Consider the following 55,554-nt stretch of genomic DNA (forward strand, 5'->3'; position numbering starts at 1 on the left):
TCGGCCTTGTCCTGCTTGTCCAGGCCGAAGGCCAGGGCAGCAGCGGTGGGTTCGTTGATGATGCGCTTGACGTCCAGGCCGGCGATGCGGCCGGCGTCTTTCGTGGCCTGGCGCTGTGCGTCGTTGAAGTACGCCGGCACCGTGATCACGGCTTCGGTGATGGTTTCGCCGAGGTAGTCTTCGGCGGTCTTCTTCATCTTGCGCAGGATGTCGGCGCTGACCTGTTGCGGGGCCATCTTCTTGCCGCGCACTTCCACCCATGCGTCGCCGTTGTCGGCCTTGGCGATGGTGTAGGGCATCAGGTCGATGTCCTTCTGGACTTCCTTTTCCTCGAACTTGCGGCCGATCAGGCGCTTGATCGCGTACAGCGTGTTCTTGGGGTTGGTGACGGCCTGGCGCTTGGCCGAGGCACCGACCAAGACTTCACCGTCTTCCTGGTACGCGACGATCGACGGCGTGGTGCGGGCACCTTCCGAGTTCTCGATCACACGCGTGGTGTTGCCTTCCATGATCGACACGCACGAGTTGGTGGTGCCGAGGTCGATGCCGATGATCTTTGCCATGTTCTTACTCCTGAAATTCGGAAAAATATGTTGTTATGAACTTGTGGATAACCCGGCGTGATTCAAGGGATGACGCGGGGATTTCCTGTGGGAATCTTGTGGGCCGATGCCGCTTTACTTGGGCGCGGCCACGGTGACCAGCGCCGGGCGCAGCACGCGCTCGTTGATGGTGTAGCCCTTTTGCAGGAGGCCCACCACGGTGTTGGCGTCCTGGTCGGCGGGCACCATCGAGATGGCCTGGTGCAGGTGCGGGTCGAACTTGTCGCCGGCAGCGGGGGCCACTTCGATCACCTTGTTGCGTTCGAGCGCGCTCTTGAGCTGGCGCAGCGTGGCCTCGGCGCCTTCGCGGATCTGCTCGGGCGTGGCGTCCTTGATGGCCAGGCCGGCTTCGAGGCTGTCGGTCACCGGCAGCAGGCTCTCGGCAAAGGCTTCGACCGCGAACTTGCGGGCCTTGGTGATCTCGTCGTCGGCGCGGCGGCGGGCGTTCTGCACGTCGGCTTGCGCGCGCAAATACTGGTCGGCCAGTTCGGCATTCTTGGTCTGCAGGGCAGCCAGCTCGCCTTGTGCCACGGCCAGCGCGTCGAGCGCCTCGGCTTCGTTGGCGGCTTGCGCGGCCTCCAGTTCTTCGGGACTGGGCTCGCCTTGCAGCATTTGAGAATTCTGTGCGGATTGTTGCGGGTCAGACATTTTTCAAAGAACCGGCGTGCGCCGGAAAACAAACACAGCCAGCCACTTGGGGCTGCTCTAGGGCTTTTCAAGCGTAAAAATGCGGCCAAAGCGGCCGCAAGAGGGGTGCGAAGTGGCTTTCGCGAGAGACACCGCGGAACCGGCTTCGCCGGGCCGCAGGTGTCGCCCCCGGTAGGGGGTTGGCGAAGCGGACACGAAGTGCCGCGCAGCCTGGGGGCGAGCCTCAATGTGCGTCGAGGAGCTCGACGTCGAACTTCAGGGTGGCGTTCGGGGGGATCACGCCGCCAGCGCCGCGGGCGCCATAGCCCAGTGCTGCGGGGATGACCAGCGTGCGCTTGCCGCCGATCTTCATGCCGGCGACGCCTTCGTCCCAGCCCTTGATGACCTGGCCGGCGCCCAGCGAGAACGCGAAGGGGTCGTTGCGGTCGCGGCTGGAGTCGAACTTGGCGCCTTGCACGCCGTCGTTGAAGAGCCAGCCGGTGTAGTGCACGTGCACGTGGTGGCCGGCCTTGGCTTCAGCGCCGGTGCCGACTTCGGTGTCTTCGTATTGCAGGCCGGAGGGGGTGGTGGGCATGGGAAACGCTCCTTGCGTCGATGAAATGGGAGAGGAATCGGAGGCGCGGAGTTTACCGAGGCTCGGAGCGCCCCCGCTTCAGCCCTGGTTGTCGGAGCCGGACGGCGTCGTGGCAGGAGGTGTTGCTTCAGGCTCGGAAGGCGCCGGTGCCGCAGGCGAAGCTGCCTCGGCAGCGGCCGGTTGGGCGGTGGCCGGCCCCGCGGCCTTCTTGCTCTGCCCCAGCTGCCACTTGGCGGCGAAGGCCTGCAGGTCGGACAGGCGCTTGAGCAGGTCCTGCCCGCTCAGCGTGAGGCAGTAGCCGTCGCTGCCGTGGCTCACGACGCCGGCTTCGCGCAGCTCCTTGATGCGGGTGTTGAGGGTGTTGGGAGTGATGCCGCCGACGCTGTCCTGCAGCAGCCGGAAGGTCTGGGCGTGGCCGTCGCGCAGGGCCCACAGCACACGCAGCGCATAGCGGGCTTCGAGCAGGGCGAGCAACTGGCTGATGGCTGCGTTTTCCTTGGTACTCATCGACATCATCTCCTCGAAGCTGGGCGGACCGTCGGCCGGGGGCAGGCCGGGGCGGCGCACTCTTGTTTGTGATTGGTCGTCATGGACCGTCTGGCTGGCCGACGACTATAGCGCGAAGGATCAGGATGCTACTGGTTTTATAGCTGTGCAGGCATGCAGCATGCGGGTTTCGAGACAAAGCTTCACAAATCAGGCGTAGTTGGCCATGGCTTCGCCCAGGCGGATCGCGCGGGTGGGCGACCAGTCCGGGTTGAAGGCCAGCGCGGGCGCCGGGAACAGCATGACGACGGTGGAGCCGAGCAAGAACCGGCCCATCTCGTCGCCCTTCTTGATGTCGATCTGCTGGTCGTTGTAGTGCCACTCGCGCAGCTCGCCCACGCGCGGCGGGTTGACCACGCCGTGCCACACGGTGGCCATGCTGCCCACGATGGTGGCGCCCACCAGCACGAGCACGAAGGGGCCGTGGGCCGATTCGAAGACACACACCACGCGCTCGTTGCGCGCGAACAGGCCGGGCACGCCGCGCGCGGTGGTCGGGTTGACCGAGAACAGGTCGCCGGGCACGTGGATCATGCGCACCAGCCGCCCGTCGCAGGGCATGTGGATGCGGTGGTAGTCCTTGGGGCTCAGGTACAGCGTGGCAAAGCTGCCGTGCGCGAACTTGGCGGCCAGCGCCGCGTCGCCGCCGACCAGCGCGGTGGTCGTGTAGTTGTGACCCTTGGCCTGGAAGATCTGGTCGCCCTCGATGGCGCCGAACTGGCTGATGGCGCCGTCCACGGGGCAGACCAGGTCGGCCTGCGCGAGCGGGCGCATGCCGGGCTTGAGGGCGCGCGTGAAGAACTGGTTGAAGCTCTTGTAGTGATGGATGTCGGACTCGAGCGCCTCGCCCATGTCGACGTTGTACTTGGCAACGAAGCGGCGAATGATCCAGGTGGTGACCGCGCCTCGTTCCTTGCCTGCGACCCAGCCGGCGAACTTGGTCAGGGCCTGCTTGGGGAACAGGTATTGGGGCAGAACTGCGGAGCGATCGGACACGTTGTGAAAGGCCTGGAATGCGGAATCGGACGGGCATTCTATAAAGCGCTTCTCTGGGGGGACGTAGGAAGCTTCCCTTGGTTCGCGAGGGTGGGCGCTCTTTGCGGGGCACGCGCCCGGCGGGCGGCGCGGCGCGGGCGGCCCCACTGTGCCGGCCGCTTCGCGGCTGCCCTGCGGTGCTCGCGTTTCGCGGGGTCTCGCAGAACTCGCCTTCGGCTCAAACAGCTGCGAGCCCTGATCCGCGAAACGCTGCGCGCCTCGGCGGCACAGAGGGGCCGCCCGCACCACACCGCCCACCGGGCGCTTGTGGGGGTGTGGATGCTGTCGGATGCGGGGGAGGGGGAGGTCAGTCGGCCTTGATGCCCGCGGCCTTGATCACCTGCGCCCACTTCTCCACTTCCGTCTTCTGGAAGGCGGCGATCTGCGCGGTTGTCAGGTCGGCGGGCTCCATTCCGAAGCCCTTGAGCTTGTCCTGCATCTCGGGCGTCGCGAGGATCTTGCGGATCTCGGTGTGCAGGCGCTCGACCACGGGGGCGGGCACGCCGGCGGGCACGAAGATCGCCTGCCACGACACCACTTCAAAATCCTGCAGGCCGGGCACCCCCGACTCGGCGACCGTGGGCACGTCGGGCATCGAGGCCAGGCGCTTGGCCGAGGTGACGGCGATGGCGCGCAGCTTGCCGCTCTGGATGTGCGGGCCCGCGACCACGGTGGTGTCGAACATCATGTCGACCTGGCCGCCGATCACGTCCTGGATCGCGGGGCCGCTGCCCTTGTACGGGATGTGCGTGAACTTCACGCCCGACTTGTAGCCCAGCAGCTCCAGCGCCAGATGCTGCGAGGTGCCCGTGCCCGCCGAGGCCGACGAGAGGCCGCCGGCCTTGGCCTTGCTCGCGGCGATCACGTCCTTCAGCGTCTTGTAGGGGCTGGCCTGGTTCACGACCAGCACCACGGGGTTGGTGCCGATGAGCGTCACAGGCGCGAACGACTTCTGCGGGTCGTAGGCGAGCTTGGGGTACAGGCTCACGTTGATCGCGTGCGAGCTGATCGTGCCGCCCACCAGCGTGAAGCCGTCGGGCGCGGCGCGCGCGCCGATCTCGGAGCCCACGCTGCCGCCGGCGCCGCCCTTGTTGTCGATGATCACGCTCGTGCCCAGCACGGTGCCGAGCTTCTGGCCGATGAGCCGGCCCAGCACGTCGGTGGTGCCGCCCGCGGGGAAGGGCACGAGGTAGGTGATGGCCTTGCCCGTGGGCCAGGTGGTGCCGCCCTGCGCGAAGGCGGGCAGGGCCGCCGCCAGCGAGGCGGCGAGGGCGGACTGGATGAGTGTGCGGCGTTGCATGGTCGTGCTTCCTTGTCGTGTCGCGCTCACGGCTTGATGTTGAGCTTGGTGATCAGCGCCCTGAAGTAGGCGTTGTCCTTGGCCAGCGTTTCCTTGAACACGGCGCCGTCGGTGTAGACGTAGCCCAGGTTCTGCTTGTCCATCACCTCGTGCATGAGCGGCTCGGCGGCGGTCTTGGCGGTGATCTCGCGCAGCTTGGCCATCACTTCGGGTGGCGTGTTCTTCGGTGCGCCCAGGCCGCGCCACGTGCCGATCGACAGGTCGATGCCGCGCTCCTTGGCGGTCGGGATCTTCTCGAAGCCCTTCACGCGCTTGTCGGCCATCACCATCAGCACCTTGAGCTTGCCGCCCTGCACGTGCGTCGTGACTTCGGCGGGGCTCACGGCCACGGCCTCGATGTGGCCGCCCAGCAGCGCCAGCACGGCGGGCGCGGCGCCCTGGAACGGGATGTGGCCGAACTTGGTGCCGGTCTTGTCTTCGAGCGCGGCGGCGGCCAGGTGCCAGATCGAGCCGTTGCCCGAGTTGCCCACGCGGATGCCCTCCGGCGACTTCTTCGCGGCGGCGAGGAATTCTTCGATCGTGTTCCACGGCGCATCGGCCTTCACGGTGATCGCGGCCGGGTCGGCGTTGAGCTGTGCAATGGGCTGGAAGTCGTCGTAGTTGAACTTGGCCAGGCCCAGGTGCGGCAGCGTGAGCAGCTCCACCGTGAGCACCGCGAGCTTGTAGCCGTCGGGCTTGGCGTTGATCACCTCGGTCCAGCCGATGGCACCGCCCGCGCCGGGGCGGTTGACGATCACTATGCTCTGCGAGATGTGCTTGCGGCTGGCTTCCGAGAATGCGCGCGCCAGCCCGTCGGTGCCGCCGCCGGGCTGGTAGGGCACGAGCAGCTCGATGGTGCGGTTCGGGAAGTCGTTGGCTTGCGCCGCGGCGGGCGCGGCCCCGCCGAGCGAGAGGGCAGCAGTGGCCGAAAGGGCGGCAAGGCCGCGGACGAACTGGCTTCTTTGCATGGTGTCTCTGTCTCCGTTGTTGATCTGTTCTGTCTGTGGTGTGGCGCCGGCGAGGGCTCAGGGCATGTACTGCCCGCCGTTCACTTCGAGCACCTGCCCGGTCACGTAGCCCGAGAGTTGCTCGGAGGCGAGGTACAGGAAGGCGCCCACGCATTCGTCGGCCGTGCCCAGGCGCCCCATCGGGATGCCGGTCCTGAAGGTCTCGAGCATCGCGGGCGTCGAGAAGCGGTCCTGGAACGGCGTCTGGATCACGCCCGGCGCGACCGCGTTCACGCGGATGCGGTCGCCCACGAGTTCCCGGGCCAGGCCGTGCGTCGCGGTGCTCACGAAGCCCTTGGCGCCCGCATACAGGTAGGCGCCGGGGCCGCCGCCGGTGCGCGCGGCCACCGAGGTCACGTTGATGATGGCGCCGCTGCCTTGCTTGCGCATCTGCGGCACCGTCTCGCGGCAGAAGGCCAGCACCGAGCGCGCGTTGATGTGCATCACCTCGTCGAACAGCGCATCGTCGAACTCGGCGATGGGCATGCGCTTGACCAGGCTGCCTGCGTTGTTCACCAGCACGTCAATGCGGCCGAACTGCGCCGTCGTTTCCTGCACGCAGGCGCGGATCGCGGCCGTGTCGCGCACGTCGGCCTGCAGCGCGAAGGCCGTGCCGCCGGCGGCGCGGATGGTGTCGACCACGCGGGTCGCTGCATCGGCCGAGCTGTTGTAGTGCACGGCCACGCGCATGCCGCGCGCGGCAAAGGCGATGGCCACCGCGGCGCCGATGCCGGTGCTGGCGCCGGTGACGAGGGCGGTCTTGTCCTTGAGGTCTTCCATGGCTGTGCTCCGTGTGGGTGAGTCGATCAGGTGACCGGTGCCGGGTTGAACAGCACCAGCGCGTTGTGCAGCTTCCAGTGCTCGGCCCAGGTCTTCTTGCGGCCGCTGGCCACCTCGAGCATCAGGCGGAACATCTCCCAGCCGATGTCCTCGATGCTGGCCTCGCCGTCGGCGATGCGGCCCGCGTTCACGTCCATCAGGTCGTGCCAGCGGCGCGCCAGGTCGCTGCGCGTGGCGACCTTGATCACAGGAACCTCGGCCAGCCCGTAAGGTGTGCCGCGGCCGGTGGTGAACACGTGCAGGTTCATGCCGGCCGCGAGTTGCAGCGTGCCGCAGATGAAGTCGCTGGCCGGCGTGGCGGCGTAGATCAGGCCCTTCTGCTTCGCCTTCTCGCCGGGCGCGAGCACGCCGGTGATCGGCGCCGAGCCCGACTTGACGATCGAGCCCATCGCCTTCTCGACGATGTTCGACAGCCCGCCCTTCTTGTTGCCCGGCGTGGTGTTGGCGCTGCGGTCGACGCGGCCCTTGTCGAGGTAGGCGTCGTACCAGGCCATCTCGCGGATCATGGCGTCGGCCACTTCGGGCGTGGACGCGCGCGAGGTGAGCTGGTCGATGCCGTCGCGCACCTCTGTGACTTCCGAGAACATCACGGTGGCGCCCGCGCGCACCAGCAGGTCGGTGCAAAAGCCCACGGCCGGGTTGGCGGTGACGCCCGAGAAAGCGTCGCTGCCGCCGCACTGCACGCCCACGACGAGTTCGCTCGCGGGCACGGTCTCGCGCCGGCGCTGGTTCAGGCGCGCGAGGTGCGTTTCGGCCTGGCGCATCACCGAATCGATCATCGACATGAAGCCGACGTGCGCGTCGTCCTGCAGGCAGACCACGTCGAGATCGTCGGCGGGCGCACCGCGCTGGTCGGCGATGGGAATGGTGCCGGGCGGCAGCAGGCGTTCGGGCTGCAGCTTCTCGCAACCCAGGCTCACGACCATCACCTCGCCGCCGAAGTTCGGGTTGAGGCTGATGTTGCGCAGGGTGCGGATCGGCACGATGGCGTCGGGCGCGTCGATGGCGACGCCACAGCCGTAGCTGTGTTCGAGCGCCACCACGTCGTCCACATGCGGGTACTTCGGCAGCAGCTCGGCCTTGATGCGCTGCACGGCGAACTCGGTCACGCCGGCCACGCACTGCACGGTCTGCGTGATCGCGAGGATGTTGCGCGTGCCCACCGAGCCGTCGGCATTGCGGTAGCCCTCGAAGGTGTAGCCCTCGAGCGGCGGCAGGGCAGGGGGCTTGACGGTCGCGATGGGCAGGCCGTCGAGTTCGGGTGCGACCGGCATGCGCATCACGCGCTCATGCACCCAGCTGCCGCGCGGCAACGCCTTGAGCGCATAGCCGATCACCACGTTGTAGCGGCGGATGGCGTCGCCTTCGGCCAGGTCGACAAGCGCCACCTTGTGGCCCTGGGGCACGGTGTCGACCAGCACGAGGCCGTCGTCGAAGGCCGTGCCTGCCTTCAGGCCGCCGTCGTTCGCGACGATGGCGACGTTGTCGGCCGCGTGGATGCGGATGTACAGCGGCGGTCGGGTGTTCGCATCGGCCATCGGGAGGCCCTTTCTCTTTTCTTTACTTCACCACCATGAAGAGGCTGGGCAACCAGGTGGAAAACGCCGGCACGAAAGTAACGACCCCGAGCGCAAAGATCAACGCGCCGTAGAAGGGCCAGATGGTCTTCATCACCGTGCCCACCGACACCCCGCCGATGGCACAGCCGACAAACTGGGTGGTGCCCACCGGCGGCGTGTTCAGGCCCAGCGCGCAGTTGATGAGCATCACCACGCCGAACTGCACCGAGGTCATGCCGTACTGCTGTGCAATGGGCAGGAAGATCGGCGTGCACAGCAGGATGGTCGCGGCCATGTCCAGGAAGGTGCCCAGCACGAACAGGATGATGTTGATGAGCAGGAAGATCATCCACGGCGTGGTCGTCACCTGCGACAGCATCTGGCCCGTGAGCTCGGCCACGCCGTACAGGCTGATCAGGTAGCCGAAGGTGCTCGAGATGCCGATCAGCAGCAGGATCACGCCCGTGGTGCGCACGGCCTTCGAGGCGGCCTTGATGAAGTGCTCCCACTTCAGCGTGCGGTACACGAAGATGGTGAGCGCCAGCGCATAGAGCACCGCCACCGCCGCCGACTCGGTCGCCGTGAAGATGCCCGACAAAATGCCGCCGAGGATCAGCACCACGATGAACAGGCCCGGCAGCGCTGCCGCGAACGAACGCGCCACGATGTCCCAGCCGGGGAACTTGCCGGCCGGGTAGCCGCGCTTCACGGCCACGAGGTAGGCGGCCGCGAGGTTGCTCAGCGTGAGCACGGCCGCCGGCAGCAGCGCCGCCAAAATCAGCGCCGCGATCGACACCTTGCCGCCTGCTGCGAGCGAATAGATGATGAGGTTGTGGCTCGTCGGCATCAGCGCGCCGACCAGCGCCGCGTGGGTTGTCACGTTGACCGCGTAGTCGGCGTGATAACCCTCCTTCTTCATCATCGGGATCATCACGGCGCCCATGGCCGAGACGTCCGCCACGGGCGAGCCCGAGACGCCACCGAACAGAGTGCAGGCCACCACGTTCGACATGCCGAGGCCGCCGCGCACATGGCCCACGAGGTTGCGCGCGAAGTTGACGATGCGGTCCGCGATGCCGCCGTAGAGCATGAGCTCGCCGGCGAAGATGAAGAAGGGAATGGCGAGGAACGAGAAGATGCCCATGCCCGAGGTCATCTGCTGGAAGCCCACCGCGAGCGGCAGGCCTTCGTACAACAGCGTGGCCAGGGCCGACAGGCCGATCGAGAACGCCACCGGCACGCCGAGCAGCAGGAACAGCGTGAACGAGATGCAAAGAATGAGAAGAGGGGTCGTCATGATGAGGTTCAGCCCCAGGCGGGTTCGACTTCGCGGCCTTGGGCCAAGGCGATGATGTGTTCGATCGAGAACATCACGATGAGGACGCCCGACACGGCGGCGGGCACGTACTTCCAGCCTTCGGAAATCCAGAGCGTGGGCAGGCGGTAGTCCCACACCGATTCGGCGAGCGAGGCGCAGTTCCAGGCCATGGCCAGGCCGAACAGCAGGATCAGCGCGTGGATGAGGTATTCCATCTTCAGGCGCAGCCAGTCGGGTGCGAGCACGAGGAACGATTCGAGCCCGATGTGGCCCGCGTCGCGCACGCCCACGGCCACGCCCAGCATGGTCACGTAGAGCACCAGCAGCAGCGCGAGGCTTTCGGCCCAGGTGGGGGTGTTGTTGAGCACGTAGCGGCCGAACACCTGCCAGCTCACGGCGCAGATCACCGCGACGAGACCGAGGATGCCCAACCACATGCAGGCACGGGCGAGCGTGCGGCAAAGTTTGGTGTACATGAAGGTTCTTCTGTGTCTTCCTCCCTCCCCCTCTGGGGGAGGGTTGGGGTGGGGGCACGCGGCGTATGCATGAGCGCCGTCGTGCCCCCATCCCGGCCTTCCCCCAGCGGGGGAAGGAGCCAATCCGGCGCGGGGCTTACTTGGTGTCCTGGACGCGCTTCACGAGGTCCTTGAGCTTCGCGTCCGTGATGAACTTGTCGTACACCGGTTTCATTGCGGCCTGGAACGGGGCCTTGTCGACGTCGATGATCTCGGCGCCGCCGGCCTTCACCGTGGCCAGCGACTTCACTTCACGCTCCTGCCACTGCTTGCGCATGTAGGGCACCGATTCCTTGGCGGCCTGGCGAATCCAGCCTTGTTCTTCGGCGGAGAGCTTGTCCCACGCGCGCTTGGAGAACAGCAGCATCTCGGGCGCCATCGAGTGCTCGGTCTTGCTGTAGTACTTGGCGACCTCGAAGGCGCGCGCGCTTTCGTAGGTGGGGTAGTTGTTTTCGGCGGCGTCGATGAGGCCGGTCTTCAGGCCCGTGTAGACCTCGCCCATCGGCATCGGCGTGGCGTTGGCGCCCATGGCTTCGAGCATCGACACCCACAGGTCGGACTGCTGCACGCGCACCTTCAGGCCCTTCATGTCGGCGAAGTTGCGCACCGGTTTCTTGGCCGTGAACATCGAGCGCGCGCCGCTGTCGTAGTAGGCCAGGCCCACGAAGCCCTGCTTCTCGCACGACTTCAGGATCTCTTCGCCGATCGGGCCGTCGAGCACCTTGTGCAGGTGTTCGACCGAGCGGAACAGGAAGGGCATGGTCGGCACCTGCGTCTCGGCGCAGATGTTGTTCATGGGCGCGATGTTCACGCGCACCATCTGCAGCGCGCCGATCTTGGTCTGCTCGATCGTGTCTTTCTCGTTGCCGAGCGCGCTGTTGTTGAAGACCTTGATGCTGTGCTTGCCCCCGGACAACGCCTTGAGCCGTTCGCTCATGAACTTCACGGCAGTCACCGTGGGGTAGTCGTCGGGGTGGATGTCGGCCGAGCGGAACTCGGTGGCGCCTGCAGCCAGCGTGGTCAACGCGGCTGCAGCGCCGGCAGCAAGTGCGATGAGTGTTTTGTAGAGCTTCATTTGTCTCGTCCTCTTGGTGGTTGTCGTAAACAGAAAGAAAGGGGTCAACCGAACGCCGGCTCGGGCACGCCGGCCACGCCGGGGCGCAGCGCGAACACGCCGCCGGCCAGCGGCTGGTCCGACAGGTCGATGCCGCCGGGGCGGATCGAGGTGACGAACAGCGTGTCGAGGTTCGGGCCGCCGAAGGCGCACATGGCGGGCTTCTTCACCGGCACGGCGAGCGAACGGTCGAGCCGGCCGTCGGGCGTGAAGCGGTGCACCAGGCCGGCGTCGTTGCCGCAGATCCAGTAGCAGCCGTCGACGTCCATCGCCGCGCCATCGGGGCGGCCGGGCAGGGGATTCATGTCGACGAAGAGGCGGCGGTTGCTCGGCGTGCCGGTGTCGGTGTCGTAGTCGAAGGCCCAGACGGTCTGCACGCTCGGGTGCGAGTCCGACAGGTACATCGTGCGGCCGTTGGGGCTGAAGGCCAGGCCGTTGGGCACGATCAAGTCGTCCAGTTGCAGCGTCGCGCTGTCGTCGCCGGTGCCGTAGCGGTACAGGCGGCCGACGCGTGCGCCCGCGGCCATGTCCAGCAGCATCGTGCCGGCCCAGAAGCGGCCTTGCCGGTCGCAGCGGCCGTCGTTGAAGCGCATGCCCGGCGCGGCATGCGCCACCGGGGCGAGCGGCGTGGCCGCGAGCGTGCCGTCGGTGCGCTCGCGCAGCGAGAACAGGCCGCTTTCCATGCCGGCGATCCACTCGCCGGGGCGGTCGGCGCGCGGCGCGATGCAGGCGATCATTTCGTCGGCGCGCCACTGGGCATGGCCTTCGCCGGCGTGCCAGCGGTTGAGCGTGCGCGCGGGGATGTCGACCCAGTACAGCGCCTGCTGTGCGGCCAGCCACACCGGGCTTTCGCCCGTGCCGTTGCGCGCGTCGAGAACGAGTTCGGCTTGCATGGTGTGCAGCGTGGTCAGTCGCCGAAGGGGCCTTGTGCGGTGAACGCGCCGCCCTGGTAGATGGCGTTCGGATCGGTGGGCGCCACCTTCGGCTGCGCCTCGACCTTGTCGCGGAACACCTCGGAGCTGTCTTGCGGCACGAAGCCCAGGTGCGCGGCGGCGGCGTTGTCCCACCACAGGTCGCGGTTGGCCGACATGCCGTAGACCACCGTGTGCTTCACGTCGGGCGTGAAGAGCGACTTCTGGATCAGCGTCGTGAGGTCGCTGTAGCTGAGCCAGGTGCTCATCATCCGGCGGTTGAGCGGTTCGGGGAACGACGAACCGATGCGGATGCTCACCGTCTCGATGCCCCAGCGGTCGAAGTAGAACTGCGCCATGTCCTCGCCGAAGGACTTCGACAGGCCGTAGTAGCCGTCGGGCCGGCGCGCGGCGTGCGCGTCGATGTGTTCGTCCTGCTTGTAGAAGCCGATCACGTGGTTCGAGCTGGCGAACACCACGCGCTTCACGCCGTGGCGGCGCGCGGCCTCGTACAAATTGAACACGCCCTTGATGTTGGCTTCGAGCACTTCCTCGAACGGGCGCTCGACCGACACGCCGCCGAAATGGGCGATGGCGTCGCAGCCGGCCACCAGCGCGTCGACCGCGGCCTTGTCGGACAGGTCGCAGGGCACGACTTCTTCATGCGCGCCCGTGGCCGGCGCGATGTCGGCGATGTCAGAGAGGCGGATCACGTTCGCAAAAGGCGCGAGCCGTTCGCGCAGCACGTGGCCCAGGCCGCCGGCGGCGCCGGTCAGCAGCAGGCGGCCGAGCTGGGGGGAGGGGGCTTCAGGCGTCGACATGTCTTCGGGATGTGTGAGGGGAAGCAGAGGAGGTGGACAACGTCGTCACCGTTTTTAGGTGATAAGTTATCTGTTGTCGTACAACTGTGAGGGGATTATGATCGTCGTCATGGCCTCAACGACTGCGGGTAATCCCGAAGTTCAGACAACGACCGCTGACAACCCGGCGGGCAACGCCGCTTTCGTGGGGCGGCCGCGCCAGCGCGCGCGCGGCCTGGCGCACGGGCTGGTGGAAGACCTGGGCGAGAAGATCCGCAGCCAGTCGCTGCGGCCCGGCGACAAGTTGCCGACCGAGTCGGCCATCATGCAGGCCTACGGCGTGAGCCGCACCGTGGTGCGCGAGGCGCTGTCCAAGCTGCAGGCGGGCGGGCTGGTCGAGACGCTGCACGGCGTGGGCACCTTCGTGCTGCAGCCGCGCCCCGGTGGCATGGGCGGCGTGTTCCGCCTCGATCCCGGCGAGATCGCGACCTCGGTCGACGTGCTCGCCGTGCTCGAGCTGCGCATCAGCCTGGAGACCGAATCCGCCGGGCTGGCCGCGAGCCGGCGCACCGACGAGCAGCTGGTCGCGATGCGCCAGGCGCTCGACACGTTCGAGCAGAACGTCAAGGTGGGCGGCGACACCGTGGGACCCGACTTCGCCTTCCACCTGGAGATCGCGCAGTCGACCGGCAACCCCTACTTCGCCGACATCATGCGGCACCTGGGCACGACGATCATCCCGCGCACGCGCATCAGCGCGATCCGCGTGCAGGACGGCAGCTACCTGAGCCGCGTGAACCGCGAGCACGAGGAAATCTACGCGGCCATCGCGCGCCGCGATCCCGAGTCGGCACGCGCCGCGATGCGCATCCACCTGACCAACAGCCGCGAGCGGTTGCGCATGGCGCAGGAAGCCGCGCAGCAACAGAAAGCCAGGACGGAGGCGGCCGGCCGCGGCGCCGCCTCGTCCGACAACACCCCTTCGCGCTGAGTTCGCCCCGGGTTTTCGGGGCTCAAGTCTGGACAAGCTGATTTTCTAGTTGTACGATGACTGATAACATGCGGCGCCATCGCGGCCCCGCATGCCCGGATCGAACCTCAGGAGACAGCCCTCATGACCGTCAACCGACGCGGCGCGCTCGGCGCCGCCCTCGCCACCACACTGGCCGCCAGCCTGCCCCTGCACGCGTTCGCGCAAGGGGCGGGCGGCACCTGGCCTTCCAAGCCCATCCGTCTCATCGTGCCGTACCCGCCGGGCGGCTCGTCGGACATCATTGCGCGCGCCATCGGCCAGCCGCTGTCCGAGGCGCTGGGCCAGCCCGTGGTCATCGAGAACCGCGCGGGCGCCAACGGCAACCTCGGCGCCGACATGCTGGCCAAGGCGCCGGCCGACGGCCACACGCTCATGCTGTGCGACCTCGGCGCGCTGGCCATCAGCCCGTCGCTGTACCCCAAGCTGCCGTTCGATCCGTCGAAGGACCTGCGCAGCGTGGCCATGCTGGCCTACTCGCCGCACCTGCTGGTGGTGCACCCGTCGGTGCAGGCCAACACGCTGAAGGAACTGGTCGAGCTGTCGAAGAAGAGCGATCTCAACTTCGCCGTCACTGCCAGCGGCAGCACCGCGCACCTCGCGGGTGTCGAACTGCAGCGCAAGAGCGGCGCCAAGTGGGAGTACGTGCCCTACAAGGGCGGCGTGCAGGCTGTGCTCGACACCGTCGCCGGCCAGACGCAGGTGCTCATGAACGGCATGCTGGCCACCTACCCGCATGTGCAAAGCGGCAAGCTCAAGCTCATCGCTGTTTCGAAATCGACGCGCATGCCGCTGATCGGCAGCGTGCCGACCATCGCGGAGCAGGGCGTTCCCGGCTACGAGTCGGGCACATGGCAGGGCATGGTCGCGGCGCGCGGCACCCCTGACGCGGTGATCGCCCGGCTCAACAAGGAACTGGTCCGCATCATCCGCACGCCCGACATCCGGGCGCGGCTGGCGGGGCAGGGCGCCGAGGTCGTGACCATGACCGCGCCCGAGCAGGACCAGTTCTTCGCCAAGGAGCGCGCGCGCTGGGCGCAGGTCATCCAGCAGGCCAATCTCAAGCTCGACTGAGCGGCCCCTTCTTCATTTCTCTTTTCCTCATTTCTCTTTTTCACTGGACGACTTCCGATGAACCCGCAAGAACTCAAGACCATCATGGGCTCCGGCCTGCTCTCGTTCCCGCTGACCGACTTCGACAGCAACGGCGTCTTCAACAAGAAGGGCTACATCGAGCGCCTCGAATGGCTGGCGCCCTACGGCGCGAGCGCGCTGTTCGCCGCGGGCGGCACGGGCGAGTTCTTCTCGCTGACCGGTGACGAGTACCCCGGCATCATCCAGACCGCGGTCGACACCTGCCGCGGCGTGGTGCCGATCATTGCCGGCGCCGGCGGCCCGACGCGCTTCGCCATTCAATGCGCGCAAGCCGCAGAGAAGGCCGGCGCGCACGGCATCCTGCTGCTGCCGCACTACCTCACCGAAGCCGGCCAGGAAGGCCTGGCCGCGCACGTCGAGGCCGTGTGCAAGAGCGTGAAGTTCGGCGTGATCGTCTACAACCGCGCCTCGAGCCGCCTCAAGCCCGACACGCTGGCCCGCCTGGCCGAGCGCAACCCGAACCTCGTCGGCTTCAAGGACGGCGTGGGCGACATCGAAGCCATGGTCGCGATCTTCCAGAAGATGGGCGACCGCTTCGCCTACCTGGGCGGCCTGCCCACGGCCGAGGTGTATGCCGCGGCCTACAAGGCCATGGGCACGCCCGTGTACTCGTCGGCGGTCTTCAACTTCATTCCAAAGACGGCGATGGACTTCTATCACGCGGTCGCCAACGACGACATGGCCACGCAGCACCGCCTGCTGAAGAACTTCTTCATGCCCTACCTGGAGCTGCGCAACCGCGTGCCCGGCTACGCCGTGAGCATCGTGAAGGCGGGCGCCAAGCTCGTCGGCCACGACGCCGGCCCCGTGCGCGCGCCGCTGACCGACCTGAAGCCCGACGAGATGGACGCGCTGAAGGCGCTCATCGACACGCTCGGCCCGCAGTAAGCCGGCACTGATCGCAGTAGTCGCCAGCACCACAGAACAACAGGAGACAACGACATGCTCATCAGGAAATTTCTGCTCGCCGCTGCAGCGACCGCCGTGTTCGCGGGTTGTGCCGCCAGCGGTGGCGGCTACAGCGCGTCGGACGAACCCGCCGTGGCCGCAGCCGCCGAGCGGCTGCGCGTCGCCATGGTCGACCCGACGCCCGCCGCGCTGCGCGCGCTGGTGTCCGACGACCTGAGCTACGGCCATTCGGGCGGCAAGGTCGACACGCAGGCCAGCTTCATCAGCGACCTGCTCGACGGCAAGTCCGACTTCGTGGCCATCGCCATCACCGACCAGACCGTGAAGATCGTCGACGGCCGCACGGCCATCGTGCGCCACACGCTCACGGCCGACACCAACGACTCGGGCAAGCCCGGCAAGGTCGCGCTGAAGATCCTCGGCGTCTGGCAGAAGCAGGGCGGCGAGTGGAAGCTGCTCGCGCGCCAGGCTGTGCGCCTTCCTTCCTGAACGGACCACCGCGCATGAAGAGAACGCAATTCCTGGCGACGGGCCTCGCGCTCGCCGCCGCCGCGCTGCTGTCGCCGCTGCACGCCTGGGCGCAGGCCGATGCATGGCCGCAGCAGAAGCCCGTGACGATCATCGTGCCGTTCCCGGCCGGTGGCTCCACCGACATGGTGGCGCGCGCATTGGCGCAGCAGCTGCAGGGCAAGCTCGGCGGCAGCTTCGTGGTCGACAACCGGCCCGGCGCCACCGGCACCATCGGCACCGGCTTCGTGCGGCGCGCGCTGCCCGACGGCTACACGCTGCTGGTGTCGTCGCTCGGCGCCTTCGTCGTCACGCCGCACCTGCAAAAGAGCGTGCCCTACGACGCCACCAAAGACTTCGACTACATCAGCGTGCCCGTGCAGGCGCCCAACGTGCTCGTGGCGAATGTCGCGCGGCCTGAACACACCGTGGCCGACGTGCTCGCGCTCCTGCGCAAGACGCCCGGCAAGGTCTCGTTCGCGAGTTCGGGCAACGGCTCGTCCGACCACCTGTCGGCCGAACTCTTCTGGCAGCAATCGAAGACCGAAGGCGTGCACGTGCCCTACAAGGGCGGCGCGCCGGCGGTGAACGACCTGCTGGGCAACCAGGTTGACTTCTCGTTCCAGAACGTGAACGCCGTGCTGCCGCACATCCGCGCCGGCAAGCTGCGCGCGCTGGCCGTCACCGGCGACAAGCGCTCGCCCGTGCTGCCCGACGTGCCCACGCTCGCCGAGGCCGGCGTGAAGGGCGCCGAGGTCTACTCGTGGCAGGGCATGGCCGCGCCCAAGGGCCTGCCGCCCGCCACGAAGAAGAAGCTGAGCGACGCGGTCATCGCCGCCATGCAGGACCCCGAGACGAAGAAGCGCATGCTCGACCAGGGCCTGGAAATCGTCGCCAGCACGCCTGAGGACTTCACCGCCTTCCAGTTGCGCGAGTGGGCGCGATGGAAGACATTGATCGACACCCGTCACATCACCGCAGACTAAATGGTTCTCCCCCAGGCTTCGCGCACTTCGTGTCGCTATGCCAACCCCCTCGCCGGGGGCAACACCAGCGGCCCGGCAAAGCCGGTTCCGCGGTGTTCCCCGAAGGGACTGGCGCAGTTTTGGATTGATTAGAGATGACACTTTCAGATTCCACTTCTCCTCTCTCTGGTGCGCCCGTCGTCACCGGCATGCGTGTGGTCCCCGTCGCGGGCCACGACAGCATGCTGATGAACCTCAGCGGCGCGCACGGCCCGTTCTTCACGCGCAACCTGCTGATCCTCACCGACAGCGCCGGCCACACCGGCGTGGGCGAGGTGCCGGGCGGCGAGAAGATCCGCCAGACGCTCGAAGACGCGCGCGACCTCATCGTGGGCCAGCCCATCGGCAACCACAACGCCGTGCTCAACCGCATGCGCAGCGCCTTTGCCGCGCGCGACAGCGGCGGGCGCGGCCTGCAGACCTTCGACCTGCGCGTGACCATCCACGCCGTGACCGCCGCCGAAGCCGCGCTGCTCGACCTGTTGGGCCAGCACCTGGGCGTGCCCGTGGCCGCGCTGCTCGGCGAAGGCCAGCAGCGCGATGCGGTGCAGATGCTCGGCTACCTCTTCTACGTGGGCGACCGCACCAAGACCGACCTGCCGTACGAGACCGACCCCGGCGCCGACAACGACTGGTTCCGCCTGCGCCACGAAGAGGCGATGACCCCCGAGGCCATCGTGCGCCTGGCCGAGGCCACGCATGCGCGCTACGGTTTCACCGACTTCAAGCTCAAGGGCGGTGTGCTGCGCGGCGAGGAAGAGGTCGAGGCGATCCGCGCGTTGCACGCGCGCTTTCCGCAGGCGCGCGTCACGCTCGACCCGAACGGCGGCTGGCTGCTGGCCGACGCCATCCGCCTGTGCCGCGACCTGCACGGCGTGATGGCCTATGCCGAAGACCCGTGCGGTGCCGAAGGCGTGTTCTCGGGCCGCGAGGTGATGGCCGAGTTCCGCCGCGCCACCGGCCTGCCCACCGCCACCAACATGGTCGCCACCGACTGGCGCGAGATGGTGCACAGCCTCTCGCTGCAGTCGGTCGACATTCCGCTGGCCGACCCGCACTTCTGGACGATGCAGGGCTCGGTGCGCGTGGCGCAGCTGTGCCAGGCCTGGGGCCTGACCTGGGGCTCGCATTCGAACAACCACTTCGACGTGTCGCTCGCGATGTTCACGCACGTGGCCGCGGCGGCGCCTGGCAAGGTCACGGCCATCGACACGCACTGGATCTGGCAGGACGGCCAGCGCCTCACGAAGGCGCCGCTGCAGATCGAGGGCGGCCTCGTGCAGGTGCCCACGCGCGGCGGCCTTGGCATCGAGCTCGACATGGCCGAGGTCGAGAAGGCGCACCAGCTCTACCTGAAGCACGGCCTCGGCGCGCGCAACGATGCGCAGGCAATGCAGTACCTGATTCCCAACTGGACTTTCGACAACAAGCGCCCGTGCATGGTGAGGTAACGGCTCACCCCCAGGCTTGCCCACTTCGTGTGGCCTCCAACCCCCTTGCAGGGGGCAACACCAGCGGCCCGGCAAAGCCGGTTCCGCGGTGTTTCCCGAAGGGGCGGCGACTCTTTCAATCGCATCCAAGGAACTCCTCATGCAGAACTTCGACAATCTCATCAACGGCGAATGGCTGGCCGGCCACAGCTACAGCCCCAACATCAACCCTAGCAACCTGGCCGACGTGCTGGGCCAGTACACGCAGGGCGACAAGGGCCAGGTCGACGCCGCTGTGGCCGCCGCCACCGCCGCCTTCCCCGCCTGGGCGACGGGCAGCATCCAGGCGCGCTCCGACGCGCTCGACAAGATCGGCACCGAGATCCTGGCGCGCAAGGAAGAGCTGGGCACGCTGCTGGCGCGCGAAGAGGGCAAGACCAAGGCCGAAGGCATCGGCGAGGCCACGCGCGCGGGGCAGATTTTCAAGTTCTTCGCGGGCGAGTGCCTGCGCCTCGCGGGCGAGGTGCTGCCGTCGGTGCGCCCGAACATCGGCGTGGAGATCACGCGCGAGCCGGTCGGTGTGGTGGGGCTCATCACGCCGTGGAACTTCCCCATCGCGATTCCTGCGTGGAAGATCGCGCCGGCATTGGCCTTCGGCAACTGCGTGGTGCTCAAGCCCGCCGACCTCGTGCCGGGCTGCGCGTGGGCGCTGGCCGAGATCATCAGCCGCTCGGGCATTCCGGCGGGCGTGTTCAACCTCGTGATGGGGCGCGGCAGCGTGATCGGCGATGCGCTGGTCAACCACCCCGGCATCCATGCGATCAGCTTCACAGGCTCGGTGGGCGTGGGCCGCAACATCGCGATCCAGTGCGTCACGAACCACAAGAAAGTGCAGCTCGAAATGGGCGGCAAGAACCCGCAGGTGGTGCTCGACGACGCCGACCTCGCACAGGCCGTGGAGCTCAGCGTGCAGAGCGCGTTCTACTCGACGGGCCAGCGCTGCACGGCGTCGAGCCGACTCATCGTGACCGAAGGCATCTACCCGAAGTTCATCGAGGCGATGAAGGCGCGCATGGCGAAGATCAAGGTCGGCGATGCGCTCGCGCAGGGCACCGACGTGGGGCCGGTGTCGTCGAAGTCGCAGCTCGACCAGGACATGGAATACGTCGCCATCGGCAAGGGCGAGGGTGCCACGCTGGCAGCCGGCGGCGAACTGCTGAAGCTGGAGACGGACGGCTACTACATGTCGCCGGCGCTGTTCAGCGAGTCTGCGGCAAACATGCGCATCAATCGCGAGGAAGTGTTCGGCCCGGTGGCGAGCGTGATCCGCGTGAAGAACTACGAAGAGGCGCTGGCCACGGCCAACGACACCGAGTTCGGGCTCTCCGCCGGCATCGCGACCACTTCGCTGAAGTACGCGACGCACTTCAAGCGGCACAGCCAGGCGGGCATGGTGATGGTGAACCTGCCGACGGCGGGGGTGGACTATCACGTGCCGTTTGGTGGGCGCAAAGGATCGAGCTATGGGCCACGTGAGCAGGGCAAGTACGCGCAGGAGTTCTTCACGACGGTGAAGACGGCTTACACGCTGGCCTGAGAACCCGTCAGGTGGGTGGCAGCGAGGCCGGTGGCGCCCGACGACGGCGCCGCATCCAGAGTTCGATCAGCTCGAACAGGCCTTCGCTGACCAGCGCCATCGCCGCAGCCGGCAGTGCACCGGCCATCAGCAGCTCGCGATCGTTGAGCGCCAGTCCCGTCACGATGCGCTCACCAAAACCGCCCGCGCCGATGAAGGCCGCGATGGTCGCTGTGCCGATGGCGATCGCAGTGGCTGTTCTCACGCCCGCCAGCAGCGTGGGCAACGCGAGAGGCAGCAGCACCAGCTGAAGGCTCTGCGGCGGCGTCATGCCCAGCGCGGTGCCGGCCAGTCGCAGGCCGTTGGGCACTTCGGTCAATCCGGTCACGGTGTTGCGCATGATCGGCAGCAGCGAGTACAGCGTGAGCGCGATGAGCGCGGGCAGGGCACCGATGGCGCCGAGCAGCGAGATCAGCACCGCGAGCAGCGCCAGCGAGGGCACGGTCTGCATCACGCTCGCAAAGCCCAGCACCACGGCGCGCAGCCGCAGGTGCGGAAACACGAGGATCGCCAGCGGCACGCCGATGAGGATGGCCACGCCGACCGACACCGCCACCAGCAGCAGGTGCTGGCGCGCGAGCGGCCAGAGGTCGGGCCCGAAGAGCTTGGCCGTGAAGCCGCGCGCGGCGCTCGGTGGTGTCTTGCCGTCTTTCGTGGCGCCCGCGAGGAAGTCGCGCGCGATGGTGTCGAAGCGCACGCCCTGCAGTTCGGCGCGCGCGTTCATCGCGATCATGGCGTGCTCGTCGATCTTGCCTTCGAGCGCCTGCAACGCAGCCCACGCCTTCGGCAGCCGCGCAGGCAGGTCGAGCTTGTAGAGCACCACCGCGTCGTAGCGCGGAAAGTACTGCTTGTCGTCCACGAGCACGCGCAGGCCGAGGTGGTCGATCTTGGCGTCGGTGGTGTAGATGTCGATGGCGTCGATCTGCTTGGCCGTCATCGCCTCGTAGGCCAGGCCATGGTCGAGCCCGGTCGGCGTCTGCGTGAAGCCGTAGCTTGCCGCCAGGCCTTTCCAGCCGTCGGCGCGGCCGATGAATTCGTTCGACAGCCCGATGCGCAGCTCGGGGTGTTTGGCCAGGTCGCTCAGCGTGCGCAGCCCGAGCTTGTCGGCATCGGCGGCGCGCACGGCCAGCGCGTAGCCGTCGTTGAAGCCCAGCGGAATCGCCACGCCCAGCCCGAGCGGTGCGAGCGCGGCGTTCATCGCCTCGCGCGTGTCGGCGGGCGAGCCCTTGAGGATCTCGAGTGCGATGGTGCCGGTGTATTCGGCGTACAGGTCGATGGCGCCCGAGCGCAGCGCTTCATACACGATGGCCGTGTTGCCCAGCCCCTGGCGCACGACGGGCGGCGATGCGGTGTGCGGTGCGGCGGTCTGCGCCAGCACCTCGGCCAGGATGTACGACTCGGTGAAGCGCTTGGAGCCGACGCGCAGCGTCTCGTCGGCGGCCTGCGCGCGGGGGGCGGCGGCGGCCAGCCAGAGCATCGCGAAAAGCCACAGGGCGGGGTGCCAGAAGCTGCGAGGCAGGTGCATCCGGGTCAGTGTATCGGCATCGCCGCGCCCGCCGTACCCGTCCGTCTCCTACACGCCGTGGTGCGCGAAGCCGATGCGCCACGGCCTTGCGGCGGCCCATAGTGGCCGTCATGAAAAAAACCAGGCATGCGCCCCCCGGTCCCGACATCCACGGCCTGCGCGAGCTGCCCGGCCTGCGCGTGGACGGCTACAGCCTGCAGCTGCGCGACAAGGACGGCTTCGTCGGCGACCAGGCCAGCCAGACGGCGTTTCGCGAACTGCTCGAGCGATGGCGCAAGCGGCGCCGCAAGACCGGCCGTGACCCGCTGGGCGCGGCCCATTCGCGCGACCTGAGCAAGAAGCAGCTCGACCGCGCGTTGCAGGAGAAAACCGCCACGGCCGCCGGCGACGTGATGCATGGCGCCATCGAGGAGTTCGCGCAAGAGCTGGCCTTCGTGGTGCAGCGCTTCGTGCGCCAGCCCTCGTGGCGCAAGGTGCAGCGCATCGTGGTCGGCGGCGGCTTTCCCGAGAGCGATGTGGGCGAGCGCGCGATCCTGGAGGCGGGCGCGATGCTCGAAGACCTGGGCGTGCACGTGCAGCTGGGCCGGCTGTCGCACAACGTGGACGACGGCGGGCTGATCGGCTGGGCGCACCTGACGCCGCCGCCGCTGCTGAAGGGGCACGACGCCATCCTGGCCGTGGACATCGGCGGCACCAACGTGCGCTGCGGCATCGTGAAGACGCGCCATCGCAAGGCGCCCGACTTCTCGCGCGCGAAAGTGGTCAAGCGAGAAAAGTGGCGCCACGCCGACGACGGCCCGAACCGCAGCCACATGGTCGAACGCATCGCCGACATGCTCGAGGACATGGTGATCTACGCCGAGCGCCGCAAGATCCGGCTCGCGCCCTTCATCGGCATCGGCTGCCCGGGGCTGATCCGCGCCGACGGCTCGATCGCGCGCGGTGCGCAGAACCTGCCGGGCGACTGGGAGAGCCCCGCCTTCCACCTGCCGGCCGCGCTGTGGCGGCGGCTGCCGATCATCGGCTCGGGCGCGACGCTGGTGCTCATGCACAACGACGCGGTGGTGCAGGGCCTGAGCGAGCTGCCGTTCATGCGCGACGTGCGCCGCTGGGGCGTGCTGACCATCGGCACCGGGCTGGGCAACGCCAGCTTCACAAACCGGCGCTGAGTTCGGCTTTACAGATCCTCGGGTCGCAGTTCCGCGCCGACGCGCGCGGTGGCCGAGGTGGTGGCGACGTTGCCCGCCGCATCGGTGGCGCGCAGCTCGATGTTCGCCAAGCCGGCGCGCGCGGGCGTCCAGCTGCAGGTGTAGGGCGCGGCGCGCAGCGCGCAGACGGTCTTGCCGTCGACGATGAAGGCCAGCTCGGCCACGCCGGTGTCGTCGGTCGCGCTGCCCGTCAGCCGCACCGGCAGGCCTGCGGCCGACGCCGCCATGGGCGGCACGTTCAGCGTGACGGTCGGTGCGGTGGTGTCGGCCGGCGCGCGCACGATCACCTGCGCCGACGCGACCTCGGCATTGCCCGCGGCGTCGATGGCGATCACGCGGACGATCTGCACGCCCGGCGCGGTCGGCGTCCAGTGGCAGGTGTAGGGCGGGGCGGTGAAGGTGCAGATCGGCAGGCTGTCGGTGCCGATCACCTTCACGCCGAAGACGCCGACGTTGTCGACCGCCACGGGCGCCAGCGCCACCGGTTGGCCCACGGTCGCCATCGCGGGCGCGGCCAGGGACACGGCCGGCTTCTGGCTGTCGGGCACGCCCAGCGGCAGGTCGATGGTGAAGGCCGCCTGCCCCTGCACCGCCTTCTGCTCGAAGGCGTCGAAGATGGTGAGCCACGTCGCGCCCGGTGCGCGGCCCGGGGCCTGGGCCTTCACGAGCAGCGTGGTCTTGCCGACGGCGAAGCAGCTGAAGCCGCAGCGCCAGTCGAACACGAAGCGGCCTTCGGCGTTGGTGCTGCCCTGCGCGATCGGCTCCAGCGGCTTGCCGGCGCCCGGGTCGCGCCACACCGAGACGGGTGCGCCGGCCAGCGCGGCGCCGCTCTCGCGCTCGGTCACGCGCACCTGCGTGGCGGTGGTCGCGGCCATGAACTTCGAGCTGCCGAGCTTGGGCCAGTCGCGCCAGTCGGTGTTGATCTGTGCCTTGGTGCCTTCGGTGAAGCGGATCAGGCCGAGCGTGGCGACGCGGTTGGCGGCCGGGTCGTAGCGCTGCTCGAACACGGTGCCCAGCAGCGGGTCGAGGCGCCAGTGCTGGCGCGTCCACCAGTAGCGGTCGGTGTGCTTCACGAGGGCGAGGTCGCTGGCGGGCGCGGTCTCGGTGGTGTCGGCGACGGCGATGGCGTTGTAGTACTCGCCGGAGCCGGCGCCGAACACGTGCTCCAGCTCGTGCAGCAGGGTCTTGAGCTGGCGCCCGAGGTAGTCCTTCTCGGTGGACTCGGGCGCGGCCGGCGTGATGGCGCGCGACAGGCGCAGCGGGTCGTGGATGGCGGTCCAGTTCAGGTTCCAGGTCACGCCGGTGGGCGGGAAGGTGGTGCTGGTGGTCAGGCCGCCGTGGCTGTAGCCGCGCTTCGAGGGGCCGACGCACAGCACGATCTCGCCGCCGGCCACGCCGCTGAAGCCGCAGGGCGGCGCCGCGCCGGGCGCGACGATCTGCAGGTCTTTCGCGGGATCGAAGGTGAAGCTGCGCACGGTCTCGCGCTGGAACACGGTGTTGAGGTCGGCCACGTACTGCGCGAGCCGGCGGCCGGCTTCGGGCGCGCCGATGTCGGCCGCCAGTTGCGGGTCGATGAAGAAGCGCAGGCGGTGCACGCTCGGCGTGGCGCGGCCGACTTCGTTCATGGCTGCCCAGGTCGGGGCGGCGGACAACGGCAGCAGCAGGGCCCAAACGACAGGCAAGGCTGCGCCCAGCCGGCGCGCGAGCGCCAGCAGCGAATCAATGAAAGGCATCGATTTTTTCCCCGTGCTCAGGGGAATCCGGCAGTGATCGACAACAAAGGGGACCGCTTCGGGCCGCGCGAAGGTGTCGCCCGGCGCCCAGCGCACAGACCCCGCGGCGACCGCCTTTGCCGGTCACGCTCCTGCATCGCATCGAGGTCGCCGAAGGCGATACGCCCTGACGGGCGCCGATGCTTCTGAAGTGCGGGGGACTACTGGTTGCTCATTCAGTGCGGAGGGCGGGCGGACCGCTCATTCCTCCACACGATGTGGCAACAATCAGTGAACCTTTATCTTAATTTCTGGGCTCGTAGGAAGGGAACTTGCCTCGCTGTAGTGGTGCCTGTTATTTGGGCACTTTCTCACGACAACGGCGGTACGAATGGCGCTTCGGTGGGCCCCATGAGGCCGGGCCGGAGCGGGCTGCCCCGCGATGCAGGGGGCTCCGAAGGAACATTCATCCACCGGAACCGGTGGCGATTCTAGTGTGAATGTTCAATTGGTTGCAATTGTGTTGCATTCGTGCATCTTGGGCGATGCACTGCCCGCCTACAGCTGGAAGGCGACGGTCAGCAGCAGCCCCTCTGCCACGTCGCGCAGCAGCCCCGGGCGCCGCGCGCGGTAGGGCTCGCCGGCCGAGGCGGTGGTCTCGATCCATTCGGCCAGCCATTCGATGTCGTCGTGGCCGTAGAACACCACCGCCGCCTCGTGGTTCAGCAGCAGGCTGCGCAGGTCGAGGTTGATCGAGCCGCACATCGCCAGTTCGTCGTCGACCACCACGGCCTTGGCGTGCGCCATGAAGGGCAGCATGCGAAAGCTCACGCCTGCGCGCGCGAGGTCGCGCATGGCGCGTGCGCGCACGAAGTCGGCCAGCCGGTGGTTCGACTGCGCGGGCATCGCGATGGTCACCTGCACGCCGCGCCGCGCGGCGAGGCGCAGCGCATCGCGCAGGCCGTCGCCCGGCACGAAGTAGGGCGTGATCGCGAGGATGCGGTGCTCGGCGCGAAAGCAGGCGTCGATGAGCAGCGCGTGCGCCGTGTCCTCGGTCTGGTCGGGGCCGCTCGGCAGGAACTGGGCCATCGCGCAGCCGGGCCCCGCGGGCACGTCGGCGGCGGTGATGGCGCGCGCCTTGCGCCCGCGCACCGAGCTCCAGTCGTGGTCGAACTGGCGCGCGGCGGCGGCAGCCACGCTGCCGTGCAGGTCGAAGGACAGGTCGTGCCAGGCTTCGGGGTGCTTGTCGTTGCCGGAGAAATACTCGCCCGCGAGGTTGCGCCCGCCCGACCACAGCCAGCGGTCGTCGGCGATGGTGAGCTTGCGGTGGTTGCGCAGGTTGCGCGGACCGATGCGGCGCAGGCTGAAGAAGGGTCGGAACACCGCCACCTCGCCCCCCGCCGCGCGCAGCCGGTCGAAGTGATGGCGCGGCAGCGAGAGCGCGCCGAAGCCGTCGAGCAGCACGCGCACCTTGATGCCTTCGCGCGCGCGCTGCGCGAGCCGCGCCAGCACGGCGTGGCCGAGCGCGTCGTCGCCGATGATGAAGGTGCACACGTCCAGGCGCTGGCGCGCGCCGTCGATCACCTCGAACAGTGCCTCGCGCGCGGCCTCGCCGTCGGCGTGCATGCGGATCGCGCAGCGCCCGGGCGGCGCCAGGCCGAAGCTCTCGATCAGGTCGGCCGCCCAGTGGCCCGGCGGCAGCGAACGCGGCGGCCGGGGCGCGCCGGCCGGGCGCAGCTTGCGCTGGCCGAACAGCAGGTACATCGGCAGGATCGCGTAGGGCATGAGCACCAGCCCCATGACCCACGCGATGGCGGTGGTGGGGGCGCGCTGCTCGCGGCGCGTGCGCGTGGTCAGCACATAGACCAGCAACGCGAAAGTGACGGCAAGAAAATGCTGCGAAGGGGAGGGCAGCCAGTCGAAGAGGGTGTCCGGCATGGGCGGGTGATGCCTCGGTGCCCGCTCAGCGCTGCAGGAAGGCCGGCACGCCGCGCCCTTGCGAAGCCAGGAACCGCATCATCGGATCGACCACCGTGCGCACGGCGGGCCGCGCGCCCACGCGCTCGCGCCAGGCCACGAGGCGCGGCGTGGCGTCGGTCATGCCGGCGCCCTTGCGGTCGGCGAACACATGCGCCATGTAGAAGGCGATGTCGGCGAAGGAGTAGGGGCCGGCCAGGTGTTCGCGCGTGGCGAGCAGGCCTTCCATCTCTTCGTAGAAGCGCGCGCAGGCGGCACAGGCCGCGACCGCCGGGGCGCTTTGCATGGCGTCCTGCAAGCCGAAGAGCTTGATGACGTTCGGGAAGAACACCTCGTCCGACTTCTGCTCCAGCTGCCGCGCGCGGGCCCGGTCGGCGATGCCCTCGGGCCACAGCGCGGGCTGCGGGTAGCGGTCTTCGAGGTACTCGAAGATCTGCGTCGAGTCGAACAGCGCGACCTCGTCGTCGACCAGCACCGGCACCTGCTGCTTCACCGGGTTCACGCGCAGCACCTCGGGGTGCTTGGGCTCGTAGGCGTCGTCGGTGGTGAACGGCACCATGGTGAGCTCGAAAGTGATGCCTTTTTCGTACGCGGCGATCTGCACCTTCGCGCCGAACATGCTGAGGGGGCCGGAGTAAATCTGCGTCGTCGTCATGCCCCCGACTTCAACAGAAAGCGCGCGTCAGGTCGAGCCCCAGACTTCCTGCGCTGTCTCGACCACGAGGCGCAGCTTGTTGCGCTGCGCTTCGACGGCGATGTTGTTGCCGTGCACCGTGCTGGAGAAGCCGCACTGCGGCGACAGCGCGAGCTGGTCGAGCGAGGCGTACTTGCTGGCGTCCTCGATGCGGCGCTTGAGCTCGTCCTTGTCTTCCATCTCGCCGAACTTGGTGGTCACGAGGCCGAGCACCACGGTCTTGCCCTTGGGCAGGTAGCGCAGCGGCTTGAAGTCGCCCGAGCGGGCGTCGTCGTATTCCATGAAGTAGGCGTCGAGGTCCATCTCCTTGAGCAGCGCCTCGGCCACCGGCTCGTAGTTGCCGGCCGCGGCGTGCGTGCTCTTGAAGTTGCCGCGGCACAGGTGCATGGCCAGCAGTATGCCCGGCGGCTTCTGTGCCACCACCTTGTTGATGAATGCGGCGTAGCGGTGGGGCAGCTCGTTCGGGTCGTCACCGCGCTTGCGGGCGGCTTCGCGCATGTGCTCGTCGCAGAGGTAGGCGAGGTTGGTGTCGTCCATCTGCACGTAGGTGCAGCCGGCGGCGGCCAGCGAGCGCAGCTCGTCGCCATAGGCCTTGGCCACGTCGTCATAGAACACCGGGTCGAGCTCGGGGTACGCGTCCTTGCTGATGCCCGCGCGCCCGCCACGGAAGTGCAGCATCGTCGGCGACGGGATCGTCACCTTCGGCGTGCGGCCGGCCGACACCTGGCTCTTGAGGTACTGGAAGTCGGCGAGCTGGATGTCCTTCACGTGGCGCACCTTGTCGATCACGCGCATCGCGGGCGGCGCCAGTTCCTCGGTGCCGTCCGGGCGGCGGATGGTGACCGGGATGTCGGTCTTCACGCCGCCGAGCTGGTCGAGGAAGTCGATGTGGAAGTAGGTGCGGCGGAACTCGCCGTCGGTGATGCTCTTGAGGCCGATGTCTTCCTGGAAGCGGACGATCTCGGTGATGGCCTTGTCTTCGACCTCGCGCAGTTGCTCGGGCGTGATCTGGCCCTTGGCTTTCTGCTCGCGGGCTTCGAGCAGGTACTGCGGGCGCAGGAAGCTGCCCACGTGGTCGTAGCGGGCGGGCAGGGCGGCATGCTGGGACATGGAATGAACTCCGTCGTGACTGTGAACGAGCGGAATCCTAGCGCCTTCGAGAAAAGCCTGTTTGTATACGTAGTCGTCAGTGTTTACCCTTGAATAGGGGGTTTTGCGCTGGAATTTCTCTCTGTTCTGTATACATTGCGTATTCATGAAGACGCCCACGACCGCCTTTCCGCTCAACGCCTGGTATGCCGCCGCCTACGACGTCGAAGTGCGTCACGCGCTGCTGCCACGCACCATCTGCAACCAGAAAGTGGTGCTGTTCCGCCGCACCGACGGCCAGGTGGCCGCGCTCGAAGACGCCTGCTGGCACCGGCTGATGCCGCTGTCGCTGGGCCGCCTCGAGGGCGACGAGCTGGTCTGCGGCTACCACGGCCTGGTCTACAACAGCCAGGGCCGCTGCACCCACATGCCGAGCCAGGAAACGCTCAACCCCTCGGCCTGCGTGCGCAGCTTTCCGGTGGTCGAGAAGCACCGCTTCGTGTGGATCTGGCCCGGCGACCCGGCCAAGGCCGACCCGGCGCTGGTGCCCGACATGCACTGGAACGACGACCCGGCCTGGGCCGGCGACGGCAAGATGATCCGCGTCCACTGCGACTACCGCCTCGTGGTCGACAACCTCATGGACCTCACGCACGAGACCTTCGTGCACGGCTCGTCCATCGGCAACCGCGAGGTGGCCGAGGCGCCCTTCGTGGCCACGCACGGCGACCGCTCGGCCACCGTCACGCGCTGGATGGAGAACATCGACGCGCCGCCGTTCTGGGGCAACCAGATCCGCCATGCGCGCGGCTACACGGGCAAGGTCGACCGCTGGCAGATCATCCGTTTCGAAGGCCCGTGCACGGTGAACATCGACGTCGGCGTGGCCGAGGCGGGCAGCGGCGCGGTGCCGTCGAACGACAACCCCGGCGACCGCAGCAAGGGCGTCAACGGCTACGTGCTCAACACCATCACGCCCGAGACCGACAAGACCTGCCTGTACTTCTGGGCCTTCGCGCGCAACTACTGCCTGGGCGAACAGCGCCTCACGCACGAGCTGCGCGAGGGCGTCTCGGGCATCTTCCGCGAGGACGAGATCGTGCTCGAAGCGCAGCAGAAAGCCATCGACGAGCACCCCGACCACCAGTTCTACAACCTCAACATCGACGCCGGCTCGATGTGGGCGCGCCGCCTCATCGACCGCATGATCGAGAAGGAGCGGCCCGCGCGCGCCGCGATCCCGATCCGTCCCGCCCCAGAGAGCCAGGCCGCGTGATGAAGGTCGCCACCGTCTCTCCCGCCGAGCCCGGCGACAGCGGCAGCTCGCAGGCCGTGAAGGCGCAGCTGCGGCTGCGCGAGATGATCCTGGCGGGCGAGCTGCCCGGCGGCGCACGCATTGCCGAGGTCGCCATCTCCGAACAGCTCGGCGTGTCGCGCACGCCGGTGCGCAGCGCGCTCATGCGGCTCGAACAGGAAGGCCTGCTCGAAGCGCTGCCCAACGGCGGCTATGCGGTGCGCACCTTTTCCGAACGCGATGTGGCCGACGCCATCGAGCTGCGCGGCACGCTCGAAGGCCTCGTGGCGCGGCTGGCGGCCGAGCGCGGCGCGGCGCCCGTGGTGCTGCGCGAAGCGCGCGCCTGCCTCACGCGCATCGACGAGCTGCTGCGCGAGCCTGCGCTCGACGACGCGGCGTTCTCGCGCTACGTGACGCACAACGAGAAATTCCATGCGCTGCTGTGCGAGATGGCGGGCAGCCCGGTCATCGCACAGCAGCTCGAACGCGTGGTCAACCTGCCGTTCGCTTCGCCCTCGGGCTTCGTCATCGTGCAGGCCAATTCGCCGGCCGCGCGCGACATGCTCGTGATCGCGCAGGACCAGCATCTGCAGGTGCTCGACGCCATCGAGTCCGGCGAGGGCTCGCGCGCCGAGGCGCTCATGCGCGAGCACAGCCGCATCGCGCGGCGCAACCTGCGCGAGGCGCTGCATGGCACGCCGAGCGCCGAACAGCGTCCGCTGCCGGGCGTGCAACTGATCCGCCGTCGCGGCTGATCGACGACTTCTTTTTCTTCTCTTTCCCCGCTGGTGTTCCCCGATGAAAAGCGATCTTCAATGGATGCAGGCGCAGGTGGTGGCGCTGCGCGACGTCACGCCCACCGTGCGCGAGTTCACGCTGCGCCCCGACACCGACTTCGTCGCCGCGCATGAGCCCGGCGCCCACCTGCAGGTGCAGGTGATGACCGAGCAGGGCCGCGTGCAGACGCGCTCCTATTCGCTGGTGGGCGAGGGCGACGGCAGCTGCTGGCGCATCGCCGTCAAGCGGCTGGACGACGGCCGGGGCGGCTCGCGTGCGATGTGGCGGCTGGCCGAGGGCGACCGGCTGCAGGTGAGCGCGCCGCAAAACCACTTTCCGCTCGACCTCGCGGCGCCCGGCTACCTGCTGGTGGCCGGCGGCATCGGCATCACGCCGCTGGTGCTGATGGCGCAGCGCCTCGGTGCACTGGCGCAACGTCGCGGCGTGCCGGTGGCCATGCTGTACGGCGCGCGCCATGCGGGCGAGTTCGGCTACCTCGACACCCTGCGCGACGCGCTGGGCGAAGCCGGCGTGCAGGCGCACGAAGGCGCCGCGCCCATCGACTTCGACGCCGCCATCGCCGCGCTGCCGCCCGGCGGCCAGCTCTACACCTGCGGCCCGGTGCCGATGCTCGAAGCCGTCAAGCGCGCCTGGGCCGCGGCGGGCCGGCCGCTCGCCGACCTGCGCTTCGAAACCTTCGGCAGCAGCGGGCGGCTTGCGACGCAGGCTTTCACCGTGCGCATTCCGCGTCACGACCTGTCGATCACCGTGCCGGCCGACTGCACGTTGCTCGACGCGCTCGATGCGGCCGGCGTGCAGACCCTGTCGGACTGCAAGCGCGGCGAGTGCGGCCTGTGCGCCATGGACGTGCTGGCCGTGGACGGCGAAGTCGACCACCGCGACGTGTTCCTGAGCCCGCACGAGAAGCAGGCGACCACGCGCATCTGCGCCTGCGTGTCACGCGCCGTGGGTACGCTCACGCTCGATTCCGCGTACCGCCCGGACCTGTGAAAACATCGGTTGCGCGATCATCGCGCAACCATTCGAATGATCGCGCAACAAAGACCCGTGCGGCGGGCGGGTAGGTGGTTGCCTGCTCCGTCAATTGTTGCGAATTGTTCAAAATACGCCCGGTTTCGCGTTCCGTCCCTCAAAGGAAAAATTCCATGCAAAGACGCCATCTCATCCAGACCGCCGGCCTTTCGGCGATTGCGCTCGCCACCGCGCTGTCGCTGCCCGTGGCCAGCGCCCAGGACAACAAGTTCAAGATCGGCCTGATCCTGCCGATGACGGGGCAGTCGGCCTCCACCGGCCGCCAGATCGAGGCCGCCGCGCGCCTGTACATGGCACAGAACGGCGACACCGTGGCCGGCAAGAAGGTCGAGCTGATCGTGAAGGACGACACCGGCCTGCCCGACGTGACCAAGCGCCTGGCGCAGGAACTCATCGTCAACGACAAGGTCAACGTGATCGCCGGCTTCGGCATCACGCCGGCCGCGCTGGCCGCCGCGCCGCTGGCCACGCAGTCGAAGACGCCGCAGGTCGTGATGGCCGCCGCCACCTCGAGCATCACCGAGGCCTCGCCCTACATCGTGCGCAGCAGCTTCACGCTGCCGCAGGTGTCGGTGGTGATGGGCGACTGGGCGCCCAAGAACGGCGTGAAGTCGGTGGTCACGCTGGTCACCGACTACGGCCCGGGCAACGACGCCGAGAAGTTCTTCAGCGACCGCTTCCAGCTCAACGGCGGCAAGGTGCTCGAGAAGCTGCGCGTGCCGCTGCGCAACCCCGACTTCGCGCCGTTCCTGCAGAAGGTGCGCGACGCCAAGCCCGACGCGCTGTTCGTCTTCGTGCCCTCGGGCGCGGGCGCTGCGGTGATGAAGCAGTTCCTGGAGCGCGGCATGGACAAGGCCGGCATCAAGATGATCGCCACCGGCGACGTGACGGATGACGATCAACTGAACGACATGGGCGACGGCGCGCTGGGCGTGGTCACCTCGCACCACTACTCGGCCGCGCACCCCTCGGCGCTGAACAAGAAGTTCGTCGAGGCCTTCCAGAAAGCCAACCCCAAGATGCGCCCCAACTTCATGGCCGTGGGCGGCTATGACGGCATGCGCGTGATCTACGAAGCCCTCAAGACCACCAAGGGCCAGGGCGGCGGCGAAGCACTGCTGGCAGCCATGAAGGGCCAGGTCTTCGAGAGCCCGCGCGGCCAGGTGCTGATCGATGCGCAGACGCGCGACATCGTGCAGGACGTGTACCTGCGCAAGGTTGAAAAGAAGGACGGGCAGCTCTACAACGTCGAGTTCGACGTGATCAAGGGCGTGAAGGACCCGGGCAAAGCCAAATAATTTGGCGCTTTGTCGGTTGGGGCGCTGCCGTTCAGGGCGGCGCTCCCGCCGACGGGGCACCTTGCTCCGCGAATGTCCCCCGGGGCTTCGCCCCTCCTCCTTGATTTCGCTGCGCAAGGCACCCCATCAGCGTGATCGTTTTCAGAGCACGGGTTGATCGGCCGCAAACCGACAGCGTGCCCTCGTGCACAGGGCACCGGGTGCTTCCCGCAGCGAAATCAAGGAGGAGCGAAGCGGGGGACATTCGCGGAGGGAAGTACCCGGTGTCCTGTGCACGCACCCTGAATAGCAGCATCCTGAACGAACGCACCAGACTCAGACAACCGACATGCTGACCATTCTTTTCGACGGCATCGCCTACGGCATGCTGCTCTTCGTCCTCGCCGTGGGGCTGGCTGTGACGCTCGGGCTGATGAACTTCATCAACCTCGCGCACGGTGCCTTCGCCATGGCGGGCGGCTATCTCACCGTGTTCGCGATGCAGAAGTTCGGCGTGCCGTTTCTGGCCTGCCTGCCGCTCGCGTTCATCGTCGTCGCGCTGGCCGGCGCGCTGCTGGAGCGCACGCTCTACCGGCCGATGTACGGCAAGCCGCACCTGGACCAGGTGCTGTTTTCCATCGGGCTGGCGTTCATGGCCGTCGCGGCCGTCGACTACTTCGTCGGCTCGTCGCAGCAGAACCTGCAACTGCCCGAGTGGCTGCGCGGGCGCAGCGAATTCGGCGACGGCGCGTTCCTGCTGGGCATGGGCCACTACCGCATCTTCATCATCGCCGTGTGCGCGGTGCTCACCGTGGTGCTGCAGCTCATCCTCTCGAAGACGCGCTTCGGCAGCCGCCTGCGCGCCGCCGTCGACGACCCGCGCGTGGCCGCCGGGCTGGGCATCAACGTCAACATCGTGTTCCTGCTGACCTTCGCCGTGGGCTCGGGCCTGGCCGGGCTGGGCGGCGCGCTGGGCGCGGAAATCCTCGGGCTCGACCCGACCTTCCCGCTCAAGTACATGATCTATTTCCTTATCGTGGTCTCGGTCGGCGGCACCTCGTCGATCACCGGGCCGCTCGCCGCCGCGCTGCTGCTCGGCATTGCCGACGTGGCCGGCAAGTACTTCATTCCGAAGATGGGCGCGTTCACCGTCTACCTGCTCATGATCCTGATCCTCATGTGGCGGCCCCAGGGCCTGTTCACGCGCAAGGGAGGCCGCTGAGATGAGCGCGCCTGCCTATGAATCGGCCCTGCTGCGCACCGCGCGCTGGCGCCCCTGGGAGTTCGTGGTCTGGGCCGTGGCCTTCGCGCTGCCGCTGGCCATGCCCTCGCACTCGCTGCTGGTCAACGAGATCGCCATCGTCGCGCTGTTCGCGATGTCGCTCGACCTGATCCTCGGCTACACCGGCATCGTGTCGCTCGGACACGCCGCCTTCTTCGGCTTCGGCGCGTACGCCGCCGCGCTGTTCGCCAAGCTCGTCATGCCCGACCCGACCGTCGGCCTCGTGTTCGCCACCGTGCTGTCGGCCGTGCTGGGCCTCGTGGCCAGCGTGACCATCCTGCGCGGCAGCGACCTCACGCGGCTCATGGTCACGCTGGGCACCGCGCTGCTGCTGCTCGAACTCGCCAACAAGCTCGACTGGCTCACCGGCGGCGCCGACGGCCTGCAGGGCGTGGTCATGGGGCCGGTGCTCGGCCTCTTCGAGTTCGACCTGTATGGCCGCACGGCCGCCTGGTACTCGCTGGCCGTGATGCTCGTGCTGTTCCTCGTGATGCGCCGCATCGTGCATTCGCCCTTCGGCGCCACGCTCAAGGCCATCCGCGACAACCGGCTGCGCGCCATGGCCATCGGCATCCCGGTGGTGTCGCGGCTCGCCGTGGTCTACACCGTGGCCGCCGGCATCGCGGGCGCCGCGGGTGCGCTGCTGGCGCAGACCACCGGCTTCGCCTCGCTCGACGTGCTGGCCTTCGACCGCTCGGCCGACGTGCTGCTGATGCTGGTCATCGGCGGCGTGGGCTGGCTCTACGGCGGCGTGGCGGGCGCCATCGTCTTCAAGCTGCTGCAGACCTGGCTGTCGTCGGTGACGCCGCAGTACTGGATGTTCTGGATCGGCCTCATCCTCGTGCTGCTGGTGCTCGTGGGACGCGACCGCCTGCTCAAGCCGTGGACCTGGTTCGGCGCTGCAAAGAAGAAGGGCGGTGCGGCATGACCACCGACACCGTGCTCTCGACCCAAGGCCTCGTGATGCGCTTCGGCGGCATCACCGCCACGAACAACGTCACGATGGAACTGAAGCGCGGCGCGCGCCATGCGCTCATCGGCCCGAACGGCGCCGGCAAGACCACGCTGATCAACCTGCTGACGGGCGTGCTCACGCCCACCGAAGGCCGCATCTCGCTGCTCGGCGAAGACATCACCACGCTCGCGCCGCACAAGCGCGTGGCGCGCGGGCTGGTGCGCACCTTCCAGATCAACCAGCTCTTCGACTCGATGACGCCGCTGGAAACGCTGGCGCTCGTGGTGTCGCAGCACAAGGGCATCGGCGCGCAATGGTGGCGCCCGCTGGGCGCGGACAAGCGCATCGCCGAGCGGGCAGGACAACTGCTGGAGCAGTTCCACCTCGCCGACGTTGCGCAGCAGCAGACGAAATTCATGGCCTACGGCAAGCGTCGCCTGCTGGAGATCGCCATCGCGCTGGCTTGCGAGCCGCGCGTGCTGCTGCTCGACGAGCCCGTGGCCGGCGTGCCTGCCGGCGAGCGCGAAGAGCTGCTGCAGACCGTGGCCGCGCTGCCGGCCGACGTGTCGGTGCTGCTCATCGAGCACGACATGGACTTGGTGTTCAGCTTCGCCGACCGCATGACGGTGCTGGTCAACGGCGCGCTGCTGACCGAAGGCGACCCCGAGACGATCGCCAACGACCCGAAGGTCAAAGAGGTCTACCTGGGCCACGGAGAACATGCCCATGTCTGAACTGCTGCGCATCGAGAACCTGAGCGCCGGCTACGGCGAGGCCGTGGTGCTGCACGACGTGGCGTTCACGCTCGGCGAGGGCCAGACGCTCGCGCTGCTGGGCCGCAACGGCACGGGCAAGACCACGCTCATCAACACGCTGGCCGGCGCCACGCGCCAGCACGGCGGCACCATCGCGCTCGGTGGGCAGGCGGCGCTGCACAAGCTGCAGCCGCACCAGCGCGCGGCGGCGGGCATCGGCTGGGTGCCGCAGGAGCGCAACATCTTCAAGTCACTCACGGTGCATGAGAACCTCACCGCCGTGGAGCGGCCGGGCCAGTGGAGCCCGCAGCGCGTCTACGAGATGTTCCCACGCCTGGCCGAGCGCAAGACCAACCTGGGCACGCAGCTCTCGGGCGGCGAGCAGCAGATGCTGGCCGTGGGCCGCGCGCTGGTGCTCAACCCGAAGCTGCTGCTGCTCGACGAGCCGCTCGAAGGCCTGGCGCCCATCATCGTGGAAGAGCTGCTGCGCGCCATCCGCCGCATCACGCAGGGCGAAGGGCTGGCCGCGATCATCGTGGAGCAGCACCCGCAGGCGATCCTCGCGATTTCCGACCAGGCCGTGGTGCTCGACCACGGGACCATCGTGCATGCCGACACTGCGGCGGCGCTGCGCGCGCAGCCGGAGGTGCTGGACCGGCTGCTGGGCGTGGCGCGGTAGCGGCTGGTCAGTCACAACGAACTACTAGGAGACAGACAGATGGCGATCCCCCAGACAGTGTTCAGCGGGGGCGCCATGCTGGCGACCGCCGCCTTGCTCGCCGCATGCGGCACGGCCCCGACCGGCCCCACGCGCCTCGGCCTTGGCGCCGATCCGGCCCAGGCTTGCGCGGCGCTCACCGCGCCGGTGACGGCCAGCGCCATCGGGCTGCCCAGCGGCGCGGCGACGATCGACTCGGCAGCGCTCGTGCCGGCGTCTGCACTGGCCGTGGCCGAGCGCGGCCCCAGCCCCGCGTCGCGCATCACGCCGGCGATGCCTGCGTACTGCAAGGTGCTCGGGCGCATCGCACCGGTCGACGCGAGCGCGCCGCCGATCCTGTTCCAGGTCAACCTGCCGCTCGCGTGGAACGGACGCAGCGTGCAGTACGGCGGCGGCGGCTTCAACGGCACGCTGATCACCGGTCTGGCGCTGGTGCCTGCCGCGCGCTTCGACCTGCCCACGCCGCTGGCGCAAGGCTACGTGACCTACGGCACCGACTCCGGCCACCAGAACGTGCAGGGCCAGCCGCCGCAGGCCTTTGCGCTCAACGACGAGGCGCTCGTGAACTTCGCGCATGCCTCGTACAAGAAGGTGCGCGACGTGGCGGTGGCGCTGACGCAGCGCGCCTACGGCCACGCACCGCAGAAGCTCTACTTCATGGGCAGCTCCGAAGGCGGGCGCGAGGCGCTCACGATGGCGCAGCGCTATCCGCAGGACTTCGACGGCATCGTCAGCCGCGTGCCGGTGATCAACTGGACCGGTCTGCAGCATGCGGGCACGCGCAACGGCATCGCCACCTTCGGCGAAGGCTGGCTGCGGCCCGCGCAGGTGCAGCTGGTGCACAACGCGGTGCTCGCGTCGTGCGACGCCACGGATGGCGTGGCCGACCGCATCGTGTCGAACCCGGTGGCCTGCCTGCAGCGCTTCGACCCGGCCACCTTGCGCTGCGCGTCGGGCACGAGCGGCGACAACTGCCTCAACGACGCGCAGGCGCAGGCGGTGCGCACGCTGCGCTCCTCGTGGCGCTCGCCCGTGCCGCTGGCGCATGGCGTCACCGAGTACCCGGGCTGGGGCATCGGCGGTGAAGGCACGCCGGCCTTCGCATCGATGGGCGGATGGAACGCGTGGTGGACGGGCACCGCCGCACCGACCGTGCCGCCGCAGCCGAGCAACGGCATCGCGTGGTTCTATGGCAGCGGGGCGCTGCAGTATTTCTATGCGCGCAATCCGTCGCTCGACGTGCGCAACTACCGCGCCGAAGACTTCGCGGCCCGCATCGCCACCGTGTCGCAGCTGATGGATTCGACCAACCCCGACCTGAGCGCCTTCCATGCGCGCGGCGGCAAGCTGCTGATGCTGGAGCACATGGCCGACTACGCGCAGAGCCCGTTCGCGGGCATCCGCTATTACGAGTCGGTGGTGGCACGCATGGGCCGCGAGAACGTGGACCGCTTCATGCGCCTGTACACCGCGCCCGGTGTCGACCATGTGGGCAGCGGCGCACCGGCCAACGTCGACATGCTCGGCGCGCTGGCCGACTGGGTCGAGCGCGGGCGTGCGCCGTCGGGGCTGCAGCTGCTTGAACAAGAAGTGCAGCCGCCGTTCAAGACCACCCGCGCGCGTCCGCTGTGCGAGTGGCCGCTGTGGCCGCGCTACGTGAATGGCGATGCGTCGCAGGCGGCGAGCTTCCAGTGCAGCCGGTAGCGCGCGCTTGAAGCGGTCGCGATCTTCAAGGGGCGATTGAAAGAGTTCCGGGCCGAAGGGGCTTTTTCATGTGCGAGGGTCGCCGCAGACTGCTGGCATCCGAACTTCACAACGACCCATGAGCACCACGCCCCTCATCAGCATCGCAGTCCTGAAGGCCAAGACCGGCCAGCGCGAGGCGCTGCGCGACGCCTTGAGCGCGCTGGTGGCGCCCACGCGGCAGGAGCCCGGCTGCCTCGACTACACCTTGTTCGAATTGCGCGACGAGCCCGGCAGCTTCTACATGCGCGAGTCGTTCCAGGACCAGGCCGCGCTGGATGCGCACTTCGCCACGCCGTATTTCCAATCCTTCGAAAAGCGATTCGACGAATTGCTGGACGCGCCGATCCGGCTGGTGTTCCTGGAGAAGGTTGCCTAGATCGCGCAGCCGTCGGGGCCGCAGGCTTCGGATGCCGTTGCAGAAGGCGCCGGCGCGACGAAGGTGGCGAGCTGCGCCTTCCAGTCGTCCGCACGCCCCAGCCACGGTCCGATGTCGATGCGCCCCGCGTTGCCATCGGCCTGCGCCAGCACGAAGGTCGGGAAGCCCTGGCCGCCCGCGCGCTGCAGCAGGTCGCGGCTCGCGGCGATGTGGCGTGCGGTGACGTCGCCCGTGTGCTGCGCGAAGGCCGCAGCGAAGGCTTCGGCGTCGAAACCGAGTTCGGCCGCCAGTTCGGCGAGCACGCCGGCCTCCGCGATGCGCCGGCCCTCGACGTAGTGCGCTTGCTGTACGCGGTGCGCCATGTCCAGCCCGCCGCCCGCACGCAGCGATTCGGCGGCGAGGATGGCGGTGATCGGCGGTTCGGAGTCCATCACCGCGCCGGTGTCGCGCAGCAGGCCTTCGAAGTAGGCCTCACCGAAGGGCTGGCCGGTGAGTTCGGCGATGCGCCTGTCGTGCGGGATCACGTAGTCGCGCCACTGCGGCGTGATGGGGCGGCGGTTGGCGCCGGTCATCATGCCGCCGGCGTGGAGTTCGACGCGCAGGCCCGGCACGGTGCGCGCGGCCTCGACCAGCGGCGCGGCGGCGTAGCACCAGCCGCACAGCGGATCGAAGATGCAGTGCAGGGTGGCGGTATCGCCGTTGTTGTCGGTTATTGCGGCCACTTCATTTCTCCCTTGATGACCTTGGCGCCCAGTTCGAGCGACGAGGCGTCTTCGAGCTTCGGGTAGCGCTGCTTCATGGCGGCGATCAGTGCGGCCGAGTCCTTGGCCTTGGCGGCTTCGGTCTCGAAGGCTTTCAGGTAGTCGCGCGTGAACTTCACCGAGGCCACGGTGTAGGGCGCCGAGCCGTCGGCGTTCGGCAGGTAGTGGCCGGGCACCACGGTCTTGGGGTGCAGCGCGGCGATGCGGTCGAGCGTCTTGACCCAGTCGCGGCGCGACTGCTCCGTCTGCGTGTCGGCCACCCAGACGTGGATGTTGGCCGACACCGGAATGCCGCCTACCACCGCCTTCAGCGAGGGAATCCACGCGAAGGTGCGTGCGGGCGAGGGGCCGTCCAGGCCGACGACCTGGATCTTCTTGCCTTCGAGCACGAGGCTGTCGCCGGCCAGCGGCTCGGGCACGACCAGCGCCTGGGGCGCGTTGTCCTTGAGGATCGGGCCCCAGTGCGCGAGCTTGCCGTCCTTGGAGGCCTGGATGGCGGCGACGGTCTGCGGCGTGGCGACGATCTTCGCGTCGGGGAAGGCGGCGCGGATCACGTCCAGGCCGAAGTAGTAGTCGGGGTCGCTGTGGCTGATGTAGACCGTGGTCAGCTTCTTGCCGCTGTCCTTGATCTTCTGCACCAGCGCCTGCGCGTCGTTGCGCTGGAACTGGGCGTCGACCAGCACGGCGTCGGTGGCGCCGGCGACCAGCACCGACGACACGGGGAACATCGACTTCGTGCCGGGGTTGTAGACGTCGATCTTCAGCGGCTGGGCGGCCTGGGCGGCGAAGGGCGCGAGGGCGAATGCGGCGGACAGGGCGGCGGCGGCAACGAGGGTTCTGCGGAACATGGCGGTGTCTTTCGGTCGATGAGGTTGAGGGTGACAGCGTGAACAGAGCGGATGTTAGGTTGCGCGAAACGAAACAAAAACCACCGCCAGCACAATGGATCGTTTCTGATATCGGACGAATCAGGTGGCTTCCGAGCGGTCCGTGGCACAGCGCTCGAGGTGCGCGACCAGCAACTGGGCCGAGGGCGACAGCGCCGCCTCGCTGCGAAAGCAGATCGCGAAACGCCGACGCGCCCAGTCGTCCGTGAGCGGCATCAACCGCAGCCCGAAGGCCTCGGTGAAGGGCCGGGCGACTTCCGCCGGCACCACGCTGATGGCCAGCCCGGCGCGCACCACGCGCAGCGCCGCATCGAAGTTGGACACCAGCACGCGGTACACCAGCGGCTTGCCGGCCACGGCCGCCTCGCGCGCGAGCATCAACTGCACGGCACTCAGCGCGGGCATGCCGACGAATTCGTGGTCGAGCACCTGCTCGAAGCGCACCGCGTCGTGGCGGGCCACGGGGTGCGACGGGTGGGCCACGATGGCCAGGTGGTCCGAGCGGTAGTCGCGCCGCTCCAGCCCGTCGAGGTCGGCCGCGTCCCAGCACAGGCCGATGGACGCGATGCCCTCGCGGATGCCGCGCACGATCTCGGGACTCACGCGCTCTTCCATGTCGACGCGGATGTTGCGGTGCGCCGGGTCTTGCAGAAAGCCCGCCACGTCCTCGGCCAGCGACTCGGCCATGACCGACGCCGACGCCAGGATGCGCACATGCCCGCGCGCACCGCCGGCATAGGCGGCCATGTCGCGCTCGATCCGGGTGGCGCTGCCGAGCATCGCGCGTGCGTGTTCGAGCAGCGTTTCGCCGGCCGGCGTGGGCACCACGCCGCGGCGCTTGCGCAGCAGCAGCGGCGTGCCGACCGTGTCTTCGAGCTGCGCGAGGCGCTTGCTGATCGCCGAGCCGACGATGTTGGCCTGCTCGCCCGCGCGCGCGATGCTGCGGCTGTCGCAGACGGCGACGAACAGGCGCAGGGTGGTCAGGTCGAGGTCTCTCATGAAGTTCCAATCAGGAAGCAAACGGCTTCCAAAATATACCTTCAGGACCGAATCGGAACTTCTACGATCGACGTCATTCCCTCACGACGGAGACACGCTCTTGATTCACGCCTTCCTGCCGCCGCGCGCGGTCGTCCGCGAAGTGGGCCTGCGCGATGGCCTGCAAAGCATTGCCCGCGTGCTGCCCACGGCGCACAAGCTCGAATGGATTCGCGACGCGCACGCGGCCGGCCAGCGCGAGATCGAGGTCGGCTCGTTCGTACCGGCGCACCTGCTGCCGCAGCTGGCCGACACGGCCGAGCTGCTGGCGTATGCGAAGACGCTGCCGGGCCTTTTCGCCTCGGTGCTCGTGCCCAACCTCAAGGGCGCCGAGCGCGCCATCGCCGGTGAAGCCGACCTGATGATGGTGCCGCTGTCGGCCAGCCACGCGCACAGCCTGGCCAACCTGCGCAAGACGCCCGACGAGGTGGTGGCCGAGGTCGGCCGCATCCGCGCGGCGCGCGACGCGGCGGGCTCGAAGACGCTGATCGACGGCGGCGTGGGCACGGCCTTCGGCTGCACGCTGCAGGGCCATGTCGACCCCGACGAGGTGCTGCGCCTGATGCAGGCGCTGCTCGATGCCGGCGCCGACCGCGTGAGCCTGGCCGACACGGTGGGCTACGCCGATCCGGCCATGGTGCGCAGCCTGTTCGAGCGCGCGCTGCGCATCGCAGGCGACCGCCTGTGGTGCGGCCATTTCCACGACACGCGCGGGCTGGGCCTGGCCAACGTCTACGCCGCGCTGGAGGTCGGCATCACGCGCTTCGACGCCTGCCTGGCCGGCATCGGCGGCTGTCCGCATGCACCGGGCGCGAGCGGCAATGTCGACACCGAAGACCTCGTCTTCATGCTCGAGAGCATGGGTGTCGCCACCGGCGTTGCTCTGCCGAAGCTGCTCGATCTGAGGAAGCGCGTGGCCGGCTGGCTCGACGGCGAGACGCTGCAGGGCACGGTGTGGCGCGCGGGCTTTCCGAAGACCTTTGCACCGGCGGAAGGCGTCGCCGCATGAGCACCGAAGCCAAACGCCTGCCGCTCGCGGGCATCCGCGTGGTCGAGTTCACGCACATGGTCATGGGGCCGACCTGCGGCATGGTGCTGGCCGACCTGGGCGCCGAGGTCATCAAGGTCGAGCCCATCGACGGCGACCGCACGCGGCACCTGCTGGGCGCGGGCGCGGGCTTCTTCCCGATGTTCAACCGCAACAAGAAGAGCATCGCGCTGGACCTGCGCCATCCGCAGGGGCTCGAGGCTGCGCTGCGCCTGTGCGCCACGGCCGACGTGGTGGCGCAGAACTTCCGGCCCGGCACGATGGACAAGTACGGCCTGGGCTATGCCGCGCTGGGCAAGCTCAATCCGCGCCTCGTGTACGTGAACCACACGGGCTTCCTACCCGGTCCCTACGAGCATCGCACCGCGCTGGACGAGGTGGTGCAGATGATGGGCGGGCTCGCGTACATGACCGGGCGCCCCGGCGATCCGCTGCGTGCGGGAACGAGCGTGAACGACATCATGGGCGGCATGTTCGGTGCCATCGGCGCCATCGCCGCGCTGATGCAGCGCGCCGAAACCGGCCGGGGGCAGGAGGTGCAGTCGGCGCTGTTCGAGAACAACGTGTTCCTGGTCGGACAGCACATGCTGCAGTACGCCATCACGGGGCAGGCGGCGGCGCCGATGCCCGAGCGCATCTCGGCCTGGGCGCTGTACGACGTGTTCACCGTGAAGGACGGCGAGCAGATTTTCCTGGCGGCCGTGAGCGACGCGCAGTGGAAGACCTTCTGCGACGCGCTGGGTTTCGACGACCTGAAGGCCGACGCCACGCTACAGACCAACAACGACCGCGTGCGCCTGCGCCCGACCTTGCTGGCCGCGTTGCGCACGCGCCTGGCCGACCGTTCGGCCGCCGAGCTGTCGGCGATCTTCGAAGCGCGCGGCCTGCCGTTCGCGCCGATCACGCGGCCCGAAGACCTGTATGCCGATCCGCACCTGCAGGCCACCGGCGGCCTCGCCGACATCCGCCTGCCCGACGGCAAGCGGGCCGGCGAGATGGCGCAGACGACGCTGTTCCCGATCACGCTCGGCGGCGAGCGGCTGGGCGTGCGCCTGCATCCGCCGACGCTGGGCGAGCACACGCGCGCGCTGCTGGCCGAGCTGGGCTATGCCGGCGCGCAGGTGGATGCGATGCATGCCGACGCGGCCATCGCCTGATTGCTTCCTCAAAAACAAGACGAGAGACAAGACCATGACCACGAACCTCTTCCCGATGAACCGCCGCGCGATGCTGGGCTTCAGCGCGAGTGCCGCCGCGCTGGCCGCATTGCCTTCCTTTGCGCAGGGCTCCGACAAACCGATCCGCTTCATCCTGCCGATCAGCGCCGGCTCGGGCGTGGACAACATCGTGCGCGCCGCCTCGGTGGCGCTCGGCAAGGCCTTCGGCCAGCCGGTGGTGATCGAGAACATGCCGGGCGCGGGCGGTCTCACCGGCACGTCGGCCATCGTGAAGGCGGCGCCCGACGGGCTCACGCTCGGGATGGTGTCGAACAACCATGTGATCAACCCGAGCGTGTTCAAGAAGATGCCGTTCGATGCGATCAATGACATCACGCCGATCAGCGTGGTGGGCGCAACGCCGCTGGTGCTGATGGTCAACCCCAAGCTGCCCGCGAAGAACGTGAAGGAACTCGTGGCGCTGCTGCGCGCCAGGCCCGACGGCTACAACTACGCCTCGTCGGGCAACGGCACCATCATCCACCTGGCCGGCGAGATGTTCATGGACGAAGCTGGCGTGAAGGCGCGGCACATTCCGTACAAGGGCACGGGCCCGATGGTGACCGACATGATGGCGGGCCAGGTCGAGATCGGCGTGGTCGCACTGCCGGCCGTGCAGCAGCACATCAAGAGCGGCGCACTGCGCGCCATCGGCGTGTGCGGACCGGCGCGCTCGCCGGCCGCGCCGGACATTCCGACGATTGCGGAGCAAGGCTTGCCGAACTACGCGGTCGAAGGCTGGTTCGCGGTGATCGGCCCGCCGAAGATGCAGGCCGCCGACATCAAGCGCGTGCACGACGCCGTGGTGGCCGCCTACACCAGTGCCGAGGTGCGCGAGGCGATGGACCGGCAGGGCAATGTCATCAAGCCCACGTCGTCCGAAGAGGCTGCGAGCTACTTCCGCAGCGAGGCCGCGCGCTATGCGGCGCTGGTGAAGAAGGCGAACGTCGTTTTGGAATGAATGTCTTGCCCCTTCCCCTCCCGGGGGAAGGCTGGGATGGGGGCAAGCGGCCTTCGATGAGGCGCCGCGTCGTTGTGGACGCCGTCGTGCCCCCACCCCGACCCTCCCCCGGTAGGGGAGGGAGAAACACACGGGCGAGGCCTACGCCGGGCTCACCGCGCGGTACAGCGCCCGCACGAAATCCGACTGCGTGATCATCCCCGTCAGCCGCTTCTCTGCATCGATGATCGGAATGTGGTGGTGTCCGCCTTCGGAGAACAGCGGCACCAGCTCGACCACCGGCCGGTCGGCGCTGGCCACGCGCACCTGGCGCGTCATGATCTGGCCGACCACCTCGGGCTTGTTCGACATCACCGTGCGCGTGGCGCGGATCAGGTCGCGCAGCCGGCCGGCGATACCGTCGTGGTGCTGCAGGTCGAGCTGGCGGAAGAAGTCGGCCTGCGTGACGATGCCGACCACGCGGCGCGTGCGGTCGGTCACCGGCAGCGCCTTGATGCGGTGCTGGTGCATCAGCGTCCAGGCTTCCTGCAGAGGCGTGCCGAACTCCACCGAGATCGGCGTGCGCGACATGATGTCGGCGCAATGCAGCGTGCCCAGGCGGCGCTTGTACGACTCGAGCTCGGTCTGCTGGATCAGCGACTCGAGGTCGTCGCGGCTGATGTCGAGCACCTGGTTGTAGCGCGCCAGCACGGCGTCGATGTCGGCCTGGCTGAAGCGCGCGTCGGGCGAGGGCGGGCGAGCCACCTGCACGTGCGGATAGCGCCGCCCCGTGAGCGTGTTGTAGGCCACGCCGGCCAGCACCAGCAGCAGCGAGTTCACGAGCACCGGGAACAGCGCCGCCGAAAAATCGGTGGTGTGCGTGAGCACCGCCAGCAGCGCCGCCGCGCCGCCGGGCGGGTGCAGGCAGCGCGTGAAGAACATCAGGCCGATGGCCAGCGCCACGGCCACGGCGGCGGCCACGGCGGTGTCGGGAATCCAGCTGGCGCAGGCGATGCCCACCAGCGTCGACAGCGTGTTGCCGCCGATCACCGACCAGGGCTGGGCCAGCGGGCTGGCGGGCACGGCGAACACCAGCACGGCGGTGGCGCCCATCGGCGCGACCAGCCACACGGCGTGCTCCAGCGGGACGGCCAGCCAGCGGCACAGCAGGCCGGTGATCAGCAGCCCGATGCCTGCGCCGCCCACGGCGCGCAGGCGCTCGCGCGCGTTGACGTTGGATGGGCCCGGGAGCCAGGCGCGCAGATAAGTCCACAGTGCGGCGAATCGCATCCCCCGTCCCCCTCAGGCTTCTTCGTGCGCCACCCGACGCCCGATGTCGGGCCAGCGGTGGTGCAGCCAGACCCAGGCGACCAGCCCGATCGTGAGCATCAACGCAGAGGTGAGGGCCAGTGCCAGCGTGGAGTGCATCACCAGCGGCGCCACCGCGCCGGCCACGACGCCGTTGGCGGTGGAGCCGATCACGGCCTGCAATGACGAGGCCATGCCGCGGCGCTCGGGGTGCAGGTCGAGCACCAGCAGCGTGACCACCGGCACCATCAGCGCCCAGCCGAAGGCGAACACCGCCAGCGGCCACACGGCCCAGGCCACATGCGCCTGGAAGAAGATGTTGGCCACCACGTTGACCACCGAGGTGACCATCATGATCAGGAAGCCGTCGCGGATCTGCCGCTTGGGCGCGACCTTGCCGGCCATGCGACCGCTGGCGCGCGCGCCGAGCATGATGCCGCCGATGGTCAGCAGGAAGAACCAGAAGAACTGCTGCGGCTGCAGCGCCAGGTGGTCGCCCAGGAACGCGGGCGCGGCCAGCACGTAGAGGAACATGCCGTTGAAGGGCACGCCGCTCGCGAAGGCCAGCAGCAGGAAGCGCGGGTCGGAGCACAGGTCGCGGTAGCCGCGCATCAGGTGGCGCACCTGGAAGGGCTGGCGGTGGTCCTTGTGCAGCGTCTCGGGCAGCAGCTTGTAGTTGGCGACGAACAGCACCACGCCCACGGCCACGAGGAACCAGAAGATCGAGTGCCAACCCGCGTGCACGAACAGGAAGCCGCCCACGATGGGCGCGATGGCCGGCGCCACGCCGAAGTAGATCGTGACCTGGCTCATCACCCGCTGCGCCTCGGCCGGCGGGAACATGTCGCGGATGACGGCGCGCGACACCACGATGCCGGCGCCGGTCGACAGGCCCTGCAGGCCACGGAACAGCACCAGCTGCGTGATGTTCTGCGACAGCGCGCAGCCCAGCGAGGCCAGCGTGAACACCGCCAGCCCCCACAGCACCACCGGCCGGCGCCCGAAGCTGTCCGACAGCGCGCCGTGGAACAGGTTCATGAAGGCAAAGCCGAACAGGTAGGCCGACAGCGTCTGCTGCATCTCGGCCGGCGTCGCGCCGATCGATTTCGCAATGCCCGAGAAGGCCGGGATGTAGGTGTCGATGGAGAAGGGCCCGAGCATGCCCAGCACGGCGAGCAGCACGGCAAGCGCCCAGCGCGGGGCCTGCCAGAGTTTGTCTGCGTCGGGATTCATGGAAAGGCGGCTCCGTTGTACTTGTGTGTTGTGTGTCGGTGGAAAAACGAGAACGCCCGCCGCCCGGGTGAGGGGCAAGGCGGGCGCTTGGGCTTCAGCGAACCTGGATTACAGGGTGTCGATGAAGCTGCGCAGCTTGTCGGAACGCGACGGGTGCTTCAGCTTGCGCAGCGCCTTGGCTTCGATCTGGCGGATGCGCTCGCGGGTCACGTCGAACTGCTTGCCGACTTCTTCCAGCGTGTGGTCCGTGCTCATCTCGATGCCGAAGCGCATGCGCAGCACCTTGGCTTCGCGCGGCGTGAGGGAGTCGAGGATGTCCTTGACCACGTCGCGAAGACCCGCCTGCATCGCGGCCTCGATGGGGGCCGTGTTGCTGCTGTCCTCGATGAAGTCGCCCAGGTGCGAATCGTCGTCGTCGCCGATGGGGGTTTCCATCGAGATCGGCTCCTTCGCGATCTTCATGATCTTGCGGATCTTGTCTTCCGGGATCTCCATCTTGGCGGCCAGGATGCCGGCGTCAGGCTCGAAGCCGAACTCCTGCAAGTGCTGGCGCGAGATGCGGTTCATCTTGTTGATCGTCTCGATCATGTGCACCGGGATGCGGATGGTGCGCGCCTGATCGGCGATCGAGCGGGTGATGGCCTGGCGGATCCACCACGTCGCGTAGGTCGAGAACTTGTAGCCGCGGCGGTATTCGAACTTGTCGACCGCCTTCATCAGGCCGATGTTGCCTTCCTGGATCAAGTCGAGGAACTGCAGGCCGCGGTTGGTGTACTTCTTGGCGATGGAGATCACGAGGCGCAGGTTGGCCTCGATCATTTCCTTCTTGGCATCGCGCGAGGACGATTCGCCCTCGTTCATGCGCTTGTTGATGTCCTTGAGCTCGGTCAGCGGCACCACCACGCGCGACTGGATGTCGGTGAGTTTCTGCTGCAGTTCCTGCACTGGCGGGATGTTGCGCGCGAGCACGGCGCTCCAGGGCTTGCCGGCGGCGGCCTGCTTCTCGACCCACTTGAGGTTCAGCAGGTTGGAGGCGATGCGGTTGCCGTTCTTGTCGAAGCCGCTGAAGTCGCGGATGAACTCGTCCTGTGGGAAGCCGCACTTGTCCACGATGATGCGGCGCAGTTCGCGTTCCTTCTTGCGCACGTCGTCCACCTGCGTGCGCACCAGGTCGCACAGCTTCTCGATGGTCTTGGCCGTGAAGCGGATGGTCATCAGCTCGTCGGACACGGCCTGCTGGGCCTTGGTGTACGCGGGGGTGCCGTAGCCTTCCTTCTCGTAGATCTTGTGGATCTTCTCGAACATCTCGGCGATGCGGTCGAAGCGCGAGAGGGCTTCGTTCTTGAGTTCTTCGAGCTTCTTGGTCAGGGCCTTGGAGCCGCCCTTGCCGTCGTCGTCGTCTTCTTCGTCGAATTCGTCGAAGTCTTCTTCGGCCACGTAGTCGTCGGCCTCGTTGGGGTTCGAGAAGCCGTCGACGATGGTCGAGATGACGACCTTGCCTTCACGGATGGTCGCGGCCATTTCGAGGATCGCGGCGATGGTGGCGGGGGAGGCCGAAATGGCTTCCATCATGGCCATCAGGCCGCCTTCGATGCGCTTGGCGATTTCGATTTCGCCTTCGCGCGTCAGCAGCTCGACCGTGCCCATTTCGCGCATGTACATGCGGACCGGGTCGGTGGTGCGGCCGAATTCGCTGTCCACCGTGGACAGGGCCGCTTCGGCTTCTTCCTCGGCTTCTTCCACCGTGGTGGCGGTGGGCGCGGTGTTGTTCAGCAGCAGGGTCTCGGCATCGGGCGTCTGCTCGTACACCGCCACGCCCATGTCGTTGAGCATGGTGACCACGACTTCCATGGTCTCGGCGTCGACCAGCTTGTCGGGCAAGTGGTCGGAGATTTCGCCGTGCGTGAGGTAGCCGCGGGTCTTGCCCAGCGTGATCAGGGTCTTCAGGCGCGAGCGGCGCTTGGCCAGGTCTTCTTCGGAGAGCACGGTCTCGTCGAGGCCGAACTCCTTCATCAAGGCGCGTTCCTTCGCCTTGCTGATCTTCATGCGCAGCGGCTTGACCTTCTCTTCGGTGGTCGCGGCCACCGCCGGCTCGTCACCGGCCAGGTCTTCTTCGATGTCCGACAGGTCGATGTCGCTCTCGCCGGCTTCCTTGGCTGCCTTGGGCTTGCGCCCGCGCTTGGCGCCGGTGGCGGGCGCAGCTGCAGCGCTGGCGGCCTTGGGCGGACGGCCAACTTTCTTGGCAGCGGGGGCAGCCGTGGCAGTGGCCGCGGCTTTTTTGGGATCGTCGAGAGAGGTCGATTTCGTGGGCACGGTTTTCACTTTCGTTGCGGCTGCCGTTTTGGACGCGGCGGCAGCCGTCTTGGTTGCCGGTTTGGCACCGGCTTTCAGCGGTTTCTCTGCTGCGGGCTTGGTGGCGACGCTTTTGACGTTTTTGGCAAGTGAAGGAGCAGGCTTCTTTGAACTGGGCATACGACCTCGTTACGACAAGAAAAGACAAGCGGGATCACAGGCGCGCTGCCACGCGGACAGCACCACCATGCCCGTGCACAGGCACGGACAAAACAATTGGGAAACGAGGAATTAATTCCTCACCAGGCAAGATGTCGGGCGAACATTTGGTGTGCAGTCCTTGCGGTTATTGACCCTTTCCGCCGGAATTTACCGTTGGAGTGCGTTGCGCTAGGGGTCGGCCCGGAGGTGCTGCTGTCGCTCTTGCCTAATTTCGCCAGTTGCGAAGCCCTACATTATAGCCTGTTGCGCAAATTTCAAGCAGTATCTGTCCCCGACGCGCGAATGCGGTCCCGCAATTCGAGCCGGCGGGCTTCCAGTGCCTTGTAGCGTTCCAGGGCTTTTGGGTCTTTTCCAACCGAAGCGATGGCCTCGCTCTGCTGGGCTTTCAGGCGGTCGTCGAGCATGAAGTCGAGCACGCTCCCCAGCTCCTTGGCGGCCTCGGCCAGGTGCTGTTCTTCCTCGCCTTCGGGCACCGGCCCGGCCTCGGAAACGCTCATGAGGCGCTCGGCCAGCGGCGCGAAATCGAGCCCGCGCAGGCCTTCGCGCAGCGCCGCCCAGGGTTGTACGCCGTGCTCGTGCAGCTGGCTGTCCAGCCAGGTGAAGAGAGCGCCGTGTTCGCCCGGCAGGTCGCACAGCATCACGTGCAGCTCGTGCGACAGCGCCTCCCACTGCGCCATGTTCGACAGCACCAGCCGCACCGCCACGTCGGGCCGGCTCGGCGGCTTGCCGCGTCCGCGCAGCGGCTCGATGGGTTCCTCGAACTTGCCGCCCCAGCGCTTGCCCTTGGTGAACTTGCGCGGCTGGAACTTGGGCTTGCTCTCGTTTTCGTAGCGCGGCGGCTCGTAGTCCTGTGTCGGCGGCAGGTCCGGGTAGTAGTCACCGGGGTCGTTGCCGTAGTGGTCGGGCTCGCTGTGGCGCTGCGGGGCCTGGGACGGCGCACCGGCGCCCTTGCGCGGGCCGGGCGCGGCGGTGGCCCACAGGTCGGACAGCGCCGCGGCGTCGAGCTGCACCAGCGTGGCGATCTCGCTGAGCAGCTGCCGCTTGAGCGCGCCGTCGGGCATGGCGCTCCAGAGCGGGCGCACGTTGCTGGTCATGTGGGCGCGGCCCTCGGCGGAGCTCAGGTCGCAGCCTTCGCGGGCGGCCTCGAGCATGAAGCGCGACAGCGGCGTGGCCTCGGCCACGAAGCCCGCGAAGGCCTCGGCGCCGTGCGCGCGGATGTAGCTGTCGGGGTCGTGCTCGGCCGGCAGGAACAGGAACTTGATGCTGCGCGTGTCGGTGGCGTAGGGCAGGGCGCCGTCGAGCGCCTTGCGCGCGGCGCGGCGACCGGCGGCGTCACCGTCGAAGCTGAACACCACCGATTCGGTGAAGCGGAAGAGCTTTTGCACATGCTCGGTGGTGCAGGCCGTGCCGAGCGTGGCGACCGCGTTCGGAAAGCCGAGCTGGGCCAGCGCCACCACGTCCATGTAGCCCTCGGTGACGAGCGCGTAGCCGCGGTCGCGGAAGGCGGCGCGCGCCTCGTACAGGCCGTAGAGCTCGCGGCCCTTGCTGAAGACGGGCGTCTCGGGCGAGTTCAGGTACTTGGGCTTTTCGTCGCCGAGCACGCGCCCGCCGAAGCCGATGCACTCGCCCTTGACGTTGCGGATCGGGAACATCACGCGGTCGCGGAAACGGTCGTAGCGCTTGGCTTCCTCGTCGCTGAGCTTGCCTTCCTCGTTGTTGACGATCACCAGACCGCTCTCGGCGAGCAGCGGATCGTCGTAGTCGGGAAACACGCTGGCCAGCGCGCGCCAGCCGGCCGGCGCATAGCCGATGCCGAACTGCTTGGCGACCTCGCCCGACACGCCGCGACCCTTGAGGTAGTCGATGGCGCCGGGTGCCTGGCGCAGCGCCTTGCGGTAGGCGTCGCCGGCCTTTTCGAGCACGTCGGTCAGCGTGGCCTGCTTCTGGCGCTGGCTGGCAGCACGGGCGCGTTCGGCGGGCGAGACGTCGTCCTCGGGCACGACCAGGCCGTACTGGCCGGCCAGGTCATGTACGGCCTCGACGAAGCCCATGCCCGCATGTTCCATGAGGAAGCCGATGGCGTTGCCGTGCACGCCGCAACCGAAGCAGTGATAGAACTGCTTGGTCGGGCTGACCGAGAACGAGGGCGACTTCTCGCCGTGGAAGGGGCACAGCCCCATGAAATTGGCGCCGGCCTTCTTGAGCTGGACGTAGCGGCCGACGATTTCGACCACATCGGCGCGCGCGATGAGTTCCTGGATGAATGAAGCGGGGATGGTCATGGCTGCGGGGAGCGGCAAATCATACGCAAGCGCGCGGGCGGCATACTGAACCCCGCCGCAAATCCACATCACGCATGAAGACGCCCCTGCCTTTGCAACACGCCGCGCCGCTGCTGCGCCATCCGCTGCGCTTCGTCTGGGGCGCGCTCAAGGACTTTCGCGCCAACCAGGGGTTGCTGCTGGCGGGGGCCGTCGCCTATTACGCGCTGCTGTCCATCGTGCCGCTCTTGATCGTGAGCGTGATGGCGCTGTCGCACGTGATCGACCAGGGCGAGTTGCTGCGCACCATCGGGCGTTATCTCGAATGGCTGCTGCCGGGGCAGTCGAAAGCGATCGTGGCCGAGCTGTCGAGCTTCCTGGACCACCGCTCGGTGCTCGGGCCGGTGCTGTTGGTGACGATGATTTTCTTCAGCTCGCTGGCGTTCAGCGTGCTCGAAAGCGCGATGGCGGTGATCTTTCACCACCGCAAGGACGACCACAAGCGCCACTTCCTGGTGTCGGTGGCGATGCCGTACCTCTACATCCTGAGCCTGTGCGCGGGGCTGCTGCTGGTCACGCTGGTGTCGGGGGCGCTGCAGCTGGTGGGGCAGGAAAGCGTCGACCTGCTGGGGCGCAGCTGGTCGCTGTCGGGCATTTCGGGCCTGCTGCTGTACCTGCTGGGGCTGGGCGGCGAGATCTTCATGCTGACCTCGCTCTACCTCGTGATGCCGGCGGGGCGCATGTCGCTGCGGCATGCGCTGCTGGGCGGGGTGACCGCCGCGCTACTGTGGGAGGCCACACGGCGCGTGCTGATCTGGTACTTCTCGACGCTGTCGCAGGTGAACATCGTCTACGGCTCGCTCACCACGGCGATCGTGGTGTTGCTGAGCCTGGAAATCGCCGCCATGCTTGTGCTGATCGGGGCCCAGGTGATCGCGAACTACGAGCGCCTGGACCGCACCGGCAGCACGAAGCTGCCGGCGTCCGAGATCAGCGAGGGGCCAATCGAATCGCTCCGTCCAGACGAATCACCTCGCCGTTGAGCATGTCGTTCTCGATGATGTGCTTGGCCAGCTTGGCGTAGTCCTCGGGCGTGCCCAGGCGCGAAGGGAAGGGCACGCTGGCGGCCAGCGCGTCCTGCACTTCCTGGGGCATGCCGAACAGCATGGGCGTGCCGAAGATGCCGGGGGCGATGGTCATGTTGCGGATGCCGCTGCGCGCGAGGTCGCGGGCGATGGGCAGGGTCATGCCGACCACGCCGCCCTTCGAGGCGCTGTAGGCGGCCTGGCCGATCTGGCCGTCGTAGGCTGCGACCGAGGCGGTCGAAATCAGCACGCCGCGCTCGCCGGTGGCTTCGGGCTCGTTCTTGCCCATGGCGTCGGCCGCCAGGCGGATCATGTTGAAGCTGCCGATCAGGTTGACCGTGACGGTCTTGCTGAACACGGCCAGCGCGTGCGGGCCGTTCTTGCCCACGGTCTTCTCGGCCGGTGCGATGCCGGCGCAGTTGACCAGGCCCATCAGCTTGCCGAGCTTGAGCGCGGCGGCCACCGCGGCCTGGCCGTCGGCTTCCTGGCTCACGTCGCACTTGACGAACACGCCGCCGATCTCGCGGGCGACGGCTTCGCCCTTGTCAGCCTGCATGTCGGCGATGACCACCTTGGCGCCGTTGGCGGCCAGCATCCGCGCCGTGCCTTCGCCGAGGCCCGAAGCGCCACCGGTCACGATAAAAACCTTGCCGTCGATTTGCATGAAAAGTCTCCAGAGATGAGACCCGCATTATCGAAGACGTCGCCGGGCCAAAAAAAAGGCCTCATCCGAAGATGAGGCCCTGAATTGGATCCGTGAGGACCCAAGGAGACAACTGGTGGTGGTCGGTGCTTAGCGCTTGCGCGAAGCGGTGGCCGTCTTGGCAGCGGCGACGGCTTGGGTCGACACGGCGTTGAAGTTGGCTTCGGCGACGTCCGACGCTTGCTTGACGGCCTTCTGGACCGATTCGAAAGCGTTGTTGGCGGCAGCCACGGCGCTCTTCAGCACGGCGACGGCAGTTTCCGAACCGGCGGGGGCGTTCTTGGAAGCGCTGTCGACGAGGCCGACGAAGGCTTGCTGGGCTTCAGCGGCCTTGGCTTCGAAAGCCTTCGAGAATTCGGCGTTCGTGCCTTGGGCGATGTCGTACAGGTGACGGCTGTAGGCAGCGGTCTTTTCAGCCAGGGGCTGGAACAGGCTGGCTTGCAGCGTCAGCAGCTCTTGGGCGTCCTTGACGCTCAGGGCGGCCTGGACGGTGCTCTGGGCTTCGGTCAGGGCGGCCTTGGAAGCGGTCACGTTCAGTTCGACCAGCTTTTCAACGCCTTCGAAAGCCTTGGAGGTCAGGCCGAACAGGGTTTCGAGGTTTGCTTTTTGAGCGGCGAGGATTTGGTCAGCGGTCAGGGCCATTTGAGATCTCCAGAAAGGATGATGGGGTGGTCGATTCACGTTGCGCTGCGCCTCGTCGTTCATGTTGCGGTGCAGCATGACCTGAAGTATAGGCAGCTGAACGCAGCGATCAAGCGGTTTTTGCTGCTGTGCAGCAATTTAGAAGCGGCCTTCTAAATTCGGCAACTTTGGGCGCGCCGCCAGAATGAAGGCCATGCGTGCTTTCTATTCCGGGCAGTTCGTCCTGCCCCTGCCGCCGGGCCACCGCTTTCCCATGTCGCGCTACGCGATGCTTCGCGATCGCCTGCAGGAGCAGCTGCCGGCCGTCGAGATGGACGCGGCTCCGCGCGCCACCGACGACGAGCTCATGCTGGTCCACACCCCCGAATGGATCGCCGCCGTCAGCGAAGGCCGCGTGAGCCCGCAGGCCATGCGCGAGATCGGCTTCCCCTGGAGCGAGGCGATGGTCGAGCGCTCGCGCCGCTCCACCGGCGCCACCATCGCCGCCTGCCGCGCCGCCTTCGCGGGCGGCGTGTCGGCCAACATGGCCGGCGGCACGCACCACGCCTATGCCGACAAGGGCAGCGGCTTCTGCGTCTTCAACGACGCGGCGGTGGCCGCGCGGCTGATGCAGGTCGAGCAGGCCCGCGCCGGCCGGCTGCTCAGGGTGGCCATGATCGACCTCGACGTGCACCAGGGCAACGGCACCGCCCGCATCTTCCAGGGCGACCCGAGCGTGTTCACGCTGTCGGTGCACGGCCAGAAGAACTTCCCGTTCCGCAAGGAGGCGAGCGACCTCGACGTGGAGCTGCCCGACGGCTGCGGCGACACCGACTATCTCGCGGCGCTGGAGCACGCGCTCGACGAACTCGACCGGCGCTTCTCGCCCGGCCTCGTGATCTACCTGGCCGGCGCCGACCCCTTCGAGCGCGACCGGCTCGGGCGCCTCAAGCTGAGCTTCGACGGCCTGGAGGCGCGCGACCGCCGCGTGTTCGACTGG

General features: G+C 68.1%; 50 protein-coding genes and 2 pseudogenes (2 of these 52 cut by a window edge). 24 read left to right on the forward strand and 28 right to left on the reverse strand.

The window, feature by feature from the left end:
- The 14 genes and pseudogenes from dnaK to AC07OH_RS01075 all read right to left on the reverse strand — a co-directional run.
- Positions 1-563, reverse strand: partial view of a molecular chaperone DnaK gene (dnaK, locus tag AC07OH_RS01010; RefSeq protein ID WP_495299282.1) — the start only. Its footprint begins 1,378 nt before the window's first position; only the first 563 of its 1,941 coding nucleotides appear in the window; it begins with the start codon at positions 561-563; its stop codon lies off the left edge, out of view.
- Between the two features lie 114 nt (positions 564-677).
- Entirely contained in the window at positions 678-1,250 is a 573-nt protein-coding gene (grpE, locus tag AC07OH_RS01015; RefSeq protein ID WP_159272622.1) for a nucleotide exchange factor GrpE, read from the reverse strand.
- A gap of 223 nt (positions 1,251-1,473) precedes the next feature.
- The gene (locus tag AC07OH_RS01020) at positions 1,474-1,824 is read right to left on the reverse strand and encodes an FKBP-type peptidyl-prolyl cis-trans isomerase (protein ID WP_099796131.1); all 351 of its coding nucleotides are present in this window, start codon (positions 1,822-1,824) and stop codon (positions 1,474-1,476) included.
- A 204-nt stretch (positions 1,825-2,028) separates the two neighbouring features.
- Positions 2,029-2,331, reverse strand: a pseudogene (locus AC07OH_RS01025) (winged helix-turn-helix transcriptional regulator); the annotation flags it as partial.
- 189 nt (positions 2,332-2,520) lie between these two features.
- Positions 2,521-3,366, reverse strand: a complete 846-nt coding sequence (gene asd, locus AC07OH_RS01030; protein ID WP_495299283.1) for an archaetidylserine decarboxylase — start codon at positions 3,364-3,366, stop codon at positions 2,521-2,523.
- 346 nt (positions 3,367-3,712) lie between these two features.
- Positions 3,713-4,705 carry a Bug family tripartite tricarboxylate transporter substrate binding protein gene (locus AC07OH_RS01035; protein ID WP_495299284.1) on the reverse strand — a complete coding sequence of 331 codons (993 nt, stop codon included), beginning with the start codon at positions 4,703-4,705 and terminating at the stop codon, positions 3,713-3,715.
- 26 nt (positions 4,706-4,731) lie between these two features.
- The gene (locus tag AC07OH_RS01040; RefSeq protein ID WP_495299285.1) at positions 4,732-5,712 is read right to left on the reverse strand and encodes a tripartite tricarboxylate transporter substrate binding protein; all 981 of its coding nucleotides are present in this window, start codon (positions 5,710-5,712) and stop codon (positions 4,732-4,734) included.
- Positions 5,713-5,769: 57 nt separating this feature from the next.
- Complete coding sequence (locus AC07OH_RS01045) at positions 5,770-6,531, reverse strand: SDR family NAD(P)-dependent oxidoreductase (protein WP_495299286.1); 762 nt, start codon at positions 6,529-6,531, stop codon at positions 5,770-5,772.
- Positions 6,532-6,557: 26 nt separating this feature from the next.
- Positions 6,558-8,129 (reverse strand): galactarate dehydratase, encoded by a 1,572-nt coding sequence (gene garD, locus AC07OH_RS01050; protein WP_495299287.1) that lies wholly within the window; start codon positions 8,127-8,129, stop codon positions 6,558-6,560.
- A 22-nt stretch (positions 8,130-8,151) separates the two neighbouring features.
- Positions 8,152-9,447 (reverse strand): TRAP transporter large permease, encoded by a 1,296-nt coding sequence (locus tag AC07OH_RS01055; protein ID WP_495299288.1) that lies wholly within the window; start codon positions 9,445-9,447, stop codon positions 8,152-8,154.
- An 8-nt stretch (positions 9,448-9,455) separates the two neighbouring features.
- On the reverse strand, positions 9,456-9,944 hold the full coding sequence (locus AC07OH_RS01060; RefSeq protein WP_062470671.1) for a TRAP transporter small permease: 489 nt from the start codon (positions 9,942-9,944) through the stop codon (positions 9,456-9,458).
- A gap of 136 nt (positions 9,945-10,080) precedes the next feature.
- Complete coding sequence (locus AC07OH_RS01065; RefSeq protein WP_489057487.1) at positions 10,081-11,058, reverse strand: TRAP transporter substrate-binding protein; 978 nt, start codon at positions 11,056-11,058, stop codon at positions 10,081-10,083.
- Between the two features lie 44 nt (positions 11,059-11,102).
- Positions 11,103-11,990, reverse strand: coding sequence for an SMP-30/gluconolactonase/LRE family protein (locus AC07OH_RS01070; RefSeq protein WP_495299289.1), 888 nt, complete (start codon positions 11,988-11,990; stop codon positions 11,103-11,105).
- 14 nt (positions 11,991-12,004) lie between these two features.
- Positions 12,005-12,829, reverse strand: a complete 825-nt coding sequence (locus AC07OH_RS01075; protein ID WP_495299290.1) for an NAD-dependent epimerase/dehydratase family protein — start codon at positions 12,827-12,829, stop codon at positions 12,005-12,007.
- Positions 12,830-12,938: 109 nt separating this feature from the next.
- Here AC07OH_RS01075 and AC07OH_RS01080 point away from each other — a divergent pair, with 109 nt between their 5' ends.
- The 7 genes from AC07OH_RS01080 (at position 12,939) to AC07OH_RS01110 (ending at position 20,461) form a co-directional block, all read left to right on the forward strand.
- Complete coding sequence (locus AC07OH_RS01080; protein WP_489057484.1) at positions 12,939-13,799, forward strand: FadR/GntR family transcriptional regulator; 861 nt, start codon at positions 12,939-12,941, stop codon at positions 13,797-13,799.
- Positions 13,800-13,922: 123 nt separating this feature from the next.
- A complete protein-coding gene (locus tag AC07OH_RS01085; protein ID WP_307585986.1) occupies positions 13,923-14,912 on the forward strand; it encodes a Bug family tripartite tricarboxylate transporter substrate binding protein in 990 nt (329 codons plus the stop codon).
- Positions 14,913-14,969: 57 nt separating this feature from the next.
- Positions 14,970-15,881 carry a 5-dehydro-4-deoxyglucarate dehydratase gene (kdgD, locus tag AC07OH_RS01090; protein WP_307638527.1) on the forward strand — a complete coding sequence of 304 codons (912 nt, stop codon included), beginning with the start codon at positions 14,970-14,972 and terminating at the stop codon, positions 15,879-15,881.
- Positions 15,882-15,935: 54 nt separating this feature from the next.
- A complete protein-coding gene (locus AC07OH_RS01095) occupies positions 15,936-16,391 on the forward strand; it encodes a nuclear transport factor 2 family protein (RefSeq protein ID WP_495299291.1) in 456 nt (151 codons plus the stop codon).
- A gap of 14 nt (positions 16,392-16,405) precedes the next feature.
- A complete protein-coding gene (locus tag AC07OH_RS01100; RefSeq protein ID WP_495299292.1) occupies positions 16,406-17,395 on the forward strand; it encodes a Bug family tripartite tricarboxylate transporter substrate binding protein in 990 nt (329 codons plus the stop codon).
- 134 nt (positions 17,396-17,529) lie between these two features.
- Entirely contained in the window at positions 17,530-18,885 is a 1,356-nt protein-coding gene (gene gudD / locus AC07OH_RS01105) for a glucarate dehydratase (RefSeq protein WP_495299293.1), read from the forward strand.
- Between the two features lie 139 nt (positions 18,886-19,024).
- Entirely contained in the window at positions 19,025-20,461 is a 1,437-nt protein-coding gene (locus AC07OH_RS01110) for an aldehyde dehydrogenase family protein (RefSeq protein WP_495299294.1), read from the forward strand.
- A gap of 7 nt (positions 20,462-20,468) precedes the next feature.
- Here the strand turns inward: AC07OH_RS01110 and AC07OH_RS01115 are convergent, their stop codons facing one another.
- A complete protein-coding gene (locus AC07OH_RS01115) occupies positions 20,469-22,025 on the reverse strand; it encodes an ABC transporter permease/substrate-binding protein (protein WP_495299295.1) in 1,557 nt (518 codons plus the stop codon).
- Positions 22,026-22,135: 110 nt separating this feature from the next.
- Between AC07OH_RS01115 and AC07OH_RS01120 the strand changes: the two genes are divergently transcribed.
- Positions 22,136-23,194 carry an ROK family protein gene (locus AC07OH_RS01120; protein WP_495299296.1) on the forward strand — a complete coding sequence of 353 codons (1,059 nt, stop codon included), beginning with the start codon at positions 22,136-22,138 and terminating at the stop codon, positions 23,192-23,194.
- Positions 23,195-23,202: 8 nt separating this feature from the next.
- Here AC07OH_RS01120 and AC07OH_RS01125 read toward each other — a convergent pair whose 3' ends face one another.
- The 4 genes from AC07OH_RS01125 to AC07OH_RS01140 form a co-directional block, all read right to left on the reverse strand.
- Positions 23,203-24,966 carry an Ig-like domain-containing protein gene (locus AC07OH_RS01125; RefSeq protein ID WP_495299297.1) on the reverse strand — a complete coding sequence of 588 codons (1,764 nt, stop codon included), beginning with the start codon at positions 24,964-24,966 and terminating at the stop codon, positions 23,203-23,205.
- A gap of 537 nt (positions 24,967-25,503) precedes the next feature.
- Positions 25,504-26,883, reverse strand: a complete 1,380-nt coding sequence (locus tag AC07OH_RS01130) for a phospholipase D-like domain-containing protein (RefSeq protein ID WP_489057475.1) — start codon at positions 26,881-26,883, stop codon at positions 25,504-25,506.
- Between the two features lie 25 nt (positions 26,884-26,908).
- Positions 26,909-27,577 (reverse strand): glutathione S-transferase family protein, encoded by a 669-nt coding sequence (locus AC07OH_RS01135; protein WP_495299298.1) that lies wholly within the window; start codon positions 27,575-27,577, stop codon positions 26,909-26,911.
- Positions 27,578-27,604: 27 nt separating this feature from the next.
- Positions 27,605-28,726: a 5-methyltetrahydropteroyltriglutamate--homocysteine S-methyltransferase gene (locus AC07OH_RS01140; RefSeq protein WP_495299299.1), complete on the reverse strand. Its 1,122-nt coding sequence runs from the start codon at positions 28,724-28,726 to the stop codon at positions 27,605-27,607.
- Positions 28,727-28,871: 145 nt separating this feature from the next.
- Between AC07OH_RS01140 and AC07OH_RS01145 the strand changes: the two genes are divergently transcribed.
- The 10 genes from AC07OH_RS01145 to AC07OH_RS01190 all read left to right on the forward strand — a co-directional run bounded on the left by AC07OH_RS01145 (position 28,872) and on the right by AC07OH_RS01190 (position 38,938).
- Positions 28,872-29,981 carry an aromatic ring-hydroxylating dioxygenase subunit alpha gene (locus AC07OH_RS01145; protein ID WP_495266445.1) on the forward strand — a complete coding sequence of 370 codons (1,110 nt, stop codon included), beginning with the start codon at positions 28,872-28,874 and terminating at the stop codon, positions 29,979-29,981.
- On the forward strand, positions 29,981-30,754 hold the full coding sequence (locus AC07OH_RS01150; RefSeq protein WP_062470623.1) for a GntR family transcriptional regulator: 774 nt from the start codon (positions 29,981-29,983) through the stop codon (positions 30,752-30,754). The genes AC07OH_RS01145 and AC07OH_RS01150 overlap by 1 nt, the downstream gene beginning before the upstream one ends.
- A 43-nt stretch (positions 30,755-30,797) precedes the next feature.
- Entirely contained in the window at positions 30,798-31,787 is a 990-nt protein-coding gene (locus AC07OH_RS01155) for a PDR/VanB family oxidoreductase (RefSeq protein ID WP_495299300.1), read from the forward strand.
- Positions 31,788-31,942: 155 nt separating this feature from the next.
- Positions 31,943-33,127, forward strand: a complete 1,185-nt coding sequence (locus tag AC07OH_RS01160; protein WP_489057469.1) for an ABC transporter substrate-binding protein — start codon at positions 31,943-31,945, stop codon at positions 33,125-33,127.
- A 328-nt stretch (positions 33,128-33,455) separates the two neighbouring features.
- The gene (locus tag AC07OH_RS01165) at positions 33,456-34,328 is read left to right on the forward strand and encodes a branched-chain amino acid ABC transporter permease (protein ID WP_056582994.1); all 873 of its coding nucleotides are present in this window, start codon (positions 33,456-33,458) and stop codon (positions 34,326-34,328) included.
- A 1-nt stretch (position 34,329) separates the two neighbouring features.
- Complete coding sequence (locus tag AC07OH_RS01170; RefSeq protein ID WP_062470615.1) at positions 34,330-35,316, forward strand: branched-chain amino acid ABC transporter permease; 987 nt, start codon at positions 34,330-34,332, stop codon at positions 35,314-35,316.
- Positions 35,313-36,077 carry an ABC transporter ATP-binding protein gene (locus AC07OH_RS01175; protein ID WP_062470612.1) on the forward strand — a complete coding sequence of 255 codons (765 nt, stop codon included), beginning with the start codon at positions 35,313-35,315 and terminating at the stop codon, positions 36,075-36,077. The genes AC07OH_RS01170 and AC07OH_RS01175 overlap by 4 nt, the downstream gene beginning before the upstream one ends.
- Positions 36,070-36,777, forward strand: a complete 708-nt coding sequence (locus AC07OH_RS01180) for an ABC transporter ATP-binding protein (RefSeq protein ID WP_495299301.1) — start codon at positions 36,070-36,072, stop codon at positions 36,775-36,777. The genes AC07OH_RS01175 and AC07OH_RS01180 overlap by 8 nt, the downstream gene beginning before the upstream one ends.
- 39 nt (positions 36,778-36,816) lie before the next feature.
- On the forward strand, positions 36,817-38,520 hold the full coding sequence (locus AC07OH_RS01185) for a tannase/feruloyl esterase family alpha/beta hydrolase (RefSeq protein WP_495299302.1): 1,704 nt from the start codon (positions 36,817-36,819) through the stop codon (positions 38,518-38,520).
- 118 nt (positions 38,521-38,638) lie between these two features.
- The gene (locus tag AC07OH_RS01190; protein ID WP_495299303.1) at positions 38,639-38,938 is read left to right on the forward strand and encodes a putative quinol monooxygenase; all 300 of its coding nucleotides are present in this window, start codon (positions 38,639-38,641) and stop codon (positions 38,936-38,938) included.
- Here AC07OH_RS01190 and AC07OH_RS01195 read toward each other — a convergent pair.
- The 3 genes and pseudogenes from AC07OH_RS01195 to AC07OH_RS01205 form a co-directional block, all read right to left on the reverse strand.
- The gene (locus AC07OH_RS01195) at positions 38,935-39,660 is read right to left on the reverse strand and encodes a DsbA family protein (protein WP_495299304.1); all 726 of its coding nucleotides are present in this window, start codon (positions 39,658-39,660) and stop codon (positions 38,935-38,937) included. The two genes, AC07OH_RS01190 and AC07OH_RS01195, sit on opposite strands and share 4 nt — an antisense overlap.
- Positions 39,654-40,547: pseudogene (locus AC07OH_RS01200) on the reverse strand (MBL fold metallo-hydrolase); the annotation flags it as partial. The pseudogene AC07OH_RS01200 and the gene AC07OH_RS01195, both read right to left, overlap by 7 nt.
- 120 nt (positions 40,548-40,667) lie before the next feature.
- A complete protein-coding gene (locus AC07OH_RS01205) occupies positions 40,668-41,585 on the reverse strand; it encodes a LysR family transcriptional regulator (protein ID WP_495299305.1) in 918 nt (305 codons plus the stop codon).
- A gap of 100 nt (positions 41,586-41,685) precedes the next feature.
- Here AC07OH_RS01205 and AC07OH_RS01210 point away from each other — a divergent pair, with 100 nt between their 5' ends.
- The 3 genes from AC07OH_RS01210 to AC07OH_RS01220 are packed head-to-tail and all read left to right on the forward strand — an operon-like array spanning position 41,686 to position 44,850.
- Entirely contained in the window at positions 41,686-42,633 is a 948-nt protein-coding gene (locus AC07OH_RS01210; RefSeq protein WP_495299306.1) for a hydroxymethylglutaryl-CoA lyase, read from the forward strand.
- Positions 42,630-43,829, forward strand: a complete 1,200-nt coding sequence (locus AC07OH_RS01215) for a CaiB/BaiF CoA transferase family protein (RefSeq protein ID WP_495299307.1) — start codon at positions 42,630-42,632, stop codon at positions 43,827-43,829. The genes AC07OH_RS01210 and AC07OH_RS01215 overlap by 4 nt, the downstream gene beginning before the upstream one ends.
- 34 nt (positions 43,830-43,863) lie before the next feature.
- Positions 43,864-44,850: a tripartite tricarboxylate transporter substrate binding protein gene (locus tag AC07OH_RS01220; RefSeq protein WP_495299308.1), complete on the forward strand. Its 987-nt coding sequence runs from the start codon at positions 43,864-43,866 to the stop codon at positions 44,848-44,850.
- Between the two features lie 141 nt (positions 44,851-44,991).
- Here AC07OH_RS01220 and AC07OH_RS01225 read toward each other — a convergent pair whose 3' ends face one another.
- From AC07OH_RS01225 to rpoD, 3 genes are all read right to left on the reverse strand, one after another.
- Positions 44,992-46,119: an HPP family protein gene (locus tag AC07OH_RS01225; protein WP_495299309.1), complete on the reverse strand. Its 1,128-nt coding sequence runs from the start codon at positions 46,117-46,119 to the stop codon at positions 44,992-44,994.
- 12 nt (positions 46,120-46,131) lie between these two features.
- On the reverse strand, positions 46,132-47,370 hold the full coding sequence (locus tag AC07OH_RS01230) for a multidrug effflux MFS transporter (protein WP_062470580.1): 1,239 nt from the start codon (positions 47,368-47,370) through the stop codon (positions 46,132-46,134).
- 108 nt (positions 47,371-47,478) lie between these two features.
- Positions 47,479-49,683 carry an RNA polymerase sigma factor RpoD gene (gene rpoD / locus AC07OH_RS01235; protein ID WP_447742937.1) on the reverse strand — a complete coding sequence of 735 codons (2,205 nt, stop codon included), beginning with the start codon at positions 49,681-49,683 and terminating at the stop codon, positions 47,479-47,481.
- Between rpoD and AC07OH_RS01240 the strand changes: the two genes are divergently transcribed.
- Positions 49,676-49,957 (forward strand): hypothetical protein, encoded by a 282-nt coding sequence (locus AC07OH_RS01240; protein ID WP_260684981.1) that lies wholly within the window; start codon positions 49,676-49,678, stop codon positions 49,955-49,957. The two genes, rpoD and AC07OH_RS01240, sit on opposite strands and share 8 nt — an antisense overlap.
- Positions 49,958-50,138: 181 nt before the next feature.
- Here AC07OH_RS01240 and dnaG read toward each other — a convergent pair whose 3' ends face one another.
- On the reverse strand, positions 50,139-52,166 hold the full coding sequence (gene dnaG / locus AC07OH_RS01245; protein WP_495299310.1) for a DNA primase: 2,028 nt from the start codon (positions 52,164-52,166) through the stop codon (positions 50,139-50,141).
- A 74-nt stretch (positions 52,167-52,240) separates the two neighbouring features.
- On the opposite strand from dnaG, the gene AC07OH_RS01250 reads away from it, so the two are divergent.
- A complete protein-coding gene (locus AC07OH_RS01250; RefSeq protein ID WP_492681086.1) occupies positions 52,241-53,188 on the forward strand; it encodes a YihY/virulence factor BrkB family protein in 948 nt (315 codons plus the stop codon).
- Here the strand turns inward: AC07OH_RS01250 and AC07OH_RS01255 are convergent.
- On the reverse strand, positions 53,136-53,894 hold the full coding sequence (locus AC07OH_RS01255; RefSeq protein WP_307694236.1) for a 3-hydroxyacyl-CoA dehydrogenase: 759 nt from the start codon (positions 53,892-53,894) through the stop codon (positions 53,136-53,138). The genes AC07OH_RS01250 and AC07OH_RS01255 overlap by 53 nt on opposite strands.
- 129 nt (positions 53,895-54,023) lie before the next feature.
- Positions 54,024-54,575 (reverse strand): phasin family protein, encoded by a 552-nt coding sequence (locus tag AC07OH_RS01260; RefSeq protein WP_099796175.1) that lies wholly within the window; start codon positions 54,573-54,575, stop codon positions 54,024-54,026.
- 193 nt (positions 54,576-54,768) lie between these two features.
- On the opposite strand from AC07OH_RS01260, the gene AC07OH_RS01265 reads away from it, so the two are divergent.
- Positions 54,769-55,554: the 5' portion of a histone deacetylase family protein gene (locus AC07OH_RS01265; protein WP_495299311.1), read on the forward strand. It continues 141 nt past the right edge of the window; 786 of the gene's 927 nt are visible here — the first part of the coding sequence; the start codon lies at positions 54,769-54,771; its stop codon lies off the right edge, out of view.

Source organism: Variovorax sp. GW821-FHT10C12 (genome assembly GCF_059415405.1).

What these genes read in the sequence shown, in the direction of transcription:
- grpE (WP_159272622.1), bottom strand. Translation starts at nt 1,250, where the DNA reads ATGTCTGACCCGCAACAATCCGCACAGAATTCTCAAATGCTGCAAGGC.
- AC07OH_RS01020 (WP_099796131.1), bottom strand. Translation starts at nt 1,824, where the DNA reads ATGCCCACCACCCCCTCCGGCCTGCAATACGAAGACACCGAAGTCGGC.
- AC07OH_RS01035 (WP_495299284.1), bottom strand. Translation starts at nt 4,705, where the DNA reads ATGCAACGCCGCACACTCATCCAGTCCGCCCTCGCCGCCTCGCTGGCG.
- AC07OH_RS01040 (WP_495299285.1), bottom strand. Translation starts at nt 5,712, where the DNA reads ATGCAAAGAAGCCAGTTCGTCCGCGGCCTTGCCGCCCTTTCGGCCACT.
- AC07OH_RS01045 (WP_495299286.1), bottom strand. Translation starts at nt 6,531, where the DNA reads ATGGAAGACCTCAAGGACAAGACCGCCCTCGTCACCGGCGCCAGCACC.
- garD (WP_495299287.1), bottom strand. Translation starts at nt 8,129, where the DNA reads ATGGCCGATGCGAACACCCGACCGCCGCTGTACATCCGCATCCACGCG.
- AC07OH_RS01055 (WP_495299288.1), bottom strand. Translation starts at nt 9,447, where the DNA reads ATGACGACCCCTCTTCTCATTCTTTGCATCTCGTTCACGCTGTTCCTG.
- AC07OH_RS01060 (WP_062470671.1), bottom strand. Translation starts at nt 9,944, where the DNA reads ATGTACACCAAACTTTGCCGCACGCTCGCCCGTGCCTGCATGTGGTTG.
- AC07OH_RS01065 (WP_489057487.1), bottom strand. Translation starts at nt 11,058, where the DNA reads ATGAAGCTCTACAAAACACTCATCGCACTTGCTGCCGGCGCTGCAGCC.
- AC07OH_RS01070 (WP_495299289.1), bottom strand. Translation starts at nt 11,990, where the DNA reads ATGCAAGCCGAACTCGTTCTCGACGCGCGCAACGGCACGGGCGAAAGC.
- AC07OH_RS01075 (WP_495299290.1), bottom strand. Translation starts at nt 12,829, where the DNA reads ATGTCGACGCCTGAAGCCCCCTCCCCCCAGCTCGGCCGCCTGCTGCTG.
- AC07OH_RS01080 (WP_489057484.1), top strand. Translation starts at nt 12,939, where the DNA reads ATGGCCTCAACGACTGCGGGTAATCCCGAAGTTCAGACAACGACCGCT.
- AC07OH_RS01085 (WP_307585986.1), top strand. Translation starts at nt 13,923, where the DNA reads ATGACCGTCAACCGACGCGGCGCGCTCGGCGCCGCCCTCGCCACCACA.
- kdgD (WP_307638527.1), top strand. Translation starts at nt 14,970, where the DNA reads ATGAACCCGCAAGAACTCAAGACCATCATGGGCTCCGGCCTGCTCTCG.
- AC07OH_RS01095 (WP_495299291.1), top strand. Translation starts at nt 15,936, where the DNA reads ATGCTCATCAGGAAATTTCTGCTCGCCGCTGCAGCGACCGCCGTGTTC.
- AC07OH_RS01100 (WP_495299292.1), top strand. Translation starts at nt 16,406, where the DNA reads ATGAAGAGAACGCAATTCCTGGCGACGGGCCTCGCGCTCGCCGCCGCC.
- gudD (WP_495299293.1), top strand. Translation starts at nt 17,530, where the DNA reads ATGACACTTTCAGATTCCACTTCTCCTCTCTCTGGTGCGCCCGTCGTC.
- AC07OH_RS01110 (WP_495299294.1), top strand. Translation starts at nt 19,025, where the DNA reads ATGCAGAACTTCGACAATCTCATCAACGGCGAATGGCTGGCCGGCCAC.
- AC07OH_RS01115 (WP_495299295.1), bottom strand. Translation starts at nt 22,025, where the DNA reads ATGCACCTGCCTCGCAGCTTCTGGCACCCCGCCCTGTGGCTTTTCGCG.
- AC07OH_RS01120 (WP_495299296.1), top strand. Translation starts at nt 22,136, where the DNA reads ATGAAAAAAACCAGGCATGCGCCCCCCGGTCCCGACATCCACGGCCTG.
- AC07OH_RS01125 (WP_495299297.1), bottom strand. Translation starts at nt 24,966, where the DNA reads ATGCCTTTCATTGATTCGCTGCTGGCGCTCGCGCGCCGGCTGGGCGCA.
- AC07OH_RS01130 (WP_489057475.1), bottom strand. Translation starts at nt 26,883, where the DNA reads ATGCCGGACACCCTCTTCGACTGGCTGCCCTCCCCTTCGCAGCATTTT.
- AC07OH_RS01135 (WP_495299298.1), bottom strand. Translation starts at nt 27,577, where the DNA reads ATGACGACGACGCAGATTTACTCCGGCCCCCTCAGCATGTTCGGCGCG.
- AC07OH_RS01140 (WP_495299299.1), bottom strand. Translation starts at nt 28,726, where the DNA reads ATGTCCCAGCATGCCGCCCTGCCCGCCCGCTACGACCACGTGGGCAGC.
- AC07OH_RS01145 (WP_495266445.1), top strand. Translation starts at nt 28,872, where the DNA reads ATGAAGACGCCCACGACCGCCTTTCCGCTCAACGCCTGGTATGCCGCC.
- AC07OH_RS01150 (WP_062470623.1), top strand. Translation starts at nt 29,981, where the DNA reads ATGAAGGTCGCCACCGTCTCTCCCGCCGAGCCCGGCGACAGCGGCAGC.
- AC07OH_RS01155 (WP_495299300.1), top strand. Translation starts at nt 30,798, where the DNA reads ATGAAAAGCGATCTTCAATGGATGCAGGCGCAGGTGGTGGCGCTGCGC.
- AC07OH_RS01160 (WP_489057469.1), top strand. Translation starts at nt 31,943, where the DNA reads ATGCAAAGACGCCATCTCATCCAGACCGCCGGCCTTTCGGCGATTGCG.
- AC07OH_RS01165 (WP_056582994.1), top strand. Translation starts at nt 33,456, where the DNA reads ATGCTGACCATTCTTTTCGACGGCATCGCCTACGGCATGCTGCTCTTC.
- AC07OH_RS01170 (WP_062470615.1), top strand. Translation starts at nt 34,330, where the DNA reads ATGAGCGCGCCTGCCTATGAATCGGCCCTGCTGCGCACCGCGCGCTGG.
- AC07OH_RS01175 (WP_062470612.1), top strand. Translation starts at nt 35,313, where the DNA reads ATGACCACCGACACCGTGCTCTCGACCCAAGGCCTCGTGATGCGCTTC.
- AC07OH_RS01180 (WP_495299301.1), top strand. Translation starts at nt 36,070, where the DNA reads ATGTCTGAACTGCTGCGCATCGAGAACCTGAGCGCCGGCTACGGCGAG.
- AC07OH_RS01185 (WP_495299302.1), top strand. Translation starts at nt 36,817, where the DNA reads ATGGCGATCCCCCAGACAGTGTTCAGCGGGGGCGCCATGCTGGCGACC.
- AC07OH_RS01190 (WP_495299303.1), top strand. Translation starts at nt 38,639, where the DNA reads ATGAGCACCACGCCCCTCATCAGCATCGCAGTCCTGAAGGCCAAGACC.
- AC07OH_RS01205 (WP_495299305.1), bottom strand. Translation starts at nt 41,585, where the DNA reads ATGAGAGACCTCGACCTGACCACCCTGCGCCTGTTCGTCGCCGTCTGC.
- AC07OH_RS01215 (WP_495299307.1), top strand. Translation starts at nt 42,630, where the DNA reads ATGAGCACCGAAGCCAAACGCCTGCCGCTCGCGGGCATCCGCGTGGTC.
- AC07OH_RS01220 (WP_495299308.1), top strand. Translation starts at nt 43,864, where the DNA reads ATGACCACGAACCTCTTCCCGATGAACCGCCGCGCGATGCTGGGCTTC.
- AC07OH_RS01225 (WP_495299309.1), bottom strand. Translation starts at nt 46,119, where the DNA reads ATGCGATTCGCCGCACTGTGGACTTATCTGCGCGCCTGGCTCCCGGGC.
- AC07OH_RS01230 (WP_062470580.1), bottom strand. Translation starts at nt 47,370, where the DNA reads ATGAATCCCGACGCAGACAAACTCTGGCAGGCCCCGCGCTGGGCGCTT.
- dnaG (WP_495299310.1), bottom strand. Translation starts at nt 52,166, where the DNA reads ATGACCATCCCCGCTTCATTCATCCAGGAACTCATCGCGCGCGCCGAT.
- AC07OH_RS01250 (WP_492681086.1), top strand. Translation starts at nt 52,241, where the DNA reads ATGAAGACGCCCCTGCCTTTGCAACACGCCGCGCCGCTGCTGCGCCAT.
- AC07OH_RS01255 (WP_307694236.1), bottom strand. Translation starts at nt 53,894, where the DNA reads ATGCAAATCGACGGCAAGGTTTTTATCGTGACCGGTGGCGCTTCGGGC.
- AC07OH_RS01260 (WP_099796175.1), bottom strand. Translation starts at nt 54,575, where the DNA reads ATGGCCCTGACCGCTGACCAAATCCTCGCCGCTCAAAAAGCAAACCTC.